At 46.5% G+C, this 57,671-nt stretch carries 20 protein-coding genes (1 of these 20 running past the window's edge); 17 read left to right on the forward strand and 3 right to left on the reverse strand.

Features of this window, described 5'->3' with window-relative positions; all coding sequences use genetic code 11:
- From ABEW32_RS15265 to ABEW32_RS15320, 12 genes are all read left to right on the forward strand, one after another.
- Nucleotides 1-14,526, forward strand: a 14,526-nt coding sequence (locus ABEW32_RS15265; protein WP_430188885.1) for an SDR family NAD(P)-dependent oxidoreductase, incomplete at its 5' end; no start/stop codon positions are given.
- A 50-nt stretch (nt 14,527-14,576) separates the two neighbouring features.
- The gene (locus tag ABEW32_RS15270; protein ID WP_430188888.1) at nt 14,577-27,974 is read left to right on the forward strand and encodes an SDR family NAD(P)-dependent oxidoreductase; all 13,398 of its coding nucleotides are present in this window, start codon (nt 14,577-14,579) and stop codon (nt 27,972-27,974) included.
- A gap of 31 nt (nt 27,975-28,005) precedes the next feature.
- Nucleotides 28,006-36,903, forward strand: a complete 8,898-nt coding sequence (locus ABEW32_RS15275) for an SDR family NAD(P)-dependent oxidoreductase (protein WP_430188891.1) — start codon at nt 28,006-28,008, stop codon at nt 36,901-36,903.
- A gap of 58 nt (nt 36,904-36,961) precedes the next feature.
- Nucleotides 36,962-37,837: an SDR family NAD(P)-dependent oxidoreductase gene (locus tag ABEW32_RS15280; protein ID WP_430188893.1), complete on the forward strand. Its 876-nt coding sequence runs from the start codon at nt 36,962-36,964 to the stop codon at nt 37,835-37,837.
- 61 nt (nt 37,838-37,898) lie between these two features.
- Nucleotides 37,899-38,852 (forward strand): acyltransferase domain-containing protein, encoded by a 954-nt coding sequence (locus ABEW32_RS15285; protein WP_430188896.1) that lies wholly within the window; start codon nt 37,899-37,901, stop codon nt 38,850-38,852.
- 31 nt (nt 38,853-38,883) lie between these two features.
- Entirely contained in the window at nt 38,884-41,238 is a 2,355-nt protein-coding gene (gene fabD, locus ABEW32_RS15290) for an ACP S-malonyltransferase (protein ID WP_430188898.1), read from the forward strand.
- 165 nt (nt 41,239-41,403) lie between these two features.
- Nucleotides 41,404-43,173, forward strand: coding sequence for an aspartate--tRNA ligase (gene aspS, locus ABEW32_RS15295; RefSeq protein ID WP_430188901.1), 1,770 nt, complete (start codon nt 41,404-41,406; stop codon nt 43,171-43,173).
- Nucleotides 43,174-43,335: 162 nt separating this feature from the next.
- Entirely contained in the window at nt 43,336-45,396 is a 2,061-nt protein-coding gene (locus ABEW32_RS15300; protein ID WP_430188904.1) for a glycosyl hydrolase 115 family protein, read from the forward strand.
- A gap of 119 nt (nt 45,397-45,515) precedes the next feature.
- Complete coding sequence (locus tag ABEW32_RS15305; RefSeq protein ID WP_430188907.1) at nt 45,516-46,178, forward strand: S-layer homology domain-containing protein; 663 nt, start codon at nt 45,516-45,518, stop codon at nt 46,176-46,178.
- A gap of 258 nt (nt 46,179-46,436) precedes the next feature.
- Nucleotides 46,437-47,105: a uracil-DNA glycosylase gene (locus ABEW32_RS15310; protein ID WP_430188909.1), complete on the forward strand. Its 669-nt coding sequence runs from the start codon at nt 46,437-46,439 to the stop codon at nt 47,103-47,105.
- Between the two features lie 16 nt (nt 47,106-47,121).
- A complete protein-coding gene (locus tag ABEW32_RS15315; RefSeq protein ID WP_430188911.1) occupies nt 47,122-47,544 on the forward strand; it encodes a hypothetical protein in 423 nt (140 codons plus the stop codon).
- Between the two features lie 120 nt (nt 47,545-47,664).
- Nucleotides 47,665-49,551 (forward strand): Ig-like domain-containing protein, encoded by a 1,887-nt coding sequence (locus tag ABEW32_RS15320; protein WP_430188914.1) that lies wholly within the window; start codon nt 47,665-47,667, stop codon nt 49,549-49,551.
- A 76-nt stretch (nt 49,552-49,627) separates the two neighbouring features.
- On the opposite strand, the gene ABEW32_RS15325 is transcribed toward ABEW32_RS15320, so the two are convergent.
- Together ABEW32_RS15325 and ABEW32_RS15330 are read right to left on the reverse strand one after the other, a co-directional pair.
- Nucleotides 49,628-49,930 carry a hypothetical protein gene (locus tag ABEW32_RS15325; protein ID WP_013371923.1) on the reverse strand — a complete coding sequence of 101 codons (303 nt, stop codon included), beginning with the start codon at nt 49,928-49,930 and terminating at the stop codon, nt 49,628-49,630.
- A 385-nt stretch (nt 49,931-50,315) separates the two neighbouring features.
- The gene (locus tag ABEW32_RS15330) at nt 50,316-50,510 is read right to left on the reverse strand and encodes a hypothetical protein (protein WP_430188916.1); all 195 of its coding nucleotides are present in this window, start codon (nt 50,508-50,510) and stop codon (nt 50,316-50,318) included.
- Between the two features lie 140 nt (nt 50,511-50,650).
- Between ABEW32_RS15330 and ABEW32_RS15335 the strand changes: the two genes are divergently transcribed.
- Entirely contained in the window at nt 50,651-51,088 is a 438-nt protein-coding gene (locus ABEW32_RS15335; RefSeq protein ID WP_430188918.1) for a NucA/NucB deoxyribonuclease domain-containing protein, read from the forward strand.
- Between the two features lie 4 nt (nt 51,089-51,092).
- On the opposite strand, the gene ABEW32_RS15340 is transcribed toward ABEW32_RS15335, so the two are convergent.
- Entirely contained in the window at nt 51,093-51,257 is a 165-nt protein-coding gene (locus ABEW32_RS15340; RefSeq protein WP_430188920.1) for a hypothetical protein, read from the reverse strand.
- A gap of 115 nt (nt 51,258-51,372) precedes the next feature.
- Between ABEW32_RS15340 and ABEW32_RS15345 the strand changes: the two genes are divergently transcribed.
- The 4 genes from ABEW32_RS15345 to ABEW32_RS15360 form a co-directional block, all read left to right on the forward strand.
- Nucleotides 51,373-53,121 (forward strand): sensor histidine kinase, encoded by a 1,749-nt coding sequence (locus tag ABEW32_RS15345; protein WP_430188922.1) that lies wholly within the window; start codon nt 51,373-51,375, stop codon nt 53,119-53,121.
- Nucleotides 53,122-53,167: 46 nt separating this feature from the next.
- Nucleotides 53,168-54,793: a response regulator transcription factor gene (locus ABEW32_RS15350; protein WP_430188924.1), complete on the forward strand. Its 1,626-nt coding sequence runs from the start codon at nt 53,168-53,170 to the stop codon at nt 54,791-54,793.
- A 119-nt stretch (nt 54,794-54,912) separates the two neighbouring features.
- Nucleotides 54,913-56,595 carry a type 2 periplasmic-binding domain-containing protein gene (locus ABEW32_RS15355; RefSeq protein WP_430188926.1) on the forward strand — a complete coding sequence of 561 codons (1,683 nt, stop codon included), beginning with the start codon at nt 54,913-54,915 and terminating at the stop codon, nt 56,593-56,595.
- A gap of 188 nt (nt 56,596-56,783) precedes the next feature.
- Nucleotides 56,784-57,671: the 5' portion of an ABC transporter permease gene (locus tag ABEW32_RS15360; RefSeq protein WP_016822416.1), read on the forward strand. Its footprint extends 3 nt past the window's final position; the window shows 888 of its 891 coding nt (coding positions 1-888); it begins with the start codon at nt 56,784-56,786; its stop codon lies off the right edge, out of view.

The following is a 57,671-nucleotide window of genomic DNA, read 5'->3' on the forward strand; positions in this document are numbered from 1 at the left end:
GCGATCATTGGCATGGCAGGAAAGTATCCAGGTTCGAGGGATATGAACGAATATTGGGAAAATCTCAAGGCAGGGAAGGATTGTGTCAGCGAAATCCCGCAAGAGCGTTGGTCGCTGGAAGGGTTCTTCCAGCCTGACAAAGAGGAAGCGGCTGCGTATGGCAAAAGCTACAGCAAGTGGGGTGGCTTTATCGAAGGCTTCGCGGACTTCGACCCCCTGTTTTTTAATATTGCACCGCGTGAAGCCCTCAGTATGGACCCTCAGGAAAGGCTATTTATTGAAGCCTGCTGGGAAGCAATGGAGGACGCGGGCTATACCAGAGAACAGCTTGCGGTACGGCATAACAGCCGGGTAGGTGTGTTTGCGGGGATTACCAAAACAGGATTTGATCTATACGGTCTTGATCTGTGGAGAAAGGGAGCGCAAATATTCCCGCACACTTCCTTTAGCTCGGTAGCCAATCGGATATCGTACCTGTTCAATTTGCAGGGACCAAGCATGCCGGTGGATACGATGTGCTCGTCCTCATTGACCGCGATTCATGAAGCGTGTGAGCATCTGTATCGCGGAGAATGCGAGCTGGCTATGGCAGGTGGGGTAAACCTGTATCTGCATCCACTGAGCTATGTCGGACTTTGTGCCAACCAGATGCTGTCCATAGACGGACAGTGCAAGAGCTTCGGAAAGGGAGGCAATGGCTTTGTTCCGGGAGAAGGCGTGGGGGTCGTCCTATTGAAGCCGCTGTCCAAGGCAATCGAAGATGGAGACCCGATCCATGCGGTCATCCGGGGAACGAGCATCAACCATGGAGGCAAAACCAACGGGTACACAGTGCCCAATCCGACCGCTCAAGGGGAGCTGATCCGATCGGCCCTGGAACGAGCCGGGGTACATGCCCGGACCATTAGCTATATTGAAGCTCACGGAACCGGCACAGAATTGGGAGATCCCATTGAAGTGACTGGTTTGACTCAGGCTTTCAGAAAGGACACGGCGGATCAGGGATTTTGCGCTGTGGGCTCTGTGAAGTCCAACATTGGACATTTGGAGGCGGCAGCGGGCATCGCAGGGATTGGCAAAATTGTCCTGCAGATGAAAAACCGGACGCTGGTTCCTAGCCTGCACGCCCAGGAGCTGAATCCGAACATTCCTTTTGAGCAGACGCCGTTTATTGTCCAGCAGGAGCTGGAGGAATGGAAGCGGCCGGTGGTTGAGCTCGATGGAGAGACCCGGGAGTATCCGAGGATGGCGGGGATTTCATCGTTTGGAGCAGGAGGCGCCAATGCTCATGTCATCATCGAGGAGTACATTCCGGAAGAGCAGATGCCCATTCGTGTGACAGCGCACAATCCTGTGATTATCGTATTGTCGGCCAAAAATGAGGAACGGCTGAAGCAGCAGGTCAAGAGATTGCTGTCCGTGATCGAGAAAGGAGAGATCACAGACAGCAATTTGGCGGATGCAGCCTACACCCTTCAAGTGGGTCGCGAAGCGATGGAAGAGCGTTTGGCGATAATTGCCGAATCGGTGCCAGCGCTGGTGGACAAGCTGGAAGGATTCTTGGAAGGCCAAGACGGGATCTCCGAGCTGTATCGAGGTCAGGTCAAGCGAAACAAAGAGGCGCTATCCGCACTGGTAGAAGATGAGGATATGGAAAAAACGATCGCTGCCTGGATTGGGAAACGGAAATACGCGAAGATAGTGGATCTGTGGGTGAAGGGACTGGCGATGGACTGGAGCATGCTTTACAGAGATGCCAAGCCGCAGCGAATGAGCCTGCCGGCTTATCCTTTTGCAAGGGAGCGGTATTGGATCACGGATATTACGATCCCATCTGTAGATAAAATCCCAATGGAATCTCAGGAAAAAGTAGTTCATATTCAGTCTCATGTAATGGAGCCTGCTCCTTCTAAAGTTCTAATGCGATCCGATTTTTCGAGTAGTTCTGAAAAACCAAACGGGATTTCCTTACGAAGTTTGTCGGCCAGTCAGCCGCAGCTTAGCAAGTCAGCCGATCAGCAGACAGCACCGATTATTTTAACTTCCCCGGAAGGGGGAATGCGCGCGTCAGAGAATGATAACAAGACGGAAGAGCAAGTGCCTGCTGCTCCTGTCCTATCCATATCCTCGGAAATATTACAGGAAGAGCTGACTACAAGTCTGGCGCAAGCTTTATATATAGATCAGGAAGAAATTGATGAGGATAAAAACTTTGTTGATCTTGGATTGGATTCGATTATAGGCGTAGAGTGGATTCGAAACATAAATAAACATTACTCCACATCTATAACAGCCACAAAAGTCTACGATTATCCAACTATACGGGAATTCAGCAAATTTTTAGAAAAGGAATTGGGCGATCGTGTGACTGGATTCATCATGCCGTCTTCTGCTGTGTCTATTTCGGATCAGACGCCTGCGAAGCATTTACCGCCGCTCGTTTCCTTAGAGATGGATAAGCAGACAGAGACCCCACTTCAGATTAATTTAATGCCGATATCGCCTGAAAATCAGCCGCAATTCGGCACGACTCCGTCTGGTATCTCTGCAGAGCAATTACGGGAACAACTGACGGCCAGCCTAGCTGAAGCCTTGTACATGGAACCAAGCGAGATTGAAGCAGATAGAAACTTTATAGATATCGGACTGGATTCGATTATAGGCGTGGAATGGATTCGAAATATGAATAAGCGCTACGGCACATCCATTGCAGCTACCAAGGTCTACGACTATCCGACTATTCTGCAATTTTCCGAGTTCTTGGCACAAGAAATCAATAAGCAGGGGGGCAAGAAAAGCTTCGTTCAGCAGCCCTTGGACACCATTTCAGACACGGACAAACCTATATCAGAAATCCATTTGCCACGAACAGACACGATCCAATGCTCTCCAGCGCAGCTGTCTAGGGAGGAAACGGTGCCATTGCGTCGGGTAAAAGCAGAAGAGGAATCATTACCGGCGACTTCAGAAAATCAAGATGCAATTGCAATTGTCGGGATTTCGGGAAGATATCCTGGCGCCGAAGATACACAGCAATATTGGGAAAATCTCGCTCAAGGCCGGAACTCCATTGTTGAAATCCCGAAGAATCGCTGGGACGTAGACCTGTTGTATGATCCGCGTCCGGCGCAAGAGGGGAAAGTAAATTGCAAGTGGCTGGGTGCCTTAGAGGATATAGAATATTTTGACCCGTTATTTTTTAATATATCTCCTACTGAGGCAGAAGGAATGGACCCGCAGCAGCGCATCTTTTTGCAGGAAGCTTATAAAGCCTTTGAGGATGCAGGTTATAGCGGCTCACAGTTGGGAAATAAAAAATGCGGCGTTTACCTTGGCATTTTAAATAATGAGTATAGTATGATGCGCTACAAAAATGAAGCACAGTTCAGCAATACTACCGGGAACAGCAACGCTATTGCAGCGGCTCGTATCTCCTATTTCCTTAATCTGAAGGGACCTGCCATATCCGTAGATACGGCATGCTCCTCATCGCTGGTGACAACTCACCTTGCTTGTCAGGCTTTATCAAATAAGGAGATTGAAATGGCGCTGGTTGGCGGTGTGTCGCTATACCTGACTCCTGAATCGTATGTAGGTATGTCTGCATCTGGAATGTTGTCACCGGATGGTCAGTGTAAAACATTTGACAACAGCGCCAACGGCTTTGTTCCAGGGGAAGGAGCAGGAGTACTGGTTCTGAAGCGGCTGAAGGATGCGGAAGCTGACGGAGATCACATCTATGGAGTTATTATCGGTACTGGGATCAATCAGGATGGAAAAACGAACGGAATTACCGCTCCAAGCACGAACAGCCAAATAGAGCTTGAGCAGGAGATATACAATAAGTATCAGATTGAACCTGAAAGCATCAGCTATGTTGAAATGCATGGGACAGGCACCAAGCTGGGCGATCCTATTGAATTAGAGGCTTTATCCACAGCTTTTAAAGAAAAAACAGATCAGAAGAACTTCTGTGCTATAGGTTCTGTAAAGAGCAATATCGGGCATACTTCGGCAGCGGCAGGCGTAGCAAGCATACAAAAAGTGCTACTATGCATGAAGCATAAGAAACTGGTACCGACACTGAATTTCAAGAACCCAAATGAGCATTTTGATTTTGATGATTCTCCATTTTATGTAAATACGCAATTGAAGGATTGGCAACCTTCTCACGGACTCAAAAGGCGTGCCGCTGTGAGCTCTTTTGGTTTTAGCGGTACCAATGCCCACCTTATTATTGAAGAATATCATCCTGAGGTTGGAATATCACCAGCAGACGACGAACCACATAGCCCCGTCCTTTTCGTATTGTCTGCCAAAAATGAGCAGCAATTAGTAACTTATGCCGAAAACATGAGAAACTTTATTGCCACTCAGCCTAATCTTAACTTGACAGATATAGGGTATACGCTGCAGATGAGCCGTGAGCCGATGAACCATCGTCTGGCTTTTGTGGCAGATTCAAAAGAGAATCTACTACAAGCGCTGGATGGCTTCGTTCACCATCAACGGCCAGCTGGAGTCCTGACGGCTCAGGTGAAAAAGGGCAAGGATGGGATCGTGCTCTTTGAGGCAGATGAAGATGCCAAATCCTTGCTTGAAACCTGGATCAAGAAGAGAAAATTAGAAAAAATTGCGGAGCTGTGGGTACAGGGGCTAACGATAGACTGGAACAAGCTGTATGGGAGCATCAAGCCTCGCCGGATTAGTCTGCCCACCTATCCTTTTGCAAAAGAACGGTGCTGGGCGCCCGAGCTAGACAGTAAGGCAGGCAAAGGCACAACTTCTGTCATGGCTGCAACGCTTCATCCTTTGCTGCACCAAAACACCTCCGATTTTTCGGAGCAGCGATTCAGTTCTACCTTTACAGGTCAGGAGTTTTTCCTGAAGGATCATGTGGTGAATGGACGCAAGGTGCTGTCTGGAGCTGCATCCCTTGAAATGGCGCGGGCGGCAGTGGAGCAGTCACTAGGGGCTGACGAGGACGACCTGGTCGGAATGTGCCTTAAAAACGTGGTTTGGGCACGGCCTATTGCCCTAGAGGACGGCCCAATACAGCTGCATATCGGGCTTTTCCAGAATGAAGATCAAGAGATTTCATATGAGATTTATGGAAATAACGGAGCCGATGATACAGAGCCTATGGTATATAGTTACGGCAATGCGGTTCGGAGATCAGCGCTGGAGGTTCCTGCATTGAAGCTTAAAGATTTGCAGGATACATGCAGCAGAAGCCTCCATCCGGCAGCATTGTATAACCTTTTCAGAGAGTTAGGGATTGATTATGGTCCTGGGCATCAGGGGATTGAGATGGTATATGCCGGAGAGGGTCAAGTGCTGGCGAAGCTATCCTTGCCCTCCTCAGTCGCTGACAATCAAGGCCAATTTGTCCTGCATCCAAGTATGATTGATTCAGCTTTCCAGGCATCAATAGGCTTGACGCTGGGCTCTCGCGAGGTTAAGCCCGCTCTGCCATACGCCATTCAGGAAGTTGAAATTATAAAACATTGCAGTTCCACCATGTGGGCGCTGATTCGATACAGTGCAGACAGTTCAGCAGGAGATAAGGCACAGAAACTAGATATTGACCTGAGCGACGAAACCGGAGAGATCTGTGTGAGGATAAAGGGTTATTCATCAAGAATTCTGGATTTAGACTCTATTCCCACAGACGCGCAGTCCAATTCTGGTACCTTTATGCTTGAACCCGTGTGGAAAGAGCAGGGAGTTACCATAGAGGGTGATTTACCTGTATATGATCGCCATGTCGTGATCCTTTGCCAGTCGTCCCAGATTTCTCGTGAACAAGTAGAAGCTCAAATAAGCGGCGCCAAGTGCATAATATTGCAACCTGATCACAACGGAATCGGGGAACAGTTCCAGCGTTACGCCATTCAGGTACTTGAGGAAATGCAAAGAATCTTCAGGGAAAAAAATCATGGCAAGGTGTTAATCCAGATTGTCACTAACGACCAAGAGGAGCAGCAGCTTATAACAGGGCTCTCAGGTCTTTTAAAAACCTCCAGAATAGAGCATCCAAAACTGGTAGGGCAGTTGATAGAACTTGAACAGGATGAGGCCCCGAGTGCAATCATAGATATTTTAAAAGAAAACAGCTGGAGTCCCGGGGACATCCAGATTCGGTATGAGAAAGGTAGACGGTGGATTTCCAGTTGGAAAGAGATTTCATTCTCTGCGGAAATTGTGAACTTCCCGTGGAAGGACAACGGAGTATACCTTATTACCGGCGGTGCTGGTGGCCTGGGACTTATTTTTGCCAGAGAGATTGTGAGTAAAGTTCATAATGCCGTATTGATTTTAACAGGGCGTTCCGCACTGGATGAGGGCAAGCGGACAGCAATAAAGAAATTAGAGTCATTAGGGGCACGAATAGCATATAAGCAGACCGATGTGGCTCAGGAGCACGCGGTGGCTGATCTAATTCGGGAAATAGAGGCAGAATTCGGAAGCCTGAATGGCATCATTCATAGTGCAGGAGTCATTCGTGACAACCGCATACTCCAAAAAAATAGCGGGGAAATGCTGGAGGTTCTTGCACCCAAAGTTCTAGGGGTATTGAATCTGGATCAGGCGAGCAAGCACCTGCCTCTTGACTTCTTCATTTTGTTCTCGTCGGTTGCCGGAGGGCTGGGCAATCAGGGACAGGCAGACTATTCTACCGCCAATGCGTTTATGGATGCTTATGCCAGATACCGGAACGCTTTGACAGGATTACAGCAACGCCAGGGGCAAACGATATCCATCAATTGGCCACTATGGAAAGAAGGCGGGATGTATATTCATGAGGAGACGGAGAAGCTGGTAAGGCAGCACACAGGCATGGGCAGTATTTCAACTTCTTCTGGTATTCAGGCTTTGTACCGCGCCATGCTTACGGGTGCTGATCAGGTTATGGTGCTGGAAGGCAATCTTGAGAAAATGAAAAGAGCAATAGGCTTAGACATTCCAGAAACCAGACAGCTTGAAAAGGCGACGGGTGCTTCAGCAAGTATTTCAGCCATTTCCACGACTGACGGGAATGCCGCGCCGGACCTGCTGGACAAGGTGCAAATCGCCATGATGCAGGCGGTATCGAAATTGCTGAAAGTCAAGCTAGAAGATATTGATGCCTATGTAGAACTGAGTGAATACGGCTTTGACTCCATTTTGCTCACGCAATTTACCAACAATATCAACCACTTGTATCGGCTTGATCTGACTCCTGCCGTATTCTTTGAATACACTACGCTTCATGACTTTTGCAGGTACTTAGTGGACGAATATGCCACCTTGCTTGGAGAGCAATTTATCGTGCAGACCCGGACTGAGCCTGCCACGCAGAATGGAGAAGATGACAAGGGAGACTATATCCGCAATAGACGCCAGCGTTCCCGATTTGCCAACGATAATATGCAAGCTATGCCGCAGCAGACCCAGGCTGGTTCTGAACCCATTGCAATTGTAGGCATAAGCGGAGTATTTCCTATGTCCCGGGATGTAGATGAATTTTGGAGAAATCTTGAAGAAGGCAGGGATTGTATCACTGAAATACCTGAAGATCGCTGGGATTGGAAGGCGTATTACGGTGATCCTGCAGATGAGACCAATAAAACAAACATCAAGTGGGGCGGATTTATTGACGGGATCTATGAGTTTGACCCTTTATTTTTTGGAATTTCACCGAGGGAAGCTGCACTCATGGACCCGCAGCAGCGTCTGTTAATGACCTATATTTGGAAGGCGATTGAAGATGCAGGCATTCAGGCGGCGGGACTGTCGGGAAGTCGTACAGGCATCTTTGCAGGAACTGCGAATAGCGGCTACAGCGGAATGATCTATCAGGGAGACGTGGGTGTGGAGGCATATTCCTCTAGCGGAATGGCACCTTCGGTAGGACCCAATCGAATGAGCTATTTCCTTAATATTCATGGTCCGAGCGAGCCTGTTGAAACTGCCTGCTCCAGTTCGCTGGTGGCCATTCACCGGGCAGTAAGGGCTATAGAGGATGGAAGCTGCGAAATGGCAATCGCAGGCGGTGTCAATGTGATTATCACACCTGAGCTTCATATCAGCTTCAATAAAGCAGGGATGCTGTGCGAGGATGGTCGATGCAAAACCTTCTCTGATCAAGCCAACGGTTATGTGCGCGGTGAAGGGGCAGGCATGGTTTTCCTGAAAAAGCTGAAGGACGCTGAAAAGGCTGGAGATCATATTTACGGCGTAATCCGAGGCACAGCTGTCAATCACGGTGGCCGGGCCAATTCCCTGACAGCACCAAATCCGAGGGCACAGGCGGATTTACTGGTAAATGCATATACAAAGGCTGGTATCGATCCAAGAACAGTCTCTTACATCGAGGCCCATGGGACAGGCACCGAACTGGGTGATCCCATTGAAATCAACGGACTGAAAGCAGCCTTTAAAGAGCTATATGAGAGTACAAAGGGACCGGGGATCAAAGAGCCCCATTGTGGCCTAGGTTCGGTGAAGACCAATGTTGGACATCTGGAGCTGGCTGCCGGAATCGCTGGTGTCATCAAAGTACTGCTTCAGTTGAAGCATAAAAAGCTTGTTAAAAGCCTTCATTGCGATGCCATTAATCCCTATATCAAACTTGAAGACAGTCCTTTCTATATCGTCCAGGAGACGAGTGAATGGAAGCAGCAGCAAGATGCTTCTGGGCACAATATTCCTCGGAGAGCGGGGGTTAGTTCTTTTGGCTTCGGCGGCGTCAATGCTCATTTGATCATCGAGGAATATGTTCCGAAAAATCAGGAGAAAGAGCCAGTTACCTTCAGTGCCCAAAAGCCGGCTATTGTTGTACTGTCAGCCAAGACTGAAGGACAGCTGCAAGATCAGGTACGGCAATTGCTGACTGCAATCCGGGAGCGCCAGTTCACAGACGGCAGTCTGGGAGATATAGCCTATACCCTGCAGATGGGGCGCGAAGCGATGGAAGAACGTTTGGCCTTCACTGCGGTGTCTCTCTCTGAGTTAGAGGAGAAGCTAAAGGGATTTGTTGAAGGACGGGAAGGCATCCCTAGCTTATATGTAGGGCAGGCAAAACGCTATAGAGAACAGGAAACACGAGCGAGCGCGGCCGAGACGATTGAGTCGCTGGCTAGTGAGAGCGACTACGCCCAAATCGCACATCTGTGGGTAAAAGGCGCATTTTTTGACTGGGACGTGCTGTACGAAAAGCATAAACCAAACCGTATCAGCCTGCCTACCTATCCTTTTGCCAGAGAACGATATTGCGTAACCGATACCCACAACCTGAGGGGTGCCAACGATGTTGTGCTGAAGCAGGAGACGTCAGCTATCATTCATCCTTTACTTCAGCGAAATACGTCCGATATTTATGGACTTCAGTTCAGCTCTACTTTTACGGGGAGAGAATTTTTCCTCGCTGACCATGTGATTAAGGGACAGAAGCTTTTGCCCGGAGTAGCCTATCTTGAAGTGGCGCGAGCAGCAGTAGAGGAAGTCGCTACACCTTCGGAAGCAAATCGGATTTATGTTCGTTTAAAAGATGTATTATGGCTCCGGCCTGTGGTAGCTGGGAAGCGGCCAACTGCTATAAATATCGGGCTCTACCCGCAAGACGGCGGAGAAATTGCCTATGAAATCTACAGCAAGTCTGAATCAGCGGATACAGAGCTAGTTGTGCATAGCGAAGGCAGCGCAGCGATTGCTCCGTTGGCTGAGATTCCTGCCATAGATATTGAGGGTCTGCTGGAGCAGTGCAATCTGGGAACCTATTCATCCCAGCAGTGTTATGAGGCGTTTGCAGCCATGCAGGTTTCCTATGGGCTAGGGCATCAAGGAATTGAAAAGATCTACACTGGCGTGGATCAGGTACTTGCCAAATTGTCCTTGCCTTCTTCTATTTACCAGACCATGGGACAGTTTGTGATGCATCCTAGCTTGATGGATTCCGCTTTGCAGGCGTCCATAGGCCTGATGATGGACACATACGGCGCTGCCATGTCTGACGGAAAAGTTTCAATAAAGCCGGCTTTACCGTTCGCATTGGAAGAGCTTGAGGTGTTTAGTGGCTGCACATCAGAGATGTGGGCTTGGGTCCGTAATCGTGAAGGCAGCAGACAGGATGGTCCAGTGCAAAAGCTGGATATTGATTTGTGTGATATGCAGGGGAATGTTTGTGTAAGCATGAAGGGCTTGACATCGCGAATTGCAGAAGGAGGAACAGGGGGCTCAGATGAATTGACGATATCTGAGACTTTGATGCTTGAGCCTATATGGGAGGAACAAGCCCTTGTCCCGGGAGGAACAGCACCTGAATATCGGCAGCATTTGGTCATTTTATGTGAACCAGCACATATTTCCGGGGAAATGATTGAATCACAGATGAACGGGGTGCATTGTCTTATCTTGCAATCCGAAGAGGAAAGCATGGATGCACGCTTTAGAACTTATGCAGCACAAATGTTTGAGCAAATTCAACAGGTGCTTAAAACCCAATCCAAACACAAAACATCGATTCAACTTGTCATTCCGGTACAGGATCACAGACAGGTATTCTCTGGACTTTACGGACTCTTACAAACAGCACAGCTTGAGAATCCCACACTAGTGGGCCAACTGATCGAAGTGGATATGGAGGAAGATGCAGCAGGTATTATAAATATCCTGCAAGAAAATAGCCGCAAGTTCATGAGTTCACATATCCGCTACCAGTGGGGCAGACGATATGCTGCCGCATGGACGGAAATCAAATCCTCGCAGGAAGTGAACCGTATTCCTTGGAAGGACAAAGGGGTTTATTTGATTACTGGCGGAACCGGCAGCCTTGGTTTGATTCTGGCTGAAGAAATGGCACGACAGGCTAAAGATGTCGCGTTAATTCTCGTCGGACGATCTATGCTCCGTGGTCACATCAAAGCAAGGATTGAGGAAATAGAGGCTCTAGGAGCAAGAGTCGTATTTCGGCAGGCCGATGTCGACGATAACAGAGCGGTTGAGGATTTGGTTCGGGATATTCGTGAAGAGTTTGGGAAACTGGACGGGATTATTCACGGTGCAGGAGTAACCAGCGATAATTTTATGATTAAAAAAACAGAAGAGGAATTGCAGAAAGTATTGGCGCCAAAGGTTACAGGATTAACGAATCTGGACCAGGCCTGCAAGGATATTCCGCTGGACTTTTTCATTCTATTTTCATCTGTTGCAGGCAGTCTTGGGAATATAGGACAGGCTGACTATGCTGCTGCCAATGCCTTTATGGATGCCTATGCCAGATATCGCAATACACTTGTAGAACAGAAACAACGTTATGGGCAGACGCTTTCAATCAACTGGCCGCTCTGGAAGGAAGGCGGAATGCGTATTGATAGTGAAACGGAACAAATCATGGAGGAAATGGGGATGTTCGCTATGGAGACCGACACAGGAATGCGGGCTTTGTACCAGAGTCTGGCTTCTGGAAAAGATCAAGTCATGGTATTGGAAGGACGTGCCAGTCAGCTCAGAGAAACGCTCCTGCAGCAGCCATCCCTGAATCAGCCTGAAGCCGCTGCCTCTATGATCATGGAGAGCAGAAAGGAGCCTGGAATCGGTCAAGACCTGCTTGCCGACAAAGCGGCAAATTATTTAAAGCAATTGCTCGCAACATCCATCAGACTGCCAGCAAGGCAGATTGAAGCCGATGCCCCTATGGAGAAGTATGGAATTGACTCTATTATGATCAGACAGCTGACACGTGAATTGGAGAAAACATTCGGTACATTACCCAAAACGTTGTTTTTTGAATACCAGAGTATCCGGGAACTCACCCAATATTTTCTTGAAGCTCACCAGAAGCGGCTGATTCAACTGCTTGGAATGGAGGAAGAGGTCAACGCCGTCCAAGCGTTTACGTCTTCCACTGTGAAAGAGAACCCGGAAAGGCCGCTTTCCAGCAGCCGAAGACAAGCTCGTGAAATGCCGGCTCAGGCAAAATTGCTGGATCAGAAAAAACTCCAACCGCAGCCGGAAGCAGCAGGTGGTACGGGGGATATTGCCATTATCGGCTTATCGGGCATGTATCCTGAGGCCGAGAATGTTAGAGAATTCTGGAGTAATTTGCGTGATGGGAAGGATTGTATTACAGAAATTCCTAAAGAGCGCTGGGATCACAGCATATACTTTGACGAGGAAGGGAACAAGTCTGGAAAAGCTTACAGCAAGTGGGGAGGCTTTATCAAAGGCGTGGATCAATTTGATCCGAAGTTTTTCAATATCTCTCCTAGAGAAGCAGAGATTATTGATCCACAGGAGCGCTTGTTCCTGAAATGCGTCTATGAAACGATCGAGGATGCAGGCTATACACGAGAAGGGCTTGGACTGGAAAGGAATGTAGGCGTTTTTGTCGGAGTTATGTACGAAGAATACCAGCTTTACGGGGCGCAGGAGCAGGCTAGAGGCAAAATGATTGCCGTTCCGGGGAATCCGGCCTCCATTGCAAACCGTGTTTCTTATTTCTGTAATTTCCACGGACCCAGCATGGCTGTGGATACGATGTGCTCATCCTCATTGACGACCATACATCTTGCCTGCCAGAGCTTACAGCAAGACGAGTGTGAGCTTGCCGTTGCTGGCGGTGTCAATGTCTCCATTCATCCGAACAAATACCTGATGCTTGGGCAGGGAAGGTTCGTATCAAGCAAGGGACGATGCGAAAGCTTCGGAGAAGGTGGAGATGGATATGTGCCGGGTGAAGGCGTAGGGGCCGTGTTGCTCAAACCGCTGACCAAAGCAATAGCAGACGGCGATCACATATACGGGGTCATCAAGGGAACCGCTGTGAACCACGGCGGAAAGACCAATGGCTTTTCAGTTCCAAATCCTAAGGCGCAGGCTAGTGTAATTGGAAGGGTCTTTAAGAAAGCTGGTATAAACCCCAGAACAATCAGTTACATTGAAGCACACGGCACCGGGACATCTTTAGGTGATCCCATTGAAATCGCTGGATTGCAAAAGGTTTTCCAGGAATACACGGAAGACACCCAGTTCTGCGCCATTGGTTCGGCAAAATCCAATATAGGGCATTGCGAGAGTGCGGCAGGGATTGCAGGAGTGACTAAGGTGCTCCTTCAGCTCAAATACGGACAAATCGCACCTTCTCTACATTCAAGCATACTCAACCCGAACATCGACTTTAGCAATAGCCCTTTTATAGTTCAGCAGGAGCTTGAAGAGTGGAAAAGACCGGTCGCCACGGTAAATGGGAAGACCGTTGAATACCCAAGAATTGCAGGTATTTCTTCTTTCGGTGCTGGAGGCTCCAACGCACATGTGCTCATTGAAGAATATGTCCCTGAGGTGCAGGAGACTAGACAAGCTCCTATGATATTGCAGAGCCCGGCCATGGTCGTGCTGTCAGCCAAAAATCAGGAGCGATTGTACGAGCAGGTGCAAAGATTGCTTTCTGCACTCAAAACACCGGAATACGCGGAGGCAAGCTTGGAGGATATAGCATTTACCCTTCAGGTGGGACGGGAAGCTATGGAGGAACGGTTAGCAGTCATAGCTAAGTCTACAGCGGAGCTTGAAGGAAAGCTGGAGAGCTTCCTAGCGGGGAATGAGGAAATCGACGGACTCTATTCAGGTCAGGCAAAGAAAAATAAAGATATTCTGACGGTTCTTGAAGCAGACGAGGACATGGAACAATTGGTGGATATCTGGATAAGCAAGGGCAAGTATTCAAAGCTGGCAGAGCTGTGGGTTCAGGGACTACTATTTGATTGGAACAGGCTTTACGTAAATGTCAGACCTCATCGGATGAGTCTGCCAACCTACCCATTTGCCAAGGAAAGCTATTGGATTTCTACGTTTGGAAGCCAGTCCAAGGAAGTCAAGACGGAGCTCCCTGTAGTTGATATTCCAGCACAAAAGCAAGAGCCCGTTGTTTTCAGCCCTCCTACTGCCAACGCTAATGTGCAGGTACAGACATTGGCAAAGGTACCTGAAAAGCCGCAGGGTATTTTGCTGCGCTCAGTCTCTGATATCGAGAAGGTAGCCGACGCGCCCAACAAGGCAGCTAAGCCTGCACAATTGAAGCCTGCTCCCCCGCAGCCTAAACCTATCAATTCTACACTGCAGCCCGCTGTCCGGGATGAGGTGAAGCGGCCTGCTAACGGATCTACGGCTGTACGGGTGGATGCATTGGAGAAAGAGCTAATTGAAAGTCTTGCGAAATCCTTGAGTATGGACGAAAAGGATATTGGTCGAGACGATAAATTTATCGATATGGGACTGGATTCTATAATAGGCGTAGAGTGGGTACAGGACGTGAATAAACGGTTTGGAACGGCTATTTCAGCAACCAGAGTATATGACTATCCTAACATTAAAGAATTTTCCAGATTTTTAGCAAAGGAATTGAGCAAATCGGCGGAAGCCTCAAATCAAGCGCCTATAGAGTCCACCTCTAAGCAGCCCATGCAAGCGTTGATCCAGAAGGTACTGCAAGGTGAATTAAATGTTGAGCAGGCCGATCAGTTGTTCAAGCAATTACATTCATAAATTTCCAACACGATATTCGTCCTATTTCATACGGCTAGGAGGGCATTTTTATGGATCCAAAAGATATTTTTCGTGCGGTACAAACAGGGGAAATAAATTCTGAAGATGCCGAAGAACGATTGCGCCAATTGATGAGCGGGCTTTCGGATGAATCTTTGGAAGAATCATCGGAAGTCCGAACACAGGAATTATCTTCAGAGGAATTGTCTCTTTCGCTACAGCCCTTAGACAGCTTTCACGGACCGGAGCAGGAGATCAACGGCGAAACGGAAGTGCAGTCTGTAGTTCAATTGCAGGAATTTGAGCAAGGCATTGTCCTGTTAACAATGAAGGACACAGTACACAAGAATACATTTTCCGATGAACTGATTATAGGCCTGAATCAGGCGTTCGAGACGGTGCAGGCTAATGAGAATTATAAAGTTGTGATTCTGACGGGATATGACACCTACTTTGCCACAGGGGGTACGCAGGAGGGATTGCTGGCAATTCATGAGGGAAAGGCGAAATATAGCGATACCAATGTCTACAAGATTGCACTGGATTGCAAGCTGCCAGTCATTGCTGCGATGCAAGGTCATGGTATCGGCGCAGGCTGGTGCATGGGAATGTTTTGCGATTTTATCGTAATGAGTAGAGAAAGCATCTACACCACTAATTTTATGAAATACGGCTTTACGCCTGGCGCGGGCTCAACCCTCATTTTTCCTGAAAAGTTCGGAGTTAGCATGGCGCAGGAAATTTTATTCACAGGTACTAGATATAGCGGTTCAGAACTGGAGTCCAAAGGGACTCCTTTTCCTGTTCTGCCGAGAAATGAAGTGGTGCCATATGCAATGCAGCTGGCAAAAAAGCTGTCCGAGTCGCCAAGAGAGTCATTGATTGAGCTGAAAAACCATATGGCTCAGCCAATAAGAGAAAAGCTGGCGGCTACGATTGAGAAAGAAATAAAAATGCAGGACAAAACGTTTGTGAACCAGCAGGAGGTTAAAGAGCGGATTCAAACAGCCTACGGACAGGTGCCGAATAGCGGTGATACCCACAAACCACTCAAGCAGGCTGATGTGAAAAAATCTGTACCCCGTATGCCGCATAGTCAGGAGAAGGATTCGATCGCAATTATTGGCATGGCGGGACAGTTCCCCAAATCCAAAACATTGACTGAGTTCTGGGATAATTTGGCCCAGGGCAGAGATTGTATATCGGAAATCCCTCCAACACGCTGGTCCATTGAAGAATATTACGATACTGATCCCAAGGCTGAGGGGAAAACCTACAGCAAATGGATGGGGATGCTTGATGATATAGATCGATTTGATCCGTTGTTCTTTAATATATCTCCTGCGGAAGCAGAGATGATGGACCCTCAGCAACGTCTATTTCTGGAAAGTAGCTGGAAATGCATTGAAGATGCCGGATTAAATCCAGCTTCATTGTCAGGGAGCCGTTGCGGTGTTTTTGTAGGCTGTGCAGCCAGTGATTATGGCAGGTCCATGAGCGGACAGGGGCTGAATGCACAGGTTCTTATGGGAGGGGCGCCTTCAATTTTATCGGCCCGGATTTCGTATCTGCTGAATTTGAAGGGTCCTTCTCTGGCGATTGATACCGCATGCTCTTCCTCTCTGGTAGCTATTGCTGAAGCTTGCAACAGCCTTGTTTTAGAAACAAGCGATCTTGCTTTGGCGGGCGGAGTAATGATCATGGCAGGGCCAGGAATGCATGTTATGACCAGCAAAGCAGGAATGCTGTCCAAGGACGGAAGATGCTTTACTTTTGATGCCCGTGCAAACGGGTTTGTCCCCGGAGAAGGGGTTGGCGTAATTTTATTAAAACGGCTTTCTGATGCAATCAGGGACAAGGACTCCATCTATGGTGTTATCCGAGGATGGGGAATGAACCAGGATGGGAAAACCAACGGCATCACCGCTCCAAGTGTAAATTCACAGATTTCGCTCGAAAGTGAGGTTTACCAGCGATTTAATATTCATCCTGAAACCATCTCTATGGTAGAGGCCCATGGGACAGGCACCAAGCTGGGCGATCCTATCGAGGTGGAAGGGCTTACTGAATCGTTCCGGTCCTATACGAGCAAAAAGGGGTATTGCGCGCTGGGGTCGCTGAAAAGCAATATGGGACATATGCTGACTGCGGCCGGGGTGGCTGGCGTAATGAAAGTGCTCCTCGCCATGAAACATCAACAATTGCCGCCGACCATCAATTTTGAATCCTTAAATGAACATATTTCATTGGAGGAGAGCCCGTTTTACATTAACACGGGGCTACAAAAATGGGAGTCAAAGCCTGGAACACCTCGACGTGCAAGCGTAAGTGCTTTCGGGTTTAGCGGCACCAACGCACACATGGTTATTGAAGAATATGTGCCTGCAACCTCTGAGGCGAATCTGGCCCCAGTGGATCAAGACAACCCGGTGCTATTTGTACTGTCTGCCAAAAGCGAGCAAGCCCTGAAATCCTATGCTGCCGACATGATGGAATTTGTTAAGTTGCACGAAAGCACTAATTTGTCGGACCTGACTTATACCCTGCAAGTGGGCAGAGAGGCAATGAACTGGCGCCTTGCGTTTTTGACAGATTCAAGAGAAAATCTGATCAATGATCTGGAGCATTTTGTAAGTGGAAATTCGTCGGACAAGCTGTTAACTGGACAAGTGGACGATGCTAGAGACGGAATTGAACTTTTTGATTCTGACGAAGATACTGGGACCCTCGTTCGGACCTGGCTTCAGAATCAAAGACTTGATAAAGTAGCCAAACTATGGACCAATGGTGCAACTATTGAATGGGATGCACTTTATGGAACAATCAAGCCCCAGCGAATCAGTCTGCCGACCTATCCCTTTGAGAGAGGACGCTATTGGTTGTCAGAGACAGACATGGGACAGGGACATGTCAACCCGGCTATGACCGCCCAAATTCACCCTTTGCTGCATCAAAATACTTCCGATCTCTCCGGGCAGCGCTACGCTTCCACCTTTACAGGCCGAGAGTTTTTCCTATCGGATCACCGAATCATGGGCCAACCGACATTACCCGGAGTGGCTTACCTTGAAATGGTGCGAGCAGCTGTAGAAGAAGCAGCGGGGGACGTTATAGAGGGTGAGACCTATATTCGACTGAAAAATGTAGTATGGGCTCAGCCCGTCGTTGTAGCGAACAAACCGGTCAGGGTACACACCAGCCTATATCCTCAGGAAGATGGAGCAATTGCGTTTGAAGTTTACAGCGGGATGGAGGAAAAAGTCGAAGGTGTAATACACAGCCAGGGGATTGCTGTTTTGGAGAAAACAGGTGAGTCGCAGTATCTGGACCTGAATGTTTTACAGGCAGAATGTATTCACAGTTCACTTTCTTCAAGCCAATGCTATGAAGCTTACAGAGCTATGGGAATAGACTATGGCCCGGGACACCGGGGGATTGAAACCGTCTTCCAGGGTAAGGATTATGTGTTGGCAAAGCTGTCCCTTCCACCCATTGTATCTCATACCCGAAGCGAATTTGTATTGCATCCGGCTGTAATGGATTCAGCCTTGCAGGCCACAATCGGCTTAGTACTGGATCGGGAAGAGCATGTACCTGAGGGCAGACTCTCGGTACCCTTTGCTCTACAGGATCTCAAAATATTCGAAAAATGCCCTTCTGTGATGTGGGCCCGGATTTCCAGAGATGCAAGTGAGGAGACACTGAATGGGTTGAGCATGGTACATATCGATCTCTGCGACGAGACCGGAAAGATTTGTGTGCAGCTCAAAGGGCTCTCATCCAGAGAGCTGGAAGAAGGAGCAGGGCAAGCAGACTTCGTTGAGAATGTGTGCACACTCATGCTGGAGCCGGTCTGGGAGGAGAAGACAGTCCCCGCAGGAGGGGACGCGTTCGACGACATACGGCATATTGTAATCCTGTGCGAATTTGAAGGTATCGCCGAGAAGGACCTTGAAGCTCATATGGACGGTACTCGCTGCATTGTTTTACAGTCCTCAAGTACTCACTTGGATGCGCGGTATGAAGATTACACTATTCAGATATTTGAAAAATTGCAAAGCATAATGTTGGAAGTTCACAAACAAAAAACTTTGCTGCAAATTGCAGTCCCTGTCCGGAGTGATCAACAGGTGTATTCCGGGCTCTTTGCCATGCTGCAAACCGCCCAAAAAGAAAATCCGAATGTCATAGGTCAATTGCTAGAGCTTGATGGAAAGGCTACCCCTGAGGGAATTACTGCAAAACTGCAAGAGAACCGAAGCGGCCAGTACGGCGACCGGATACGATATCATGACGATAAACGACAGGCTTTAAAGTGGCAAGAAATTGAAACCTTGCGTGAAGATGCAGTCCGGCCATGGAAAGATGGGGGAACCTATCTCATCACTGGCGGTTTAGGCGGTCTGGGATTGATATTTGCCAGAGACATTGTGTGCAATGTAAAAAACTCCAACGTCGTACTGGCAGGACGATCACCTCTGTCAGCGGATAAGCAGACTTTGTTAGGCGAATTGGAAGCACTGGCTGGCCATATTGAGTACAGACAGGTGGACATAGGCCAAGAGGAAGCGGTCACCGGGTTAATTCATGACATCGTCGAGCAATTTGGCGGTCTTAACGGTATTTTGCATACAGCAGGAGTGATAAGGGACAACTTCATTATCAAAAAGTCTATAGAAGAAGTTCGAGAAGTGCTGACTCCCAAAGTTTCAGGATTAATCCATCTGGACCAGGCCAGCAGCTCTCTGCCTCTGGATTTCTTTATTCTGTTTTCTTCCGGCGCCGGAAGTCTTGGCAATGTAGGGCAGGTTGACTACTCTGCTGCGAATGGGTTTATGGATGCCTATGCTTCTTACCGAAATGCTTTGGTAAAAGACAAGCAGCGCCAGGGACACACGTTGTCGATCAACTGGCCCCTATGGAAGGACGGGGGCATGCATGTCGACGGGGAAACAGAAAGGGCGATGCAAGGTCTGGGCATGGTCGCCATGCAAACGGAGAATGGAATAAAAGCTTTGTGTCAAAGCTTGTCTTCCGGCAAAAGCCAGGTCATGGTTATCGAAGGTTATCCTCAAACAATTAAAGCGGTCATTCTGGGACAGCCTTCGGAAACCAAGACTTTAGACCGTTCCGAAATGGAAGACGGGAGAGCTCCGGTTATCGGTGAAGAATGGCTGAGGGAAAAAGCTGAAGACTATTTGAAAACAATGCTATCGGCTGTAATCAAGCTGCCGGTTGAAAGTATAAATATAAACGCACCTATGGACAGGTATGGGATTGATTCCATATTGGTCATGCAGCTCACAAATGAATTGGAGAAAACGTTTGGTTCGCTGCCGAAGACATTATTTTTTGAATATCATAACCTTCGCTCATTAACTGGGTATTTTCTTGAATCGCATCGTGGTCGGCTGGTAGATGTTTTAAAAGTGCAGGAGAAGAATGCAGATCCTCATCAAGAGAGAAACGCGCCTGCAGAAGCAGCAATAGAGCCGTTGGCCTCGATAGCTGCGGGTCGCAGACGTACATGGCCTCTCTCGGCAGGTACGCAGCCCCTTCCGGAAAAGAAGGGCTTAGACATTGCCATTATCGGAGTATCGGGAAGGTATCCAGGGGCAGCAGGTATCGACGAGTTCTGGAAAAACCTAAAAGATGGGAAGGACTGTATCACAGAGATTCCCCAAGAGCGCTGGGACCACAGTTTGTACTTTAATGAAACCAGAGGAAAGCCCGGAAAAACCTACAGCAAGTGGGGAGGGTTCATAGATGGAGTGGACTGGTTTGACCCGTTGTTTTTCAACATCTCGCCAAGAGAAGCGGAAACGATGGACCCTCAGGAGCGCCTATTCCTGGAATGTGTGTATGAAACCATAGAAGATGCCGGCTATACGCGCGAAACTCTTTGTGCAGACCAGGAACTTGGCGGCATGGAAGGCAATGTTGGCGTTTATGTCGGAGTGATGTATCACGAATACCAGCTTTATGGAGCTCAGGAACAAGCCAAAGGGAATATGCTTGGGCTTCTCGGGAATGCCTCAGCGGTTGCTAACCGTGTATCGTATTTTTGCAATTTTCAAGGACCAAGTATCGCTGTGGATACGATGTGTTCTTCGTCACTGACAGCAATCCATATGGCCTGCCGCGGACTGCAGCATGGAGAATGTGAGCTGGCGGTGGCAGGGGGAGTCAATGTTTCTGTTCATCCTAACAAATATCTATTACTTGGACAGGGAAGCTTTGCATCAAGCAATGGGCGGTGTGAAAGCTTCGGGCAGGGTGACGGATACGTGCCAGGCGAAGGAGTCGGGGCCCTGCTGCTCAAGCCGCTGGCCAAAGCTATAGCAGACGGAGACCAGATATATGGCGTCATAAAAGGTACTGCGGTCAATCATGGAGGAAAAACCAACGGATATACCGTACCCAATCCCAACGCACAGGCTAGCGTGATTGGTCAGGCTATTCAGGATGCGGGAATCAATCCTAGAGCCATGAGCTATATAGAAGCGCATGGGACAGGCACTCCTTTGGGTGATCCAATTGAAATTGCGGGCTTACAAAAGGTGTTCCGGGAATACACCAGAGACAAGCAGTTCTGTTCAATTGGGTCTGCCAAGTCTAATATCGGACATTGTGAGAGCGCAGCCGGTATTGCCGCAGTGACAAAGGTGCTGTTGCAGTTGAAACATCAACAATTGGTGCCTTCACTGCATTCAAGCAAGCTAAATCCCAACATCGATTTTAGTGATAGTCCTTTTAAAGTGCAGCAGACATTAGAGGAATGGAAAAGACCTGTCGTATCCATGGATGGTGAAATCAAGGAATATCCAAGGCTGGCAGGAGTCTCGGCCTTCGGGGCAGGCGGATCTAACGCGCATGTGGTAATTGAAGAATACATTCCAGCAGAGACTGCTCAGCTGCAAGTTGCTCCTGCGTCTCTTAATCCTGCCATGATTGTACTATCAGGCAAGAACAAGGAACGGCTGAACGAGCAGGCGCAAAGATTGCTATCAGCCATCAGAGAGCTGAATGACCCGCGTATTGGTCTCGCAGATATTGCCTACACGCTGCAGATCGGACGAGAAGCAATGGAAGAACGGCTCGCGATCATCGCCGCATCCATCCAAGAGCTTGATTGGAAATTGGAAAGCTTCCTGCTGGAAAAGGAAGGCATAGAAGAACTGTATAGAGGACAGGTAAAGCGTAATAAAGGAGGATTGGTCACTCAGGAAATCGATGAGGATATGGCCAAAATGGTGGGTGCATGGGTGAGCAAGGGGAAATATGGCAAGCTCGCCGAGATCTGGGTTACGGGACTGCTGTTGGACTGGAATAGGCTTTATGGGGAAGTGAAGCCGCACAGAATTAGTTTGCCAACCTATCCTTTCGCCAGAGAAAGCTATTGGGTGCCCGTAAACCAGGTAAAGAACGAGGGTATAACAGCCACCCTAGGCCAGTCTGCATTTTTGTCGCCTTTACTGCACCACAACACTTCTAACTTCTTGAAGCAGCGGTTCAGCTCAACGTTTACAGGAGAGGAGTTTTTTCTCAGGGACCATACGGTAAAAGGACAACGGGTTCTCCCAGGTGTCGCTTATCTTGAGATGGTGCGGACAGCTGTAGAACGCTCTATAGGAGATGAGAACAACTGCGCAACAGGAATCCGGTTGAAAAATGTAAACTGGATTCGGCCCATTGTGGTGGCAGATCGGCCATTCTCAGTACACACTGGACTATTCCTGGAAGACGCCGGAAAAATCAGCTTTGAAGTATACAGTAAGCTAGAAGGAACCGATAGCGGACATATCGTGCACAGCCAGGGCAATGCGGTGCAGTTTTGCGTGGAACAAAAGCCAGTGCATAACCTAGAGGCATTGCAGGCAGAATTTGATACACGTGGATTTGAGGGGGCGCGCTGTTACGAAATCTTCCAAAAAATCGGGATGGATTACGGTTCAGCTTTCAGGTGTGTGAAGAAAGTATATACACGTCCGGGAAGGGTGCTGGCCAAGCTGGCATTGCCCTCCTTGCTCTCTGATTCGGCCGACCGCTTTGTCATTCATCCCAGCTTAATGGATGCGGCCTTGCATGCATCAATCGGACTAAGTATGGGGCAAGATGGAGGGCTGCCAGGCAGCACAGTACCAAATACGCCTTTTATGCCATTCGCTCTTCAAGAGATCGAAATCTATGGAGGTTGCACCCCGAACATGTGGTCGTTGATTCAATATAGCGAGGGCAGTAAGAAAGAGGACAAGGTACAGAAGCTCAATATCGAATTGTGTGATGAGGAAGGGAACGTTTGTGTCAGAATAACGGGACTATCCACCCGGGCACTGGATGGAGATATTCGCTCTGAGCATGAACAAGGCATAGTTGCAGGAGATCATGCTGACGACCCGCTTGTAGGAGCCGTTATGCTTATCCCCAAATGGGACCCCGTTGCGGTTAAGAAAGAACCAGCTTTCCCATCGTCAATAGCTCGAATGGTTATTGCAGGGGGGACGGACAAAGATAGACAGGCCATCCGGGACTATTATCCGAAGGCACATTTTTTGGAGCTACAGGCGCAGGATTCCATTGAAACGGTTGCTTCTAAGGTCGAAGAATATGGAGCCGTTGATCATATTTTGTGGATTGCACCTACTATTTCTATCGAATCGGTCACTGCTGAATCCTTGATAGAGGAACAGGAGCCGGGAGTCATGCTTTTCTTTAGAATGGTCAAGGCGCTCCTCCTACTAGGATATGGAACGAAAAAGCTAGGCTGGACCACTATAACCACCCAGGCTCAAACGATTGATCAGGACGATACAGTCCACCCGGCCCACGCAAGTTTGCATGGGTTGGTAGGCACGATGGCTAAGGAATATCCGAATTGGAAGATTCGTATCATAGACCTGCCATCTGACTATGAATGGCCGTTATCTGATGTATTTGCGATACCTCCAGATCGTCAGGGACGGATGTGGGTTTTCAGAGGCGGACAGTGGTACCGACAGCAGCTGATTCCGTTCAAGCAGACTCCAGGCGCAAAAGGACAGACACTGTACAAAACCGGAGGCGTCTATGTGGTTATCGGTGGTGCAGGCAACATCGGAGTAGCCTGGAGCAAGTATATGGCCTCGACTTATCAGGCCCAGATGGTGTGGATAGGCAGAAGGCCAAAGGATGCATCCATCCAGGCTAAATTAGACGAATTTAAAGGCCTCGGACCTGTCCCATGCTATATAACGGCAAATGCAGCAGATGAAAGGTCGCTGCAGGGGGCATATGAGGAGATAAAGCAGCGGTACTCCAAGATCAACGGCGTAGTTCACTCTGCTATTGCCTTTTTGGAGAAGGGGTTAGAGGATTTGACGGAGGAAGGACTTCGGTCTGGGCTTTCAGCAAAGGTCAATGTCAGTGTGCGTATGGCTCAGGTTTTTCAAAATGAACCACTGGATTTCGTGTTGTTTTTCTCTTCTATTATTGCCTATGTAAAAAATCCGGGACAAAGCAGCTATGCTGCGGGATGTACCTTTAAGGATGCGTTTGCGCAGCGGCTTTCACAGGAATGGCATTGCCCGGTGAAAGTCATGAACTGGGGATACTGGGGGAACGACGCAAACAATACCTCCCAAGACAGGCAGCAAGAAGTCGAAAATTACTCGAAACTAGCGCAGATCGGCGTCGGACTTATCGAGCCTCACGAGGGGATGGAGGCACTTGAGACGTTGCTTGCCTCACCGCTGGGTCAAATGGGACTGATGAAAACAACAAAACATTTGGAGTTGGAAGGGACTAATCCGGCAGAAGCCATCAATCTATACCCGCACAACACGGATCCCGATCTTCGGGATATACAAGAAAATATTGCTGCAGTGATCAAATCAAAAGCCCAGTTTGCCGAGGAATATGCGGCAGAGGATGCTGGCAGCCTGCAGGAAAGGGAATTGGAGCATCTTCTAGGCAAGCTGTTGCAGGAGCAGCTTTGGTCCATGGGGCTGTCAGGGACAGATCGTCAGTCTGTTGACGAGTTCAAACATAAGCATGGACTGTCAGAGTTATACGGCAAATGGCTAGGTGAGAGTGTACAGATTTTGGCACGGCTGAATGATGCTCTTACAGATGGAAATGCTTCCAGCCCGGCTTACCGAGAGGATGTCTGGCAGGAATGGGAAGAGCACAAGCATACATGGCAAAAATATCCGCAGATGCGGGCAAGGGTACATTTGGCTGAAACAACGCTGCGCGCGTTGCCGGAAATTATTACCGGGAAATGTCCTGCTACGGAAATCATGTTTCCCAATTCCTCGATGGAATTAGTGGAAGGGATTTATAAGAACAGCTTGGTAGCCGACTATTTTAATGAAGTCCTTTCCGATACAGTCGGAGCCTATGTTAAGCAGGGAATTATGAGCAACTCCGCTGCAAAAATCAGAATTCTCGAAATTGGAGCGGGCACCGGGGGAACCAGTAGCACCGTATTCCTCAAATTACGGCCATACCGCAAACACATTCAGGAATATTGTTATACCGATATTTCGAAGGCCTTTTTGATGCATGCGGAAAAAGAGTATGGACCGGACAATCCATATCTCAGTTATCGGATATTTAATGTGGAAGAACCTATTGCTGGACAAGGTATTGAAGCAGGTAAATATGATATTGTCATTGCTGCCAATGTACTTCATACGGCCAAAGATATTCGCCAGGCATTGCGCAATGCAAAAGCGGTTATGAAAAGCAACGGCCTGCTTCTGTTAAATGAACTTATGGGCAGCAGCGTGTTTACCCATCTTACCTTCGGCTTGCTGGATGGCTGGTGGGCTTATGAGGATTCGGAATTACGTATTCCAGGCTGCCCTGGATTATATCCCAATATATGGAAAAAAGTGCTGGCGAAAGAAGGCTTTCATACAACATTCTTCCCGGCACAGGAGGCGCATGATTGGGGCCAGCAGATCGTTGCAGCCCAAAGCGACGGCTTGATTCGGCAAAAGCGACAACCTAAACAGAAATTCATATCGGTAGAGAATAAAACCGATGAAGCGGAATCAGTGAAACAACTAGCTCAACCCAACAAAGACGCGGTACAGACAGAATCGGAAAATGTGCTACGCAACAAAAGTACGGCCTACTTTAAAAATTTACTTGGCGAGACACTAAAAATGGAACCGGGCAGCATAGACTCTACGGTTGCTCTGGAAGAGTACGGGATCGACTCGATATTGGTTGTGCAAATCACCAATGTTTTGCGTGAAGTGATCGAGGATTTTGCCAGTACCCTGTTCTTTGAGTACAACACCATAGATGATCTGGTAGCGTACCTGCTTCAAACGCAAAAGGATTCGTTGAAGAAGCTGGTAGGTATGAAGGAGACAGAGATCAGCGAAGAAACTTCCAGAGTGGAAGAAGTCCCTGCTCCACAGGTCATCAATGTTGCCCCGATGAGATTTGCACAGGAAGGACGCTTCCTTAAGTCGTCTATCAGCAAAGGGGAAGAGCCGAAGAAGCATTTCTCTAATATTAGAGATATTGCAATAGTGGGCTTGTCAGGGCGCTATCCGGGAGCTCGTAATGTAGAGGAATATTGGAATAATTTGAAAGAAGGTAAAAACTGTATCACTGAAATTCCGAAAGATCGTTGGGATTGGAAGACCTACTTTGACGAGGAAAAAGGAAAACGAGGCACCATTTATACGAAATCAGGCGGCTTTATCGATGGAATCGATTTATTCGATCCGCTATTCTTTAAGATTTCTCCTGCAGAAGCCGAAACCATGGACCCGCAGGAACGGCTCTTTTTGGAAGCCGCATACGCAAGTATAGAGGATGCCGGATATACTCCTGCCAATCTTTGTGAGAGTCGCAAAGTTGGTGTATTTGCAGGCGTGATGAACGGAAATTACGGCTTGGGACCTCAATACAATTCGATTTCAAACCGAATATCCTATCATTTGGATTTCCAAGGTCCAAGCATGACCATCGATACCGCTTGTTCCTCCTCATTGACGGCGATCCATTTAGCTTTGGAAAGTCTGTATAGCGGTATTAGCGAGTGCGCTATTGCCGGAGGAGTCAACTTAATCGTAGACCCGATTCACTATATCAAGCTGTCAGCGATGACGATGCTTTCGAAAACTGGCGAATGCAAGTCTTTCGGAGACCAGGCGGATGGATTCGTTGATGGAGAGGGCGTCGGCGCTATCGTGTTAAAGCCGCTGGAGAAGGCTATAGCAGACGGTGACCATATTTATGGTGTCATCAAAGGAAGCATGCTCAATGCTTCAGGCAAAACCAGCGGATATACGGTCCCTAGCCCTCAGGCTCAATCTCAGCTGATTGAGGAAGCGCTCCGACGTTCGAACGTTGATGCAAGAACGATCAGTTATATTGAAGCCCATGGAACCGGCACCGCTTTGGGAGATCCAATTGAAATTGCCGGATTGACCAGGGCTTTTGAGAAATTCACACAAGACAAGCAGTTCTGTGCAGTAGGGTCGGTCAAATCCAATATTGGTCACACCGAGAGCGCAGCAGGCATTGCAGGAGTAACTAAAATATTGCTGCAGCTTAAGCACCGACAGTTAGTACCGTCCTTACATTCTAGGAAGCTGAATCCTGAAATTCATTTTAGCCATACTCCTTTTGTCGTTCAGCAGAGTCTGGAAGAATGGAAGAGACCGGTAATTACAACCGATGGAATCACTGCAGAGTATCCGAGACGGGCTGGAATATCATCTTTCGGTGCAGGGGGGGCCAATGCTCATATTGTGATTGAAGAGTACATTCCCGAGGTTCAGGAGCCATCAGGAATGGAACCTGCTTCTCAGGGACCTGCGATGATCGTGCTCTCAGCCAAAAATGAGGAGCAGCTTAAGGAAAAAGGACGACAGCTGCTCGAGGCTCTTCAAGGTCAGCTATCCTCCGCCAGCATATTGGATATTGCCTATACGCTCCAGGTGGGACGGGAACCAATGGAGGAGCGTCTAGCCATGCTCGTGGATTCGATCACAGATCTTGAGGAGAAATTAAAGGAATTTGTGGACGGACGCCACAGCATGCTCAACCTATATAGAGGTCAAGTAAAACGCAACAAAGAAGCGTTGTCCATTTTTACGGGGGATGAAGACCTGCAACAACTGATTGAACACTGGATTTCCAAAAGGAAATATACAAAGCTTCTGGAGCTGTGGGCCAAAGGGCTAAATTTGGATTGGGAAGAACTTTATACGGGGAAGGTACCTCACCGTATCAGCCTGCCAACCTACCCATTTGCAAAAGAGCATTATTGGATTTCGGATAGCAAGGATCAATTAAAAGCCCACGCATTACTGTCGCAAAATGAAAGCAATGTAGATTTTGATGATCAATTGTGCGGCAGATTCTTGGACGAAATGATGAACGACGCCATGTCTGTTGATGAGGCCGCCAACGAAATCTTCAATATATTCATACGTAAATGAGAAGTTTCTACATGCTGGGAGGCAATCGAAGATGAAGGACTTTTTTCAAATTATTCTGGGCGAGGTAAAAAGCGGACGGATGCAGAAAGAGGAGGCTATCTTCAAAATACGCCAACTTCAAGCTCAAATGGCCCCAGATGGAACTTTGCACAGCAAAGCAGGGAACATAGAAGGGGCTCAGGCGGATACAGGAGTCCTTATGCTTGAGCCTTCATGGAAAGAGCAAGCTGCGCTCCAAAAAGCGGCTCTTCCTGAATTTAGCCAGCATTTGGTAGTGCTTTGCGAACTGGATCATATCTCGGAGCGAAGCGTTGAAGCGCTCATAAAAGGAACCCGATGCATCAAGCTCCATGCCGGTCAAACCGGCATGGATGAACGCTTTCAGGTATATGCTCTCCAACTGCTGGCGGAAGTGCAAATGATTCTCAAAGAGAACTTGAGGGGCAGCGTGCTGGTACAGATTGCTGCTTCCTCACAAAGCGAACAGCAGCTCTTTGCTGGACTTCTCGGACTGCTGCAGACAGCCGAAAAAGAAAACCCAAAAATCGTAGGGCAATTCGTGGGATTGGAAGCTACAGGTTTGGAAGAGATCGTTGAGCAATTAAAAGAGAACAGCCGATATCCCAAGGAAAAAAGAATACGGTATGAGAACGGTAAACGTCTGGTTCTCAGCTGGAATGAAATAAAAGCCCCTGAAACTCCGGGAAGAGTACCCTGGAAGGATCAAGGGATTTATTTGATTACGGGCGGCGCAGGAGGTTTAGGTCTTGTTTTTGCGAAAGATATTGCCCGGCGAGTCAGAGAAGCTACCTTAGTCCTTGTTGGGCGTTCAGTGCTTGACGAAGGCAAGCAGGCCATATTGGAGGAATTGAAGGCGCTGGGAGCCCGCATAGAGTATAAACGAGCGGATATTTCCCGAAAGGAAGAGGTCTCGCAACTGGTCTCAAAGATCCGAGAGGAGCATGGGAGGCTTGATGGTGTCCTCCATAGTGCAGGTGTGATACAGGATCGTTTTATGATTCATAAGACGCAGGAAGAGTTCGAGGAAGTGATGGCGCCCAAAGTAGCCGGGGTGGTCAACCTGGATCAGGCGACGAAGGAGCTAGATCTTGATTTTTTCATTTTCTTCTCTTCCATCGCAGGGATTATGGGCAATCCTGGTCAGGCCGACTATGCCGCAGCGAATGCGTTTATGGATGCCTATGCCTTTTATCGAAACAGCCTGGTCTCTTCCAAGGAGCGCAAAGGGCAGACGTTGTCTGTCAATTGGCCGCTCTGGAAAGATGGAGGAATGCATGCGGATGCTGAAACGGAGAGGGTGTGGCAAAGTATTGGCATGGTGGCCATGCAAACTTCAAACGGCGTCAAGGCTTTATATGATAGTCTAGTCTCTGGCCAGAAGCAGGTGCTGGTGATAGAAGGGGATTTGCCCAGATTGCGGAAGCATTTATTGGAGCCTCAGCCCCAGGAGAAAGTGTACGTTGAAGAGACAGCTTCTTCACCGATAAATCCTGAGCTGCTATTGGAAAAAACCTTGCACCAGCTTAAAGTGCTGTTCGGAGAAGTGACCAAGCTGAGCCTTGAAAAGATTGACGTCAGTGAGCCTTTGGAGAGCTATGGCATAGACTCTATCATGATTACAAGGCTCAACCAAAAGCTTCAGGGAGTTTTTGGTGAAATCTCGATGACCCTGTTTTTTGAATATCAGACATTGGAAGCGGTAGCGGGATATTTTATTGCTGACTACTATGAGGAATGTGTACGGTGGACAGGGCTTGGAAGACGGCTGGAGCCGGAAAAAAACTTCGTCCCCGTATCCTTGCATACTGATCGCGAATTGTCATTACCGACTCTGCCAAAGGAAGAAAACCATCGTATGAGTAGCGCAGCTATAGACACAGGCAGTGCGAAACACGAGCAAATAGCCATTATTGGTATGAGCGGACGATTTCCACAAGCGAAAAATATGGAAGAATACTGGAGCAATTTGCAAGAGGGTAAAGATTGCATTACAGAAATTCCAGCGGATCGCTGGAAGAAGGAAGGATTCTACTCTCCTAACATAAAGGAAGCTATCGAGAAGGGCAAAAGCTATAGCCAATCTGGGGGATTTGTAGAGGATTTTGCAGATTTTGATCCTCTTTTCTTCAATATATCTCCCCGGGAAGCGATGAGTATGGACCCTCAGGAGCGGATATTTCTGGAGGAATGCTGGAAGACCTTTGAGGATGCTGGGTATAGCAGAGATCAGCTTGCGGAGCAATATAATGGGCGAATTGGTGTCTTTGCAGGCATTACTGCAACAGGCTTCAATTTATACGGGCCTAAGCTGTGGGAGCAAGGCAAACCGGTCTTTCCTCGCACATCCTTCAGTTCGGTAGCAAATCGAATATCGTATCTCTTGAACTTGAAGGGACCAAGCTTTTCGGTCGATACCATGTGCTCTTCGTCATTAACTGCAATTCATGAGGCCTGTGAGCATATCCGTAACGGAGAATGTGAGATTGCCATTGCAGGTGGAGTTAACTTATATCTTCATCCTTCCAACTATGTTTTTCTAAGCACAATGCGAATGCTATCGCCAGAAGGGCGATGCAAGAGCTTTGGCGAAGGAGGGAATGGATTTGTCCCAGGCGAAGGTGCGGGCGTAGTGCTGCTCAAACCTTTATCTCGGGCCATTGCCGACAAGGACCATATTTATGCAGTTATTCGCGCAACTAGTATCAATCACGGCGGAAAAACAAACGGGTATACCGTTCCTAATCCGGTAGCGCAGGGAGAATTGATCCGAGAAACCTTGGAAAAAGCAGGTGTCAATGCTCGAACAGTCAGTTATATTGAAGCCCACGGAACAGGGACCGAGCTCGGTGATCCTATTGAAATCACCGGCCTTACCCAGGCTTTCAAGAAAGATACACAGGATACAGGATTCTGCGCGATTGGCTCGGTAAAATCAAACATAGGCCATTTGGAAGCAGCCGCAGGGATCGCGGGTGTCGCTAAAATTATTCTGCAAATGAAAAACCAGAAAATAGCTCCAAGCCTGCATGCCAAACAATTGAACCCCAATATCAACTTTGCCAAAACGCCATTTGCAGTTCAGCAAGGGCTTTCTGAATGGAAACGACCGATCCTAGAAGAAGACGGCGAGCAACGGGAGTACCCTAGAATTGCAGGGATATCTTCCTTCGGGGCCGGAGGGTCTAATGCCCATATCATCCTAGAAGAATACATTCCAGTGGAACAGACTGCCTCTACTCCGCAAAGGCCAGTTGTCATCGTATTGTCGGCCAAAAGTGATGAAGCATTGAAAGAGCAGGCTGTTCAGTTGACTGCTGCAATTGAAACCAATGGCTTCTCAGATAACGACCTGGTGAATGTGGCTTACACCTTGCAGGTAGGGCGTGAGGCGATGGAAGAGCGCCTTGCCGTGGTCGTTCAGTCAGTGGAGGAATTTGGGAACAAGCTGCGGGAATTTACTGGAGGAAGACGGAATGTTGCACAGTTTTATCGGGGACAGGCCAAGCGGGACCAGGAGAGCTTGGATGTAGTTCAGCTGGAAGAAGCGCTGGTTGAATCCAATGATGCCTGGAATCTAGCGGAGAAATACGGCAGGCTGGCGGAATTGTGGGTCAAGGGTGTGCGCGTTGACTGGAACAGACTTTACAATGGTATCCAGCCTTTCCGCATTAGCTTGCCTACCTATCCCTTTGCCAGGGAACGCTACTGGATATCAGTAGATGAAGAAAAGCCTGCTGGCATCGCTTCGGCATATGTGCACCCCTTGTTGCACCATAACACCTCTGTTCTTTCTGAGCAACGGTTCAGCTCAACCTTTAACGGTCAGGAGTTTTATCTGAATAACTCCGTCGTTGACGGAAGACTTGTCCTGTCGGACGGGGCATGTCTTGAAATGGCAAGGGCAGCGGTGGAACAGTCATTAACAGCACAGGAGATCGGTCAGGCAAGTATCATACTAAAAGACATGGTATGGACATATAATCCCGTTATAGGAGATCGGCCGGAAATACATATAGGACTCTTTCCGGGAGATCAAGGTGGAATTGGCTTCAAAATTTACAGCACGCGAGCCGAAGCAGGGGCCCCTGTCTTACACTGTGAGGGAAAGGCCAAACTGGAGGCTCTAAATAGTGCTGAAACATTAAATATTCAGGCTTTGCAGATGGAGTGCGTTAATCACGTTTCACCTGGAGGAGACGATGAAGCACTGCGGACGATTGGAGCCAACTACGGTTCGGAATTCCGATCCGCTGAGCAAGTCCATAGAGGTCAGGGGATCGTGCTGGCCAAGCTATCACTGCCTTCCGGTATTGCGAATACTGGAGGCCTATTTGTTGTGCATCCCTTCATGACAAATGCTGCCCTGCAGATGCCGCTATACTTGCTTTCAAATGATGAAAATATCATGCGGTTCACCGGTATCGATTCTTCCGAAAAAATACTGCCTACTGCTATAGATAGACTTGAAATATATCGGAAATGTCAAAACGAAATGTGGGCGTTAGTCCGGTATGGAAAAGGAAACCAGTGTGATCATAGGACGCACAAATATGATATTGATTTGTGCGACGAGGCAGGGAGAATCTGTGTGCGCATGAAAGGGGTCTCCTACAAGGAAGCTGAGGCTTGTGAGCAACCGCTTGGTGCCATGATGCTGCAGCCATTCTGGAAAGAACAGGCGGTTGGGGGGGAAACTACAGCCACCGACTACGAACGGCATGTGGTATTGCTTTGTGAGACAAATACCATAGCTGCGTCACATGTTGAGGCTTCCTTGACAGGTGTGGAATGTATCACCCTGCAAGCCCACTCGAAGGAGGCCGACCGACGTTTTGAGACATATGCGGTTCAGGTTTTTGAGAAAATACAAGGCATCCTAATGGACAAGCCTAAAGGCAAACTACTGGTACAAATTGTAACGAAGTCTAAAAATGAAAAGTTACTTTACTCCGGGTTGTGTGGTCTGCTCAAAACGGCCCATAAGGAAAATCCAAAGTTCTACGGGCAACTGATTGAAATAGGGGAAACGGAAAAAAATGAAGAGCTCATTGAAATAGTAAGGTCGAGCAGTCGGCGTCCAGAGGACAGCCGCATCCGGTTTGTAGAAGGTAAACGCTGGATTCCCGCCTGGAACAAGATTGAAATGCCAGCGACACCAGAAATTCCATGGAAAGATCATGGAGTTTATTTGATTACTGGAGGTGCCAAGGGCCTCGGACTTATTTTTGCCAAAGAAATTGCGCGTCAGACCAGGGAAGCAACCTTGATTCTGACGGGGCGCTCCCTGCTGGACGAGGACAAGCTGGCCCAATTGGAAGAATTGAAGACTTTGGGCGCCAGGGTGGAATATAGACAGGTGGATGTCACGCAGAAGGCAGCGGTGGTCGGTCTGATTGAAGACCTCCAAATGGTATACGGCGGAATTAACGGCATTTTGCACAGTGCTGGAATCATTAAAGATAACTATATTATCAAAAAGACGAGTACAGAATTCAGGGAAGTTCTGGCACCAAAGGTGGCCGGACTAGCCAATTTGGATCAGGCCAGTAAGGACATGCCCCTAGATTTCTTTATTCTATTCTCATCGGCTGCGGGAGTGGGCGGAAATGCGGGTCAGTCTGACTATGCTACCGCGAATGCGTTCATGGATGCCTATGCATGGTATCGTAATACCTTGGTATCCTCCTGGGAGCGTATGGGCAAAACGCTGTCGATCAATTGGCCGTTATGGAAAGATGGCGGAATGCGACCTGACCAAGAGACAGAAAAGGCCTTGCAAAATGTCGGTATGTATGCAATGAGGACAGAGACCGGTATTAGTGCATTGTATCAAGGCATAGCCAGCATATCGAATCAAGCGATGGTGGTAGAAGGAGACATTGGGCTGATCAGTAGAATGATGATTATGGAAGGGCAGCTTGAAGAAAGTGAAGAAGCAGCTCGGGGTCAGGCACTCGAATTAGGAGACAACATCGTTCCTTTCTTAGCGAACAAGACAGTGTCCGTCCAAGAGGAACATCTGCTGCGTGAAAAGACGGCCAATTACTTGAAGACATTGCTTTCTTCGTCGATCGAACTGCCTGCATATCGAATCGAAGATGATACGCCGTTGGAGAATTATGGCGTAGATTCTATAAAATCCATGGAACTCACTGACCAGTTGGAGAAAACGTTTGATCAGGTATCAAAGACGATATTTTTTGAATATCCGAATATTCGGAGCTTAACGGATTACTTTCTGGAAAATCACCGAGACGAATTGAGCACCTTGTTTGGCATGGAGCAGGTAGCGACTGTAAGTGCAAAAGCTGCTGACACAGTATCGGTAGGCAATGAGACAGAAGCTCTGTCTAGAGAAGAGCGGCTGCGTGGACAGGTGACAGCTTATCTAAAGGGCTTACTTGCTTCATCTACTGGACTGCCAGAACAGCGTATTGAGGAGGACAAAAACCTAGAAAATTATGGAGTTGACTCCATAAAGTCTATGGAATTAACCGATCAGCTGGAACAAACGTTTGGATCGCTATCCAGAACCTTACTGTTTGAATATCCGAATGTCCAGAGTTTAACGGATTACTTTCTGGAAAATCACCGAGACGAATTGAGCACCTTGTTTGGCATGGAGCAGGTAGCGACTGTAAGTGCAAAAGCTGCTGACACAGTATCGGTAGGCAATGAGACAGAGGCTCTGTCTAGGGAAGAGCGGCTGCGTGGTCAGGTGACAGGTTATCTAAAAGGCCTGCTTGCTTCATCTACTGGACTGCCAGAACAGCGTATTGAGGAGGACAAAAACCTAGAAAATTATGGAGTTGACTCCATAAAGTCTATGGAACTAACCGATCAGCTGGAACAAACGTTTGGATCGCTATCCAGAACCTTACTGTTTGAATATCCGAATATCCAGAGTTTAGCGGATTACTTCCTGGAAAATCACGGAGATGAATTAATGGCTTTGTTTAGTGCTGAACAGGAGCTAGTCGCGGCAGCCAGCACAAATTCCATTGGCATCGTAGAACATGCACAAGCGCCCTCTCCGGTATTTCGGCAGTCATCCATTTCGCCAGTACGAGTTGAGCCCAAAGAGGCGGCAAAAGAAATAGGAACGATGGACATTGCTGTCATTGGGATGTCGGGAAAATATCCTGGGGCGGAAAATATTCATGAATTCTGGAGAAACCTCCAAGAGGGCAAGGACTGTATTACCGAAGTTCCCAAAGATCGCTGGGACCACGATCTATATTTTGATAAAGAAAGAAATAAACCGGGAAAAACCTACTGCAAGTGGGGGGGCTTCCTAAACCAAATAAATCTATTGGATTCTTCTTTCTTTCACCTCACCCCTTATGAGGTGAGTTTGATGGACCCTATGGAACAGCTTTTCCTGGAAATAATATGGAATCTGCTGGAAAGTGCGGGATATACGCGAGAGATGCTACAGAAAAAACATCAGTCCAAGGTTGGGGTCTACGTTGGTGCTACGTATCATAAATACTGCAACTGCGATACAAATACGGATGCCCCTCGAGTCACATCCTTTGGTTCTGTTGCTGTCGCCAACCCTATGTCGCATTATTTCAATTTCCAAGGTCCAAGCATATCCATTGATACGATGAGCTCTTCCTCGGCTGTGGCTGTCCATATGGCATGTGAAAGCCTGATCAGAGGGGAATGTCAAATTGCAGTAGCTGGCGGTGGAAATCTGCTGACAAGTCCCAAGAAATATATTGAATCCAGTCAAAACCAATTGATCGGAAGCCATGAAGATAGTCGAAGCTTTGCAGATGGAGACGGGTATCTTCCCGCTGAAGGTGTTGGGGCAGTTCTCTTAAAGCCGCTTCATAAGGCTGAAGAGGATGGAGACTGCATCTTAGCAGTCATCAAATCTACGGCCACAAATCATGGAGGACACAGCAATGGGTACACGGTCCCGAATCCCAATGCACAGGCACAACTTGTTGAAGAGAACTTTTTGAAATCCGGCATTCATCCCCGGACAGTCAGCTATGTAGAGGCAGCGGCCAATGGATCTACATTGGGAGACCCTATTGAGCTAGTCGCCTTAAAAAAATCATTCCAGAAATTTACCGATGAGCCACATTTTTGTGCCATGGGTTCGGTTAAATCCAATATAGGGCATGCAGAAGCGGCCTCGGGAATATCGCAGCTTACCAAGACCATATTGCAGTTGTGGCATCGAAAGCTGGTTCCGATTATTAAAGCAGAAAAGCTGAATCCAAGTCTTAATTTCAGCAATACTCCATTTTATTTGCAGCGGGAGCTTCAGGAGTGGAAGCGGCCTGTAATAGAGCTGGACGGGGAAGAGCAGGAATTTCCACTGCGGGCAACCGTAAGCTCCTTCGGTGCTGGGGGATCTAATGTTCATTTTATTCTGGAAGAATACATCCCTTCGCCAAAAGAAGCTGTTCAGTTCCAAGGAGCAGATAATCAGACAGAAGTGGTAGTCCTCTCAGACATAAACTGGGAGCGACTGAAGGCGCTTGCGAGTCAATTGCTTGAATATGTCGAGCAGCAGCACGAGTTTTCCTTACATGATATTGCTTTCACTCTCCAGACAGGCCGTGAAGTGATGAAGTGCCGGACGGCAATCGTAGCGAGCTCGCGGGAGGAATTGCAAACTGGTCTTAGAGAGCTTATCGAGTCAGTCGGCAAGGGCAACGAGCCGGAGAGAGCAACTGTTCCAGTATTTATCGGAGAAAGCGGAGAAGATTCAAATACAAGTGCACTTCTGTCAGGAAAAGTAGGCGAGAAAGTTTCTCAAATACTTTTAGAGGAGAGAAATCTGGAAAATATTGCGATGTATTGGACCCAGGGAGGCAGGATTACGTGGGAGGCGCTCCATGAGGGACACGCTGTTCGCAGAATCCCCTTACCGACCTCTCCTTTCTGAGCACACATTGGGGAACTAAACACTGTCTAACGAAAATACGAATGATCCGGAGGTAAACATGAGGGAGTTTAAAGAGAAGGTAGCCGTGATTACAGGAGCTGCCAGCGGAATTGGCCGAGCTCTTGCAGAGCGATGTGTCAATGAAGGGATGAAGGTCGTTTTGGCAGATATTGAGGAGGGAGCTCTTCTAAGGACTGAACGAGAATTGCAAGAAATGGGCGCAGCTACACTCTCCGTCGTAACTGATATTTCCAAAGAAGCTGATATTCGTTTATTAGCACAAAAAACAGTTCAGACCTTTGGCGCAGTACATCTTTTGTTCAATAATGCAGGGGTGGATGCCGGTACAGGCCGCTTACTATGGGAAAATACTGTGGCAGATTGGCAGTGGGTAATCAACGTAAACATTTGGGGAATTTTGTTTGCTACCGAATTTTTTGTTCCTATTATGCTGAAGCAAAAAACTCCATGCCATATTGTAAATACAGCATCGATTGCCGGTCTGCTATCCGGCCCCGGAAATGGAATATATAGCGCATCAAAGCATGCGGTTTTAAGCCTGTCTGAAACGTTATACCAAGAGCTTAGACTGATCGGTTCTAATGTGGGAGTGTCGGTTGTATGTCCGGGATTCGTTCGTACTCAAATTATGGATGCAGAGCGGAATCGCCCGACAGAGCTACGTAAGCCAGATGGAAGCGGTAATCTTCCACCCGAAAGACAAGTAATTACCGAATTGGCTCGCAAGGCTGTCCAAAATGGAATACTTCCAGAGGATGTGGCCAATCAGATTTTTGAGGGCATCCGAAAAGGGCAGCTATATATTATCACAGAGCCGAAATTCAAACCTGCAATCAGACAGCATATGGAGAATGTTCTTAATGAAAGTAACCCTACAGCCTCCCAAATGCAATTAGTGCGCAATTTGTTGTGACTGTGAAATGTAGAGTAAATGCTTAGGCGAGTCTGATCAATACGTTGTGGGGGTTACTCGGATGGACAGATCAGTAGTTTTCATGTTTTCAGGCCAAGGTTCACAATACTATGGCATGGGAAAGGAATTATATATGTCCAACCCGGTTTTCCGTACATGGATGACTAGGTTGGATGAGATTCATATGGATGTTACAGGCAGGTCTGTATTAAAAACGCTCTACGATGACACGCGTCGCAGGGGAGAAGAGTTTGACAACCTGCTATATACGCACCCTGCGATTTTCATGGTTGAATATGCGCTCACACAGGTGTTATTGGAAAAGGGAATTTACCCTGATTATGTTTTAGGCTCTAGTTTGGGTGAGACCGTATCTGTTGCTGTGGCCGACTGCTTGAGCTATGAGGACACTCTTCAATGTATTATCAAGCAAGCTCAGCTGGTGGAGGCATACTGTCCGAAAGGGGGCATGATGGCCGTCATTGGCGATCCCGATCTGTATGACGAAGTGCCCGTATTGAATACCAACTCAGAACTGGCAGCCATCAACTTTGACTCGCATTTTGTCATTTCAGGCAGCTGCGAAGGTCTGGCAGAGATTGAACACTATGTGAAAGCAAATAAAATGATCTATCAAAGGTTGCCAGTTCACTATGCTTTTCACGCTTCCTTCATGGACCCTATTGCATGGGACTATACGGCGTACTTAAAGCTTAAGACTATAAGGAGCCCCAGAATAAATATGGTTTCATCTATGTACGGCGGGAAGGCTACATGGCTTGACAGTCGTTTTCTTTGGGATGTTACTAGAAAGCCTATGCAATTTCAGAGCGCTCTAAAGTGTCTGGGAGACAGGGACGGGGTTGTTTATATTGATCTCGGCCCCTCGGGCACGCTTGCTAATTTTGTGAAATATAATTTTGGTCCCAAGAAAATGGCGAGCGTTCATTCCGTTCTCTCCCCTTTTCAACAGGATATCAAAAACTTGGATCGTCTGTTCGAAATATTTGACTAATATGCATCCATTACTAACAAGGAGGAAATCAATGATCGCATATCTGTTCCCTGGACAAGGGGCTCAAGTGAAAGGTATGGGCGAAGGACTATTCGAAGAATTTCCAGAATTGGTTGCCCAAGCGGATGTAGTTCTTGGTTATTCTATTCAGAAGCTGTGCCTTGAAGACCCTGCCAAGCAACTCGGACAAACGGATTTCACCCAGCCAGCGCTATTTGTCGTAAATGCCTTAAGTTACCTAAAAAAAATAAGAGAGACCGGAAGAAAACCCGACTATGTTGCAGGTCATAGCTTGGGTGAATATAATGCTTTATTTGCTGCGGAAGCGTTTGACTTTGAAACCGGCTTGAAGCTGGTCAAAAAAAGAGGAGAGCTGATGGCACGTGCTGCTGGCGGCGGAATGGCGGCAGTATTAGGCTTGAAAGAAGAAGTGTTTCGGGAAGTAATGGAGAAAAATAAATTAATAGAGCTCGATGTTGCCAACTATAATTCGCCCAGCCAGATTGTCATTTCAGGGCCAAAGGAATTAATTGAGCAGGCGAAACCGATTTTTGAAGATGCAGGAGCCAGAAATTATGTGGTTTTGAATGTAAGTGGCGCATTTCACTCCAGGTATATGGAAAATGCCAGACAGAAATTTGAGGCTTATGCGGCGTCATTCGATTTCTCGAAAATCAAAATACCCGTTATTTCCAATGTCCATGCCAGAGCCTACAAGCAGCAGGATTTAAGAAGCACGCTGATCAACCAGATTGTAAGCCCGGTCAAGTGGTCGGAAAGTATACGCTATCTGATGGGTAAAAGTGTAACCCAATTTATCCAGATCGGGCCTGGTAATGTCGTGGCAGGATTGGTTAATGCCATACAACGAGAAGCAGAGCCATTGATCGTGACAGAGGTTGAAGACCGAAACGAACAGGTACAGAAGGGGATGTCGAAGGATACGTTGAGAAATGATGAATCGATATCTGAAAAGCGACAGGCTCCCAGAACAAAATCCGGTCATGACGTACTGGGATCCAGCAAACGATTTACTGCGGAGTCTCTTGGGCATAGCGAATTTAAACAAGATTACGGAATTAAGTATGCGTATCTTATAGGCTCTATGTACAAGGGAATCTCTTCAAAAGAGATGGTCGTAAAAGCAGGAAAGGCAGGGATGATGGGTTTTTTTGGAGCTGGGGGAGTGAAGATGGATGTTCTGGAGGAAGCCATTAAATATATTCAAAAGGAATTGAACCGTGGCGAAGCCTATGGAATGAATCTGATTCATGTGCCAGACCACCCAGACATAGAAAATAACATCGTTGATTTATACATAAAATACGGTGTTAGAAATATTGAAGCCTCTGCGTTTATGAGTATCACACCTTCTTTGGTAAGGTACAGGCTGAAGGGACTGAGACGGAATGCACAGGGAAACGTAACGCCACAGAACAGAATTATAGCGAAAGTATCCAGACCCGAGGTTGTTGAAGCCTTTCTGAGTCCTGCGCCTCAGAATATTATCAATAAGCTGTTGGCGGAAAATAGGATCAGCCGGGAAGAAGCGATGATGGGAATGGAAATTCCCATGGTAGATGATTTGTGCGTCGAGGCTGATTCGGGTGGGCATACCGACCATGCAGTGGCATATGTATTGGTTCCGCTAATGCTTCAGATGAGAGATGAAGCGATTCGAAAATATAAATACAATAAAAGCATAAGGGTAGGGGCTGCTGGGGGAATAGGGACTCCACAAGCTGCAGCGGCGGCGTTTATATTAGGTGCTGATTTTATTATGACGGGTTCTATCAATCAGTGTACGGTTGAAGCAGGAACGAGTGATGAAGTAAAGGATTTGCTCCAGCAATTAAACATTCAGGATACAGACTACGCTCCAGCAGGGGATATGTTTGAAATGGGTGCAAAGGTTCAGGTTATGAAAAAAGGAGTGTTTTTCCCGGCCAGGGCGAATAAATTATATGATCTTTACCGTAATTATAATTCCATAGATGAAATGGATAGAGAAACAAAACACTATATTGAAGAAAAGTATTTTAAGAAGAGTATTGAACAAGTCTACGAAGATATTAAAGCTTATTACCCGCCTCAAGTCATTGAAAAAGCTGAAAGAATTCCAAAACGTAAAATGGCTTTGATATTTAGATGGTACTTTACTTATTCTACCCGACTTGCCCTGAATGGGGACAAAAATAATAGGGTCGATTATCAAGTACACTGCGGTCCAGCCCTTGGTGCTTTTAATCAATGGGTTAAGGGGACAGCCCTGGAGGATTGGAAGAATAGACATGTTGACGATATAGGACAAAAAATAATGACTGGGACTGCAGAGCACCTGAATGAAAGATTTACAGCATTAACTGCTAGTCTTCTTACAGTCTAGTTGAAATCAAGTAATGGCGGGAAGCTAATAATAAAGTTAGCATGTTCTAACCGAATAAGCCCATGGCGGGATTCATACAAAATTGAATGACAATACCTGCAACAGACCATGGGTTACATCATTGAAACCATTTAGATATTAGGGTAAAAGAAAGAGGGTGTTTTCGTGCATAGATATAGAACTCATAACTGTGGAGAGTTGAATCAGACGCATGTCGGGGAAATCGTGAGAATTGCAGGCTGGGTTAAAAATATTCGTAACCTCGGTGGGATTGCTTTTATTGATCTTAGGGATCATTATGGGGTTACGCAAATCGTTGTCTCTGATCCTAATGAATTAAAGGATTTTGTATCCAAGATCAATAGGGAATCAACCATCTCTGTTATAGGAGCTGTATGTCACAGGTCCGAAAGTACGATCAGTCCTCATATGAAAACCGGTTATATTGAGGTCGTTGCCAATGAGATAGAAGTGCTAGGGAAAGTCATGAATCCGTTGCCTTTTGAGGTATCTTCAGCCCATGAAGCCCGGGAAGATTTAAGATTAAAGTATCGTTTCCTGGATCTGCGTAATGAAAAACTGCATGATAATATTGTTCTTCGCTCTAAAGTAATCCAAAGTATACGAAAAAAGATGATCGGCCTGGATTTTTTAGAGATTCAGACACCGATTCTGACAAGTTCATCTCCAGAGGGTGCCAGAGACTATTTGGTTCCTAGTAGAGTGCATCCAGGCCAATTTTATGCCTTGCCCCAGGCACCTCAACAATTTAAACAGCTATTAATGGTTTCCGGCTTTGATAAATATTTTCAAATAGCCCCGTGCTTTAGAGATGAGGATGCAAGGGCAGACAGATCACCCGGCGAATTTTATCAGTTGGATTTGGAAATGGCTTTTGCAACACAGGAAGATGTTTTTAATGTCGTTGAAAACATGCTGTATGAAGTTTTTTCTGAATTTACAAATAATAAAATCTCAAAGCCTTTTAGTAGAATTCCATATCAAGAAGCTATGCTTAAATATGGGAGCGATAAACCTGATTTAAGGAATCCATTAATTGTCCATGATGTTACAGAGCTTTTTGCAGAGAGTGATTTTAAAGTGTTTAACAATAAGACGATAAGGGTTATTGCTGTTCCTGATTGTGGAGGGCAGCCAAGAAGCTTTTACGACGACATGGTAAACTTTGCTGCTGAAGCTGGAGCGAAAGGCCTTTCATGGATTAAGTTCAATAATGATATGTCTATTGGCGGCTCGATTGCAAAATTTATATCGGAGAAGATAAAAAACGAATTAATCAATGTAACGCAAGCTGGTCCGGGATATGCACTGTTTTTTGCTGCTGATGAGCTTAAAAATGTCGAAAAAATAGCCGGTGCTGTCCGAAATCAATTAGGCAAAAGGCTGGATTTATTGGAAAAGGATACGTTTAGGTTTTGCTGGATCGTTGATTTCCCCATGTTTGAATTGGACCCTGATACTCAAAAAATAGAGTTTAGCCATAATCCGTTTTCAATGCCGCAAGGCGGTATGGAGGCGCTGCTAAATATGAACCCTCTGGATATCCTGGCGTACCAATATGATATTGTATGTAATGGAATTGAATTGTCCTCAGGCGCTGTCCGTAACCATGATACGGAGATTATGGTGAAAGCCTTTGAGATTGCAGGTTATACATATGAAGAGATCAAGAGTAAATTTCCTGCACTCTTTAATGCTTTTCAATTTGGGGCACCCCCTCACGCAGGTATAGCACCTGGAATTGATAGGATTGTAATGATCCTTGCAAATGAATCGAATATTCGAGAGGTTATTGCTTTTCCAATGAACAGCAAAGCACAGGATGTATTAATGGGAGCCCCTTCAAAGGTTAGTGACAAACAATTGAAAGATGCACATATACAGTTGGCGGTGACTCAGCCACAAACTGAATAATAATTCAATCGCTTAAGCCGGTACCCTCTGGGACCGGTTTTTTTGTTTTTATTTGGCTTTATAGCGTGCCTGTTATTCAATTAAAGACTATCTAAGAAGGTCATCAACCTATAAAATAAATAAGAAGCATCCTCATAGTTGAAAAATAGGAGATGACAACAAATGAAAGCTTGTGAACCTCTGATCATTTCATCTGAAAGCGGATACAATCTTCGAATCCATGGAAATGAGCCAATTGCCCGCGCTTGGAATATGATTGCGCGAGATCATAAACATGTATTTGGTCAAGAGCCACGGCAAACCGAAAAAGAGCCCTCAATCGTTATTCGTTATACGCAAGAAGGGGATGATTGCCCAGACTGGCCAGAGGGCTATTGTCTGCGTTTTGTTGCTGGCAGCAAGGGAACAATCCTTCATATTATTGGTAATGATGAATTGGGGATCATTTATGGTTTGCTTCATTATAGTCGCTACGCTTTAGGCGTGGAGCCGTTCTGGTTCTGGGCGGAGCTTCTCCCCCCTCAGCAGGATACCATAGTTTGGCCGAGTCAGAATTATGACAGTCCCCAGCCTAAGGTTCGATATCGGGGATGGTTTGTTAATGATGAAGTCTGCTTAATTGGCTGGAAGGATGAATATCCACCGACAGAGCAGGTATGGCAGCCCGTCTTTGAAGCGTTATTGCGCTGTGGTGGAAATATGGTAATTCCAGGGACAGATTTACCACGCACGGGCATTCATCATAAGCTGGCAGCAGAAATGGGTTTGTGGCTTACACATCATCATGCTGAGCCGTTGGGTGCGGAGATGTTTTTGCGTGCATTCCCAGGTAAACAAGCTAGTTACAGAGAGCATCCCGAGTTATTTGAACAGCTATGGCAGGAAGCGATAGAACGGCAAAAGGGAGAACAATTGGTATGGGTATTGTCTTTTCGCGGGCAGGGTGACAAGCCTTTTTGGGAAGATGATCCTTCCATTAATACGCCTGACAAACGGGGGCAATTGATATCGTATGTGGTTCGCAAGCAGTACAATATGATCTGTGAATGTGTAGAGCATCCTGTGTGCTGTATGGCGATGTATGGTGAGATTGCCGAGTTATACAAGCAGGGGTATATCGAAGTGCCCGCAGGGGTGATCAAAGTATGGGCAGACAATGGTTACGGTAAAATGGTATCTCGGCGCCACGGGAATCTCAACCACCGTATACCAGCCCTACCCGAGGCAGAGGATGGAGGTAAGAATGGAGTATATTATCATGTGACCTTTCACGACTTGCAGGCGTCGAACCATCTTACCCAATTTCCTTCCTCTGTCAGTTTAATCGTAGACGAATTAACAGCAGCGTTTACTACAGGAGCTGATGAGTATTTGCTGGTCAATTCAGGTAATATTTTGCCGCATGTATATACGCTGGATTTGGTAGCGAATGTATGGACGAATGGCGAAGTGGATGCTGAAGCTCAGCTTACTGATTTTGTCGCGCGCTTGTACAGTTGTCAGCATCAAGAAATTTCCCAATTATACCGTGATTATTCCCGTTGTACTATTGAATATGGCCCACATAAGGATGATCGGGCAGGCGAGGAATTCTACCACCATCCAGCTCGGCAAATGATGGGCTTTTGGCTGCAAGGCAAAGCAGGCCACGATGAACGGCTGTGCTGGGCTACTGGAGAAAAGCCTTTTGCTGAACAGGTAAGCTGGTTCAAGCAAAAAGCCGAGTCGGCAATCCCTGGCTGGGCTGAACTGCGAGAGCGGTGTCTACAAATTATGAAGCACTTGTCTGAAGATGAGAATCGCAGGCTGTATAACCAACTGCTTGTACAGATTGAACTGCATTTAAGCGGTTCACGTGGACTGGCTCGCTTATGTCTTGCTTATGGGCTGTTTCTTGAAAAAGAATATGCACGGGCATTTATTCAAGCTTCTCATGCAGTGTGGAGCTTCCAGATGGGTAAAGAAGCACTTTCACTTGCAGAAACTGGAAGATGGGAGCATTTTTACCGAGCAGATTGGTTAACCAATCTGGATAACACGATCTCTCACGCGGACACTGTGCGTAGATTTCTTCGACTTCAGGGAGACAGTCCGGATATGTTCTTGTGGTCCAAACAATATTTAATGCCAGAGACAGAAAAGTATATTTATCTTGAGAATACGCATCGCAAGCCTCTTCCCGATGATGAATTGGCACGTTGCTTGGAGAAGGTATTATATTAAAAAGAACAGCATGCATTATCAAAAATAGCGGCATCTGCTGCAACCTTTCCAGCTTGAACCACGTCAAGGAAGTTGTTATGGCCAAGCAGCCTAATTCAACTACTAAGGTGGAACTTAACATGAGCATGAGAAAAAATGCAATCGCAGCTCTTGCGACGGTAGCCCTTTTGTCCTTCTCTAGTGAAGGTCACTTGTTTGCGGCAGACAGTCAATTCAAGGATTTAAATCACGTAAACGGCAAAGAAAAAATCACATCCCTTAAAGATCGAGGTTTCATTAAAGGTGCCTCTGACACGCAGTTTCTCCCCTCATCTAAAGTGAGTGCTGCCCAGGGCATTCAGTTGATCTCGGGCGGATTTCAGCTCAGTTTGGCCGCTATTGATTTGAACAAGGCGCCACAGGCGAGTGGACTATTCACCCAAGTTAAAGATACCGCATGGTACGCTGAAGCTTTTATCAACGCATATTATAACGGTATTGATATTCCGAAAGATATCAATCCTGCCAAAGCTTTGACCAAGGAAGAGTTCACCTATATGTTGATTCAAGGCATGGAAAAAGCAGGTGCTCTTCCCATGATTAAAATTGCGCCTGCGAATATCGCAGATGACAGCGAACTGGAGCCTGCTTATCAAGGCAGCATCCAGCGCTCGCTAGTGTACAAGGTCAACGTACTGGATGGGAGTGAGAAGTTTCACCCTAAAAGTGAGATAACACGCGCCGAAGCTGCTGTTATGTTATATAATGCATTGGAATACCTGAATGCTCATCCAAAGCTATAACAAATACATTGAGCAGGAGCTTGTTTCTACACGGTTTTAAACACACATTTACTTGACATCAATACCGTGAATGCTATAATAAGGAAATCGAATTTAGACCCCGCGGTAGTTGACTATCGTAAGAAAACTTTTCTGGTCCTTCGGCATAGAAACACAAGTAACGAATAAATAAGCTGGCTCCGGATGAGGGGTCAGCTTTATTTGTTTGGACAAAAGTTTACAGCTTTCACAGATTTACATATTGAGAGGAGACGCGGTATGTTCGGGAATGACTGGGATGAGGTACTACGAGAAGAGATCGAAAAGCCTTACTTTAATGAATTAAGGTATACATTAGCCCGAGAGTACAAGTTACATAAGGTGTACCCTCCAAAAGAAGACTTGTTTTCAGCACTCAAATTAACGCCATATCATCTGACCAAAGCAGTTATATTAGGACAGGACCCATATCATGGAGAGGGACAAGCTCACGGTTTGAGCTTTTCGGTTAGACCCGGTGTGCGTATACCGCCCTCCCTACAAAATATATACAAGGAGCTGCGCGATGATGTCGGCGCTTCTATTCCGAATCAGGGATATCTTGTTCCTTGGGCTGAGCAAGGCGTGCTGCTGCTGAACAACGTGCTGACCGTGCGTGAAGGACAACCACAATCCCATCAGGGAATAGGTTGGGAACGTTTCACGGATGCTGTCATTGAAGCGATTAATGAACGTGAACAGCCGGCAGTGTTCATCTTGTGGGGAAGCCATGCTCAGAAAAAAGCCAGCTTCGTGAATACCAGCAAGCACCTGGTGCTGAAATCTGTCCATCCGAGTCCATTGGCGGCACACAGAGGTTTCTTTGGCAGCAAGCCTTTTTCGCGTACTAATGCATTTTTACAGGAGCATGGAATGGAACCGATTCGGTGGGAGATTCCTAACCGCTAGCACGGGAGGTGAGGACATGCGTCAATGGAAGGGACGTCAGGTCATTTTATATCACGGCAACAACGGTCATACCCAAAAGGTGCGCGGCATACTTGAAAAATGGGATGATATACGAAAATGCGTTATTTTGGGCCCTAAAATGCTGGCTATTCCTTTTGAAAATATTTCGCATATTACCATGCTTCCTCCGGGGCGTGAGCGTAAAAGCCGCCATCCAGCAAGGCTGAATGCTCTCGGTTATGTAATGAATGTTCCGTTACAGTTTGATAATGCCATTCATTTTCAGTCGGCGGTGACGATTTGGAGGGACGAGCAGCTGATTGCTTACAATGTAAAGCTGATTAGTCACTCGGCAGACCATGTAATTCTTGAGGATGGACAAACCTTATCGAAGGAAGAGCACTTGTTTGTAGTAAGGTCATTGCGTGGAGAGCTTTAACTGTTATAATTCACCTTTTTTTGATGAAGGGTTCAATTTAGTTAGCTGTTTACCGATAAAGGATAATGGGATTGTTAATAATACCCTGTTTTATAGTATGAAACCAAGGGAGAGAAACGAATGGAGCGTATGAAACGTATGAGCAAACGGAGTACCTTCTTACTTGCTTTGCTGATGTTTGTATTCGCAGCATGGCCAGCAGGGCTGACCCAAGCGGAAGGGAACACGACCTCAACGGTACAGTGGGACAGTCAAAATCCGACCACAATCAATCTGGGTGGAAACCCCGCTCAATTAAAAGTGTGGTCTGTGACGGAGAACGGTAAAACAGATATAACCGAAAGAGCTGAATGGATCTCCGGGGACTCGAGCATTTTAAAAGTAGAAAAAGGACTCATTACCCCGGTATCCAAAGGGCAGATTAAGATTGTCGCCACATATGATCAGAAAACGGTAAGTACGACAATTACGGTAAAATCGCCTTACAGCAAGCTGCAATTCAATCCGGTGGGTCCACTGAATTTGACCATTGGCGGAGAATCAAAGCAATTGACTGTTCAAGGTGTGCTTAGCGCAGGCGGCACGGAGAATGTGTCTGGTGTGGAATGGACATCCTCGAATGAGGCTGTTGCAACCGTAGAAAATGGACTTGTACGTCCTCTTGCCAAAGGCGTGACTTACATTAAAGCCGCCAAAGACGGACTGAATGCACAATTGATGGTGTATGTGCGTTCTTCATCCCAGGCATTGGTACTGAGTGCATCTGGCTCCAAATCGGTCTATCTGGGTAGCTCCCCAATTCAGGTTACTGCAACTGATGTAAACCTGACTGGCGGCAAAACAGATGTGACCAACACGGCAGAATGGACTTCCTCTAATTCGCTGGTTGCTACGGTGGAGCAAGGTAAAATTACACCGATGGATGTAGGGAATTCGACCATTACAGCCTCTTATCATGGTTTGAACAAGACTCTGAAGATTAATGTACTTCCGACTGTCGAAAAACTGGTCTCAAGCAAAGACAGTCTGACTCTCGAAACTGGCAGCAAAACTTCTCTTCCAAGTATATCTGCTTATTTGGTCAATGGAGCTAAAAAAGCAGTTCAATCCGATGTGAAATGGAGCTTAAGCAGTGAGAGTGCAGTCAAGATTGCAGATGGTAAGCTGGTTGCAGTCAACCCAGGGAGTGCAACATTGACAGCGACAGTAGGTGCGCTCAAGCTGGACATTCCAGTGACCGTACAATATAAAGTTCTCAAGCTGACGGCTTCTGAGAAAAAATATGTATTGGTTGCAGGCCAAGAAACAAGTATTCCGACCGTAAAGGCACAAATGGCTGGTGGCGGAACAGTGGATGTTACCAACCAGGTAAGCTGGGTAGCTACAACAGCTGCAGTTACAGTAGGAAATGGAAAAATAAAAGCGGTGAGTGGTGGCAACTCGGGAATCAAGGCAATGTATATGAATAAATACGTGAAGGTGCCTGTCATTGTGGAGGGAGCCATTTCTACACTGACACCGAGCTTTTCGAATGCTGAAATGAATTTGAAGGGAAGTAAGTCCATTAAGGTCGTCGGTACCTATACAGATGGTAAAAAGGTTACCCTGAGCAGTAAAGTGAAGTGGACAACATCGAATGCTTCCGTAGTGGTCGTAAAAGGGTCTTCCATTAAAGCAGTTGGCATTGGAACAGCAACCATTACGGGGACGTATCAGGATAAGTCATTTAACGTGGAGATTAAGGTAACACCTAAGCTGCTCAAGCTGGTATTGAGCAATAAAAACCTGAAGTTGCCTAAAGGCTCATCTCAAGTGCTTAGCGTGAGTGCCGTTTATGACTCAGGTGCATCTGCCAATGTGACCAATTCAGCAGTATGGACATCCTCCAAACCGTCGATCGTACAGGTTACAGCTGGTCAGGTAAAGGCCTTGGATAGCGGAAGCTCCAGCATTAAAGTAGTCTATGGTGGTAAAAAGGTAACGACTTCTGCCAAAGTGTTAAAATAGTCTACGCACATTGCCATATCCCGCGCATATCAAACAAATAAACCCCCGGTCCAAAGACCGGGGGTTTATTTTCAGCTTATTCTACGCCGTCCTGATAATGATTTTTCCAATGCTTATCGCCTTTGTGTGCGAAATCTTCAACTGTTTTCTCCAGCGTAGCTACCAGTTGGGCTTTAATCTCAGCAATTGTGTCGCGAAATAATCTTTCTTCCGTACCATTGATTTTTTCACCATATAAAGCTTGGGCGGCTACAAATTGACGATGTTGTTCTACAAAACTGTCAATCGAATGCAATGCATGCTCCACGTATTGTGAAATGCTATGATGCTCGTTAGGCAGTTGTAATTTTAATTCCTTAACTCTGTTTAATAATGCCATGATGATCACCTCGTGCGTTTTGTTATGTCAATAATTATACATCATTTTCGGAAAAGTTTCATTAAATTTCGATTAAATTGTGACTTTTATTATGTCATGATTGCATTTTCATTGGTGATCAGGCATAATTTCGGAATTTTATATCTTTCCCTTGGTATCGTGATTTCCAAATTTAAAATATATGATGCAAAGATAATGTAAGAGCAAGCTGCGACAGCTGCCTTTCTGGCATGCTATAATGGGGAAAAACCCGAGTCGGAAAGGTTGTCAGTATGGTATGAAGCTTTTTAAAGGTTTATTTTGGGGAATTCTGATTAGTCTTCTCCTGTGGTGCGCCTTGTTCGGGCTTGTCCGCTGGATGACTCATTAAGTCGCTTCCTGTATGCTATACAATAACTCTTGCGACTGTATCCACGTCATTAACAGAAATCGTATATACGTGTTCGTCATCGTAGAGCTTAAATTGCTGAGTTTCTTGGTCAGAAAGGAGCTTAGGCCAGCCAATTAGGGTATTTCCATTCAGTAACCGGATTACAACAGCTTGCATTTGGCTCACGGCCAGTTTGATCTCATCGTTCATTCGTTCAACCTCCTCTCTATACTATTTGTCGTCGGATATTAAACCTTTTTTTATAGTCAGTAAGGGGTTACAAAAAATAAAGTCTAGGGATTGCCTTAGCTGAAGGTCATTTACTGGAATAGCTTGAAAGGAAGAGTAAATTGAAGAAAAAGTTGCTAAGTTTTATAGCCTTAGTGCTGCTCGCTGTGGGGGCGTACTGGTTTGAAGGAGGCAATCTTCTTACGAAAATAACAGGAGAGAACCCGCCTTCATCAGCTCAGATAACGCTGCAATTTCCATCAGGCCGTTATCCTGAAACGGCACAGCATATTAAGGAAGCCATTCAGGCGGGAAAATCACCAGTGTGCACAATCGATCGTGAAGGAGCCGAGCAAAATCGTAAGCATTCACTTGCGGGTGTCCCTACTCGTAAAGGGTTCGATCGTGATGAATGGCCGATGGCTATGTGCTCAGAAGGGGGCAAGGGTGCCAACGTCAAATACATAGCCCCTAAAGATAATCGTGGGGCAGGATCATGGGTCAGTCACCAGTTGGATCAGTATGAGGATGGGACTCGTGTAAAATTCGTTATTAAGTAGTTTTTTATCTATTATTTTTACCTTTTTTATCCTTAGGTGTTTCCTGTTTAGCTTTAATCAGCGCCAGAAAATCAAAAAAATCACCTAATGTATTGAAGCCGGCGCCTAAAATGGCCAAGTCTTCAGCGGATAGTTGATTTAACCATTCCATTTGCTTGGAGTCAAACATATTATCACCGCCAACCCTTAATAATGTATAGTATGTAATGGCGGCAACGAAGGTCAGGGCTCAGGCATACCTTTTAAGTATGCCTGTTTTTTGTGCAGAGGATGTGTGAAAAGTCATGTTTAAATTTAATTTTTATACTAAAATCGTTTCCATCGTTATCGTATTGCTTATACCTGTGCTGATCCTGTACGTCTACTCTAATCAGACCACAACTGGCGTATTACGTGAGGAACTGAATCAATCCAATTATAATCAGCTGACTTTTTTTCAAAACCAGGTGAATACGAATATTGAGATGATTTCCTCCTGGCCGCATCTGCTGATTCATGATCCCGATGTAGCCAGTTTTCAAGCGATTTTTTTAAAGGACAAGGTTCTCAATCTGGATGGAATTAACCTTGTCAAGCGCATCCAAACCAAGCTTGGGCTTCAGGAAAGCTCTTCTAATTGGAGAACAGGACTAAGTATATATTCCCCTTCGCTTGGACGAGTTGTATCGGAGAATGGAGCCAGTTCCTATGATCAGAAGGTACTAAACCAATCGATAACAAACGGCTGGCAGGTATCTAAAAAAAGAGTGTACGGAAAGGATCAATTTATATTTTCATTGTATACATTGTCCCCGTTTTCCTCTCTGGCTAATCCGGAAACCGCTAACACGATTATTAAAGTGGAGTTTGACAGCAGCAATATTCAGGATATGCTTGACCGCTTTAAAGGCGATGGACGAAAGGAGCCTTTTTATTATAAAAAAGGCGTAGGAGTAATTTATAATCGCTCTGCAAATGAAGAACTGTCGGGCCAGCTAATTACGAAACTGGAGAAATTGGGATTGCATGAAGTTGATAATCTGACCGTAAAAATTGGAGAAGAGAGTTACCTTGTTCATGCCGTTCTTTCGCAAACGACAGGTTGGTATTTGATTGATTACATGCCCTTGTCTGATATGATGTCTCCGATTTACTCATCTAACCGACTATTTTATATAACCGTTGTTGGCTCGCTATTGGTAGGCATCGTTGGTGCTTATCTCCTGCACTCACAGGTACAAGTTCCAATTCTCCAGCTTGTGCGGGCATTTCGGAGATTAAAGGATGGAGACTATGCTGTTCGTTTGAGTCCTAAGGGTAGTCACGAGTTTGCCTTTCTGTCACGTCAATTCAACCTAATGGTCGAACAGATTCAGGAGCTGTTTGAGAAAGTTTACGTTGAGAAGCTGCATGTAAAGGAAGCACGTCTAAAGCAGCTCCAGTCTCAAATCAATCCTCATTTTTTTTATAATTGCTTTTCCTTTATTACGAGCATGGCCAAGCTGCGTAATCATGAGGCGGTCGTGGCCATGGCTCATAATTTGTCCAAATATTATCGTTATACAACAAGACAGGAAAGAGATTTGGTTCCTTTATCGGATGAAGTCGAGTTTGTGCAATATTATTTGAAAATTCAGCAGATGCGTATGCCACGGTTAACGTTTACTATTGATATTTCTTCACAGGCCCATAGTCTGCTGGTGCCGCCACTTATGTTGCAGCCACTGGTGGAAAATGCAGTGCTGCACGGAATAGAACCTCAGGCGGAGGAAGGGATCATCCGTATTATGACTGAGCGTGTCGGCTCATTTATGTACTTGATTGTAGATGATAATGGACTTGGTTTAAGTGATGAGGGTATAACGTCCCTTACATTAGCACTTGAGAAGCCTGTAGAAGAAAAAAGTGGCTATGGGTTATGGAATGTGCATCAGCGTATGCGATTACATTTTGGTGAAGAAGCTGGGCTGGACTTCTCATTGTCTCCACTGGTGGGATTGAGAGTGATTTTAAAATGGCCACTGTCAATTGCAGAAGAGCAGGAAGACGCTTAATCCATTCTTCGTCAAGTTCAAGAAACAGTAAAATTGGAGGATACTGATGGTTCAAATATTACTAGTAGATGATGAAAGCTATGTTACTGAAAGCCTGGCGGCAACCATACCGTGGGAAACGTTGGGAATCGAGAGAGTTCATCAAGCAACTTCTGCCCTGGCAGCAGTAGATGTGCTGGAAGCGCACGATATTGATATTCTGGTCACAGATATTCGTATGCCCGGCATGTCAGGATTGGAGCTAATTGTTGAAGTAAACGAGCGTTGGCCGCACATTCGAAGTTTATTACTGACAGGCTATGCCGATTTCGAATACGCTAAAAAAGCGCTTCAGCTTAAGGCCTTTGATTACATTTTAAAGCCGGTGGATGATGAGGAGTTTATCAAATGTGTGTCAGCTGCCATGGATTCGCTAAAGGAAGAATGGGAAGCATTCGACAAGGTTCATCAATTACAATACAGTCGCAGGAACGATTTCGGTGTACTGCGCACCCATTTGATGCATGATTTGCTGCTCGGACGTGATTTGACTGTACAAAAAATAAAGGACAAAATGTCCGAGTACGAAATCAAGCTACGCACAGAGCATCCTGCCAGTATGCTGCTTATTCAGCTAGGCAAACATTTTTCGGATATGGATTATCACTCAGTGTCCTTAATTGAATATGCGATTGGAAATATTGCGGAAGAAGTATTCGCTCCTGATTTTCATGTTTGGCATTGCAAAGCGCCGCATGATTGCCTGATCGTATTAATAGAAGGGAATTGGGATGTGTTTCCTGAACGGACTGTGGATGAGCAGAATCATATTTTACGTGCGGCGATTGAAACCTTTCGAAAAAATGTGAGCAATTACTTGAAGGGGGAAATTTACGTCACGTTAACCAATTGGTTTCATTTCCCGGATGAGCTGCCCAAGCTATACCAGACAGCAATCAGATCCTTGTATTGGAACCAGCAGGAGGAGACGAATCCACTGCTATTCATAGAAGAGCAGACAGAACAGTCACACAGCTCAGTGAAGTCGCTGGAGGGGCTTTATATGCACCCTACGCTTACTCATCTGCTAGAGTCCAGACAATGGGAAGAGGCTGAGGAGAAATTGAGCCGTGTATTTGGCAAAATGGAAGAGACGGGATATACACGCGAGCATTTATATGAACTGTTTATTTCGGTGACGAGCGCCTTGATGTATATAGCGCACAAACAAGGACGTTTCATTACACAGATGGACCAGGTAGGCTTTGATCCGTTACACGCACAGAAATTGGTCCATTCGTTCCCCCACCTCAAAGAGTGGATATTTTCCATGATGAATAAGCTTAAAGCCGAGTGGTCGGCAAGCGAGCAAAGCGCCAAAAGCTATGTGGTCAAGCAGGTTCAGGAACTGATTGCCCAGGACAAAGGACAGGAGCTGTCTGTGAAGACGATTGCCGATCAGGTTTATCTTCATCCCGTCTATTTGTCTAAAATCTATAAAGCTGAAACTGGAGAAGGTCTGGGAGATTATATTATCCGAATGAGAATGGAACGGGCTCTTTATCTGCTCAAATATTCCAACAAAAAAATATATGAAATAACAACTGAACTCGGCTATCAGAATCCTCAATATTTCAGTAAGATGTTCAAGAAGCATTATGGAATGACTCCGCATGAATTTCGTGACCAGTAAAGACGAATGAGTAAAGATCAGTTGGGAAAGGTGCAGAAATATTTATTTTGTGACATAGGCTGCCAAGAAAAGCCTCTTATAATAAAAGAGTAGAAAATGATTTTTAGAGGGGGAACAACATGCGAGTTCATTCGAAAAAAAGGTTGCTGTCGTTGCTCGCCGCAACGATGGTATTAGGAGTTGGCCTTGTGGGCTGCTCTGGTACAGGAAATGATGGGAATGCGGACAGCACAGCTAAAACTGAAAACGTATACAAAGAAAAATACAGTCCTGAAGTCACCATATCCACGGTATGGGGTGTAGATCCCGCCTTAAAATTTAAAAATGGCGAATCTATCGAAAATAACGTTGCGACAAAATGGGCAAAAGAGAAGTTTGGTATTAATATAAAATCACTGTGGTCTGTTACGGATACAAACGGTGCATTTGCTACCAAGCTGCGTCTGGCGATGTCCTCCGGTCAGGAAATGCCTGATGTCGTTGTATTGGGGACAGAGAATGAACAACTGGCTCAAGATATGATCGATTCCGGTATGTTTGCTGAAGCTGGTCCGTTGTTCGATAAATATGCCTCGGATTCCTGGAAGCAGGCCATGAACCAGGATACGAACGTATGGAATCAGTATAGCCGAGATGGTAAAAAGATGGGTATCCCTGTGCTGGATTTCGCCTATAACCATGATTATGTATTGTGGGTACGACAAGATTGGTTGGATAAGCTGGGGATGAAGGCTCCTGAGACGATGGATGATCTGGAAAAAGTGATGGATGCCTTTAAAAATAAAAATCCGGACGGGTTGGCTCCAGACAAAGTGACCCCGCTCAGCATCGGTTTCAAAACATCCATGAACACTTGGATGGGTGACCCATCCTGGATTTTCGGGGCTTATGGCACACTACCCCAGCAGTGGAACAAAAGCGCAAATGGCAGCTTGGAATATGGCTCTGTGCAACCTGGTATGAAGCCGGGGCTGCAAAAGCTGAGCGAATGGCTCAAAAAAGGATATATCCCTCAGGAAGCAGCATTATGGGATGAAAATAAAACGACAGAACCTACAGTTGCAGGTACAGCCGGGATGATTCCTGGGCCATATTGGATGAGCGGCTGGCCGCTTCAAGATACGGTTAAAAATGCGCCGAGTGCCGTATGGAAGCCGATCAAGATTCCAGCCGGACCTGACAACAAAGCTATGCGCCATGGAACGCAGTACACCAATGGTGTCGTACTCATTAACAAACAAATGCAGCATCCTGAAGCCTTCTTCACATATCAAAATTACTTGTTTGATCATTATGCAAATGCCAAACCGGACGGTGATTTGTCGAATGGGCTGTTTAAGGGCTACGATTATGATTTAGATGCCAATGGCAAGCTGGTGTCTATTGATAAAATACCAGGCGGTTACGTAAACTCTATTCGTTATTTGCTAGTTCGTGATGGTGCGCGTATCCCTGATGCCCAAATGAAGGCTTTGTTAAGCTTGGCTGACGGTGCAGAACCGAAAACCAGACTGGAGAAAGATGTAATGGTGAATTACGGGAAAGACACTCCTGCAGCGGCCAAAGTGCTTATGGAACAAAAGGATATCTCTATGAAAGATCAGTTCACAGGACCAACCACGCCAACGATGAAGGCTAAAAAGGATTATCTCGATAAGATTGAAAGCCAGACTTTCAATGAAATTATTTATGGCAAACAGCCGATTTCTGCTTTTGATACCTTTGTGCAGACGTGGAAAGCCGCTGGCGGCGAACAAATTACAAAGGAAGTAAACGAGTGGTATAAGAGCGTCGAAAAGTAAAAACCATGGATGTTGTAAAACAAATTAGGAGGGCTGTCCCAAGGTGGACAGCCTTTTTACTTCAGCTTTATATGGACTAAATAAAAATGATTGCTTTTGTGCCATGTATGTTGGTTTTTTGAACTGTTGGGACTACGAAAACGCTTTTATAATTGAAGTATACCATGAGAGTTACAGGAGGAACTGCAATGAGAAGTCTGCAACGTACGTGGCCATTTCATATCATGCTGCTGCCAGCCATTATTTTCTTAATTGTATTCAGCTACATTCCGATGGGTGGCATTGTGATGGCCTTTCAAAATTACAAGCCTTGGCTAGGCATAACTGGTTCCGAATGGGTTGGACTGGATAATTTCCGCTTTTTGTTCCAACGGGAGGACAGTCTTCAGGTCGTATGGAACACGTTAATTATTGCTGTGTTAAAGATGTTTTTCAATCTGCTGGTGCCGTTTGTTTTTGCTATACTGCTGAATGAAATTCGCAAGGTTGGACTTCAGCGCTCCATTCAGACATTGGTGTATCTGCCACACTTTCTGTCCTGGGTTATCTTGGGCGGAATTCTGATTGATCTGTTGGCTACTGATGGATTTATGAATCGAATTCTTGGAAGTATAGGGATCCAGCCTATCTTCTTTCTGGGAGATAATAACTGGTTTCGGTTTACCGTCATTGTATCGGATATATGGAAGGAGTTTGGCTACAACACGATCGTGTTCCTCGCTGCACTGGCGGGTATCAATCCTTCGTTATATGAGGCTTCCGAGATGGATGGAGCGAGCCGATGGAGACAGACGCTGCACATTACTGTGCCTTCATTAATTCCGATGGTGGTCGTTGTTGGAACGCTTGCACTCGGCAATGTCTTGAATGCCGGTTTTGACCAGATCTTCAACCTTTATAATCCGCTGGTATACCAAAAAGGCGATATTATTGACACATTTGTCTACCGGACAGCATTGATCAATGGGGAGATGGGTTTTGCCACCGCCATTGGGTTGTTCAAATCCGTTATCAGTATGATTCTCATTCTGATATCTTATCGGCTTGCTTACAAATGGGCAGGTTACCGCATATTC

Source organism: Paenibacillus jamilae (genome assembly GCF_050482105.1).
Classification (GTDB): domain Bacteria; phylum Bacillota; class Bacilli; order Paenibacillales; family Paenibacillaceae; genus Paenibacillus; species Paenibacillus jamilae_B.

What these genes read in the sequence shown, in the direction of transcription:
- ABEW32_RS15275 (WP_430188891.1), top strand. Translation starts at nt 28,006, where the DNA reads ATGAAGGACTTTTTTCAAATTATTCTGGGCGAGGTAAAAAGCGGACGG.
- ABEW32_RS15270 (WP_430188888.1), top strand. Translation starts at nt 14,577, where the DNA reads ATGGATCCAAAAGATATTTTTCGTGCGGTACAAACAGGGGAAATAAAT.
- ABEW32_RS15350 (WP_430188924.1), top strand. Translation starts at nt 53,168, where the DNA reads ATGGTTCAAATATTACTAGTAGATGATGAAAGCTATGTTACTGAAAGC.
- fabD (WP_430188898.1), top strand. Translation starts at nt 38,884, where the DNA reads ATGATCGCATATCTGTTCCCTGGACAAGGGGCTCAAGTGAAAGGTATG.
- ABEW32_RS15300 (WP_430188904.1), top strand. Translation starts at nt 43,336, where the DNA reads ATGAAAGCTTGTGAACCTCTGATCATTTCATCTGAAAGCGGATACAAT.
- ABEW32_RS15340 (WP_430188920.1), bottom strand. Translation starts at nt 51,257, where the DNA reads ATGTTTGACTCCAAGCAAATGGAATGGTTAAATCAACTATCCGCTGAA.
- ABEW32_RS15310 (WP_430188909.1), top strand. Translation starts at nt 46,437, where the DNA reads ATGTTCGGGAATGACTGGGATGAGGTACTACGAGAAGAGATCGAAAAG.
- ABEW32_RS15345 (WP_430188922.1), top strand. Translation starts at nt 51,373, where the DNA reads ATGTTTAAATTTAATTTTTATACTAAAATCGTTTCCATCGTTATCGTA.
- ABEW32_RS15315 (WP_430188911.1), top strand. Translation starts at nt 47,122, where the DNA reads ATGCGTCAATGGAAGGGACGTCAGGTCATTTTATATCACGGCAACAAC.
- ABEW32_RS15330 (WP_430188916.1), bottom strand. Translation starts at nt 50,510, where the DNA reads ATGAACGATGAGATCAAACTGGCCGTGAGCCAAATGCAAGCTGTTGTA.
- ABEW32_RS15285 (WP_430188896.1), top strand. Translation starts at nt 37,899, where the DNA reads ATGGACAGATCAGTAGTTTTCATGTTTTCAGGCCAAGGTTCACAATAC.
- ABEW32_RS15325 (WP_013371923.1), bottom strand. Translation starts at nt 49,930, where the DNA reads ATGGCATTATTAAACAGAGTTAAGGAATTAAAATTACAACTGCCTAAC.
- ABEW32_RS15280 (WP_430188893.1), top strand. Translation starts at nt 36,962, where the DNA reads ATGAGGGAGTTTAAAGAGAAGGTAGCCGTGATTACAGGAGCTGCCAGC.
- ABEW32_RS15355 (WP_430188926.1), top strand. Translation starts at nt 54,913, where the DNA reads ATGCGAGTTCATTCGAAAAAAAGGTTGCTGTCGTTGCTCGCCGCAACG.
- ABEW32_RS15305 (WP_430188907.1), top strand. Translation starts at nt 45,516, where the DNA reads ATGAGCATGAGAAAAAATGCAATCGCAGCTCTTGCGACGGTAGCCCTT.
- ABEW32_RS15320 (WP_430188914.1), top strand. Translation starts at nt 47,665, where the DNA reads ATGGAGCGTATGAAACGTATGAGCAAACGGAGTACCTTCTTACTTGCT.